Annotated in this window: 35 protein-coding genes and 2 pseudogenes; 15 read left to right on the forward strand and 22 right to left on the reverse strand. The window is 40.8% G+C overall.

Going from position 1 to position 42,099, the window contains the following annotated elements:
* From PN471_RS23510 to PN471_RS17075, 6 genes are all read right to left on the reverse strand, one after another.
* Positions 1-156: type II toxin-antitoxin system PemK/MazF family toxin (locus tag PN471_RS23510; protein ID WP_271777890.1), on the reverse strand; the 156-nt coding region annotated here is incomplete at its 3' end.
* A complete protein-coding gene (locus tag PN471_RS17055; protein ID WP_027402546.1) occupies positions 150-389 on the reverse strand; it encodes an AbrB/MazE/SpoVT family DNA-binding domain-containing protein in 240 nt (79 codons plus the stop codon). The genes PN471_RS23510 and PN471_RS17055, both read right to left, overlap by 7 nt.
* 384 nt (positions 390-773) lie before the next feature.
* The gene (locus PN471_RS17060) at positions 774-1,730 is read right to left on the reverse strand and encodes a GDP-mannose 4,6-dehydratase (RefSeq protein ID WP_271777863.1); all 957 of its coding nucleotides are present in this window, start codon (positions 1,728-1,730) and stop codon (positions 774-776) included.
* A gap of 1 nt (position 1,731) precedes the next feature.
* Positions 1,732-2,157, reverse strand: coding sequence for a hypothetical protein (locus PN471_RS17065; protein WP_271777864.1), 426 nt, complete (start codon positions 2,155-2,157; stop codon positions 1,732-1,734).
* A 190-nt stretch (positions 2,158-2,347) separates the two neighbouring features.
* Positions 2,348-3,661 carry a glycosyltransferase family 4 protein gene (locus tag PN471_RS17070; protein ID WP_442867163.1) on the reverse strand — a complete coding sequence of 438 codons (1,314 nt, stop codon included), beginning with the start codon at positions 3,659-3,661 and terminating at the stop codon, positions 2,348-2,350.
* An 813-nt stretch (positions 3,662-4,474) separates the two neighbouring features.
* Positions 4,475-5,725, reverse strand: a complete 1,251-nt coding sequence (locus tag PN471_RS17075) for a competence/damage-inducible protein A (RefSeq protein ID WP_271777865.1) — start codon at positions 5,723-5,725, stop codon at positions 4,475-4,477.
* Positions 5,726-5,876: 151 nt separating this feature from the next.
* On the opposite strand from PN471_RS17075, the gene PN471_RS17080 reads away from it, so the two are divergent.
* The 4 genes from PN471_RS17080 (at position 5,877) to PN471_RS17095 (ending at position 9,565) form a co-directional block, all read left to right on the forward strand.
* Positions 5,877-6,083 carry a hypothetical protein gene (locus PN471_RS17080; protein ID WP_027402472.1) on the forward strand — a complete coding sequence of 69 codons (207 nt, stop codon included), beginning with the start codon at positions 5,877-5,879 and terminating at the stop codon, positions 6,081-6,083.
* 263 nt (positions 6,084-6,346) lie between these two features.
* Positions 6,347-7,033, forward strand: a complete 687-nt coding sequence (locus PN471_RS17085; RefSeq protein WP_271777866.1) for a uracil-DNA glycosylase — start codon at positions 6,347-6,349, stop codon at positions 7,031-7,033.
* A gap of 228 nt (positions 7,034-7,261) precedes the next feature.
* A complete protein-coding gene (locus tag PN471_RS17090) occupies positions 7,262-8,119 on the forward strand; it encodes a Tab2/Atab2 family RNA-binding protein (RefSeq protein WP_442867164.1) in 858 nt (285 codons plus the stop codon).
* 132 nt (positions 8,120-8,251) lie between these two features.
* A complete protein-coding gene (locus tag PN471_RS17095; protein WP_193895288.1) occupies positions 8,252-9,565 on the forward strand; it encodes a TldD/PmbA family protein in 1,314 nt (437 codons plus the stop codon).
* A 346-nt stretch (positions 9,566-9,911) separates the two neighbouring features.
* On the opposite strand, the gene thrC is transcribed toward PN471_RS17095, so the two are convergent.
* The gene (gene thrC, locus PN471_RS17100) at positions 9,912-11,006 is read right to left on the reverse strand and encodes a threonine synthase (protein WP_271777868.1); all 1,095 of its coding nucleotides are present in this window, start codon (positions 11,004-11,006) and stop codon (positions 9,912-9,914) included.
* A 285-nt stretch (positions 11,007-11,291) separates the two neighbouring features.
* On the opposite strand from thrC, the gene PN471_RS17105 reads away from it, so the two are divergent.
* Positions 11,292-11,483: a hypothetical protein gene (locus PN471_RS17105; protein ID WP_271777892.1), complete on the forward strand. Its 192-nt coding sequence runs from the start codon at positions 11,292-11,294 to the stop codon at positions 11,481-11,483.
* Positions 11,484-11,500: 17 nt separating this feature from the next.
* On the opposite strand, the gene PN471_RS17110 is transcribed toward PN471_RS17105, so the two are convergent.
* The 5 genes from PN471_RS17110 to menD all read right to left on the reverse strand — a co-directional run bounded on the left by PN471_RS17110 (position 11,501) and on the right by menD (position 20,442).
* Positions 11,501-13,852, reverse strand: coding sequence for a hypothetical protein (locus tag PN471_RS17110; protein WP_271777869.1), 2,352 nt, complete (start codon positions 13,850-13,852; stop codon positions 11,501-11,503).
* A 584-nt stretch (positions 13,853-14,436) separates the two neighbouring features.
* The gene (locus PN471_RS17115; RefSeq protein ID WP_271777870.1) at positions 14,437-15,474 is read right to left on the reverse strand and encodes an agmatinase family protein; all 1,038 of its coding nucleotides are present in this window, start codon (positions 15,472-15,474) and stop codon (positions 14,437-14,439) included.
* Positions 15,475-15,775: 301 nt separating this feature from the next.
* Positions 15,776-16,696 (reverse strand): 50S ribosomal protein L11 methyltransferase, encoded by a 921-nt coding sequence (gene prmA, locus PN471_RS17120; RefSeq protein WP_193895280.1) that lies wholly within the window; start codon positions 16,694-16,696, stop codon positions 15,776-15,778.
* Between the two features lie 247 nt (positions 16,697-16,943).
* Complete coding sequence (gene serA / locus PN471_RS17125) at positions 16,944-18,524, reverse strand: phosphoglycerate dehydrogenase (protein WP_271777871.1); 1,581 nt, start codon at positions 18,522-18,524, stop codon at positions 16,944-16,946.
* 208 nt (positions 18,525-18,732) lie between these two features.
* Positions 18,733-20,442 (reverse strand): 2-succinyl-5-enolpyruvyl-6-hydroxy-3-cyclohexene-1-carboxylic-acid synthase, encoded by a 1,710-nt coding sequence (gene menD / locus PN471_RS17130; protein ID WP_271777872.1) that lies wholly within the window; start codon positions 20,440-20,442, stop codon positions 18,733-18,735.
* Positions 20,443-20,454: 12 nt separating this feature from the next.
* On the opposite strand from menD, the gene folB reads away from it, so the two are divergent.
* Complete coding sequence (gene folB / locus PN471_RS17135; RefSeq protein ID WP_271777873.1) at positions 20,455-20,817, forward strand: dihydroneopterin aldolase; 363 nt, start codon at positions 20,455-20,457, stop codon at positions 20,815-20,817.
* 76 nt (positions 20,818-20,893) lie between these two features.
* Here the strand turns inward: folB and arsS are convergent, their stop codons facing one another.
* Positions 20,894-21,895 (reverse strand): arsenosugar biosynthesis radical SAM (seleno)protein ArsS, encoded by a 1,002-nt coding sequence (gene arsS, locus PN471_RS17140; protein ID WP_271777874.1) that lies wholly within the window; start codon positions 21,893-21,895, stop codon positions 20,894-20,896.
* A gap of 231 nt (positions 21,896-22,126) precedes the next feature.
* On the opposite strand from arsS, the pseudogene PN471_RS17145 reads away from it, so the two are divergent.
* Positions 22,127-22,585 (forward strand): annotated as a pseudogene (locus PN471_RS17145) (DUF2887 domain-containing protein); the annotation flags it as partial.
* A gap of 180 nt (positions 22,586-22,765) precedes the next feature.
* On the opposite strand, the gene arsM reads toward PN471_RS17145, so the two are convergent.
* Positions 22,766-23,734 (reverse strand): arsenosugar biosynthesis arsenite methyltransferase ArsM, encoded by a 969-nt coding sequence (gene arsM, locus PN471_RS17150; protein ID WP_271777875.1) that lies wholly within the window; start codon positions 23,732-23,734, stop codon positions 22,766-22,768.
* 279 nt (positions 23,735-24,013) lie between these two features.
* Between arsM and PN471_RS17155 the strand changes: the two genes are divergently transcribed.
* Entirely contained in the window at positions 24,014-24,631 is a 618-nt protein-coding gene (locus PN471_RS17155) for a TMEM165/GDT1 family protein (RefSeq protein ID WP_271777876.1), read from the forward strand.
* A 167-nt stretch (positions 24,632-24,798) separates the two neighbouring features.
* Here PN471_RS17155 and PN471_RS17160 read toward each other — a convergent pair whose 3' ends face one another.
* Positions 24,799-25,728 carry a nucleotidyl transferase AbiEii/AbiGii toxin family protein gene (locus PN471_RS17160; RefSeq protein ID WP_271777877.1) on the reverse strand — a complete coding sequence of 310 codons (930 nt, stop codon included), beginning with the start codon at positions 25,726-25,728 and terminating at the stop codon, positions 24,799-24,801.
* Positions 25,725-26,321 carry a type IV toxin-antitoxin system AbiEi family antitoxin domain-containing protein gene (locus PN471_RS17165; RefSeq protein WP_271777878.1) on the reverse strand — a complete coding sequence of 199 codons (597 nt, stop codon included), beginning with the start codon at positions 26,319-26,321 and terminating at the stop codon, positions 25,725-25,727. Before PN471_RS17165 ends, PN471_RS17160 begins: the two co-directional genes overlap by 4 nt.
* Positions 26,322-26,459: 138 nt before the next feature.
* Between PN471_RS17165 and PN471_RS17170 the strand changes: the two are divergent.
* Together PN471_RS17170 and PN471_RS17175 are read left to right on the forward strand one after the other, a co-directional pair.
* Positions 26,460-26,603: pseudogene (locus PN471_RS17170) on the forward strand (TMEM165/GDT1 family protein); the annotation flags it as partial.
* Positions 26,604-26,760: 157 nt separating this feature from the next.
* Positions 26,761-26,949: a hypothetical protein gene (locus tag PN471_RS17175; RefSeq protein WP_271777879.1), complete on the forward strand. Its 189-nt coding sequence runs from the start codon at positions 26,761-26,763 to the stop codon at positions 26,947-26,949.
* Here the strand turns inward: PN471_RS17175 and PN471_RS17180 are convergent.
* The 3 genes from PN471_RS17180 to PN471_RS17190 are packed head-to-tail and all read right to left on the reverse strand — an operon-like array spanning position 26,935 to position 30,991.
* Complete coding sequence (locus PN471_RS17180; RefSeq protein ID WP_271777880.1) at positions 26,935-27,369, reverse strand: type II toxin-antitoxin system VapC family toxin; 435 nt, start codon at positions 27,367-27,369, stop codon at positions 26,935-26,937. The genes PN471_RS17175 and PN471_RS17180 overlap by 15 nt on opposite strands.
* Positions 27,369-29,015, reverse strand: coding sequence for a restriction endonuclease subunit S (locus PN471_RS17185; RefSeq protein ID WP_271777881.1), 1,647 nt, complete (start codon positions 29,013-29,015; stop codon positions 27,369-27,371). The genes PN471_RS17180 and PN471_RS17185 overlap by 1 nt, the downstream gene beginning before the upstream one ends.
* Entirely contained in the window at positions 29,009-30,991 is a 1,983-nt protein-coding gene (locus PN471_RS17190; RefSeq protein WP_271777882.1) for an N-6 DNA methylase, read from the reverse strand. The genes PN471_RS17185 and PN471_RS17190 overlap by 7 nt, the downstream gene beginning before the upstream one ends.
* Positions 30,992-31,095: 104 nt before the next feature.
* On the opposite strand from PN471_RS17190, the gene PN471_RS17195 reads away from it, so the two are divergent.
* Positions 31,096-31,257: a hypothetical protein gene (locus tag PN471_RS17195; RefSeq protein ID WP_271777883.1), complete on the forward strand. Its 162-nt coding sequence runs from the start codon at positions 31,096-31,098 to the stop codon at positions 31,255-31,257.
* Positions 31,258-31,296: 39 nt separating this feature from the next.
* Here the strand turns inward: PN471_RS17195 and PN471_RS17200 are convergent, their stop codons facing one another.
* Positions 31,297-32,196, reverse strand: a complete 900-nt coding sequence (locus tag PN471_RS17200) for a tetratricopeptide repeat protein (protein ID WP_271777884.1) — start codon at positions 32,194-32,196, stop codon at positions 31,297-31,299.
* A gap of 391 nt (positions 32,197-32,587) precedes the next feature.
* On the opposite strand from PN471_RS17200, the gene PN471_RS17205 reads away from it, so the two are divergent.
* Complete coding sequence (locus PN471_RS17205) at positions 32,588-33,598, forward strand: hypothetical protein (protein WP_271777885.1); 1,011 nt, start codon at positions 32,588-32,590, stop codon at positions 33,596-33,598.
* Positions 33,599-33,730: 132 nt separating this feature from the next.
* Here the strand turns inward: PN471_RS17205 and PN471_RS17210 are convergent, their stop codons facing one another.
* Both PN471_RS17210 and hisD read right to left on the reverse strand, forming a co-directional pair.
* On the reverse strand, positions 33,731-34,900 hold the full coding sequence (locus tag PN471_RS17210) for a homocysteine biosynthesis protein (RefSeq protein ID WP_271777886.1): 1,170 nt from the start codon (positions 34,898-34,900) through the stop codon (positions 33,731-33,733).
* Positions 34,901-35,055: 155 nt separating this feature from the next.
* Positions 35,056-36,351 (reverse strand): histidinol dehydrogenase, encoded by a 1,296-nt coding sequence (gene hisD, locus PN471_RS17215; protein WP_271777887.1) that lies wholly within the window; start codon positions 36,349-36,351, stop codon positions 35,056-35,058.
* A gap of 473 nt (positions 36,352-36,824) precedes the next feature.
* On the opposite strand from hisD, the gene rpsT reads away from it, so the two are divergent.
* The 3 genes from rpsT to rpoB all read left to right on the forward strand — a co-directional run bounded on the left by rpsT (position 36,825) and on the right by rpoB (position 42,037).
* Positions 36,825-37,112 (forward strand): 30S ribosomal protein S20, encoded by a 288-nt coding sequence (gene rpsT, locus PN471_RS17220; RefSeq protein ID WP_271777888.1) that lies wholly within the window; start codon positions 36,825-36,827, stop codon positions 37,110-37,112.
* A gap of 50 nt (positions 37,113-37,162) precedes the next feature.
* Positions 37,163-37,948 carry a TatD family hydrolase gene (locus PN471_RS17225; protein ID WP_271777889.1) on the forward strand — a complete coding sequence of 262 codons (786 nt, stop codon included), beginning with the start codon at positions 37,163-37,165 and terminating at the stop codon, positions 37,946-37,948.
* A 750-nt stretch (positions 37,949-38,698) separates the two neighbouring features.
* The gene (gene rpoB, locus PN471_RS17230) at positions 38,699-42,037 is read left to right on the forward strand and encodes a DNA-directed RNA polymerase subunit beta (protein ID WP_271777893.1); all 3,339 of its coding nucleotides are present in this window, start codon (positions 38,699-38,701) and stop codon (positions 42,035-42,037) included.
* Positions 42,038-42,099: the final 62 nt, after the last annotated feature.

Here is a 42,099-nt window from a genome sequence, read left to right on the forward strand (position 1 = left end):
ATTACTGATAGGACAAACAAAAATAAAACCTCGTTGCTGGTTAAACTCTGTATGACTTAACACTAGTGCGGGACGTTGCCCCATTTGCTCGTGACCTGATTGGGGATCAAAGTTTAGCCAGACAAGATCCCCATAACGGGGGACGTAATCTACCATTCTTCATTACCTGTTGGTTTACCCCAGTCAATCTCCGCTTCTGGCTCTAAATCTTGGCTAAGGAGTTGTGAGAGGGTGTATTTGGGAAATTTCTGAACTGGTCTTACCATCAGTTGCCCTTGCTCAATACGGCAGTCAACTTCATCATTGATTGATAAAGCCAATTCATCTGCAATATACTTGGGGATTCTCAAGGCTAAAGAATTTCCCCAACGACCAATTTGAGATTTCATAAATTAGCGATCGCTTTCAAGATAAACAAAGTATATCTCAATTACCCCCACTCTGGAGTTTCAGATCCGGGGATCTGGGCATACCTGAGTTCGGAGTTAGGAGTTTCTCCTTCGGAGACGCTACGCGAACAGAGTTATGATTTTTTCAACGAGATCATCAGGGTTTGAAACTCATATTTGGGGCAGTTTTCCAAAAATTATCGTTATGTCGAACTCAGGTTCGTAATTTGCTTGTGTAGGTGGCATTTTATTTACTCAATTACAGTTTTCTGTTAATCCACGCAGGTGGACTTTGCTTGTGTAGTAGCGACTTCTAATCGCCCAAAACTTTTAAAACATCCTCTGACCATTTTAAAAAAAGTTCCCGACTGGATCAGATTTTTCTCATGACTCTAATTTCGCATCTACCATCATTTTCACAACATCCTGCATTTTATATCTAGCCTCCCATCCTAATTGGATTTTGGCTTTACTGGGATTACCTTTACCGACCGCCAAGTCTGTAGGTCTGAATAGGCTACTATCAACCACTACATGATCATGCCAATCTAAGTTTACAGATGTAAATGCTGCTGTGACAAAATCTTCCAAGGAAGTGCTTTTCCCCGTTGCAATCACATAATCATCAGGTTGATTTTGCTGCAACATTAAGTACATGGCTTCCACATATTCTTGCGCCCAACCCCAGTCCCGCTGAATTGACATATTACCTAAATATAATTTTTCATGACTACCTTGGGCAATTCGACAGGCAGTAGCAATAATTTTTTGAGTGACAAATCTTTCTGGACGCAGGGGAGATTCATGATTAAATAAAATTCCTGAACAGGCAAATAAACCGTAGGCTTCTCGGTAGTTAGCTACTTCCCAAAAAGCGGCAGCTTTAGCTACAGCATAAGGGCTTCTGGGGCGAAATGGAGTTGTTTCTGCGGCTGCTACATTGCCAGTATCACCAAAGCATTCACTCGAACCTGCATTGTAAACTTTAATGGGTGCGCCTAAAAACCGAATGGCTTCTAATAAATTTAGTGTGCCCGTAGCTATGCTTTCTAAAGTTTCTACGGGTTGTCCAAAAGATAAGCCGACGGAAGTTTGTCCTGCCAAATTATAGACTTCATCTGGTTGGATTTTTGTCAGTACCTGTAAGACGCTACGGAAGTCAGTTAAGGTCATTGACTCTAACTTGACTTGATCTTTAATACCTAAGTGGACTAAATTCTGAAAAGGTGAGATTTGGGCATCTCTGGAAGTTCCACAGACTGTGTAACCTTGATTAAGGAGTAATTCTGCTAGATAAGCTCCGTCTTGTCCAGATACTCCACAAATAAGGGCTTTTTTCATGTCAATTCATTACCCAGAAGTCTTTAACACTGTTACCCCCAAGCATTCGGGATTGCCTATAGGTAAATTCTCCCACGGAAGGATTGCGATGGGGATGAATGACCCCTGTTGCTTGTTGCCAAAGTTCGGCTGGGGCCAAAGATATCTCGTATTTAGATCCATGCTTATGTACATGATACCATTTTGTTTCTTGGCACTCTTCGCACCAAAAAGCCTCTAACCACTCGCCCTGCAAAGAAACTGTAGTTTTATTGGCGACTAAAATCATCGCCTCTCGTCTGGGAATACCTCGTTTTTGTAGTTGTCCCGCTGTTTCGGTAAATAGTCCATGTTTTTGGCTAACACTATCTATGAAACAACCATGTATGGGACAATAAATAGCTCTCCGCTGGGAACGCTTCCGATTGCGCTCGCACCTTTTCTGCACTTCGGCCTCCTGATCATGAACTAAAGAATAGATAGTGAGAAGGTTGCATAGGAGGGACTGAGACCAAAAAGACCATGGACGCCCAACTCCTGATTCAACGTTGTCTAAGGTATTAAATTCTGTTAACTTAGTTGTCTGAAATTTACTGAATTTGTTCACACACTGACGCTGATGAGCCTGGAGTGACATTTCAAATTATAGATTTTTCTAGCACATTGATGTATTGTTTAGCGATGATTTCTGGTGTAAAGTTTGATTGCAAATATTGGCGGGAGGCATTACCCATTTTTTCTGCAAGTTGGCGATCGCTCTTTAAGTTGAGAATAAATTTAGATAAACTATCACTATCTCCATTGTCAATGCTGACACCAAACTGACCATCTGTTATGAGTTGTCGCAGGTAGGAATCTTTTGGGCAAATAGCTGCTATAGGTCTTCCCGTAGCTAAGGCTGGATAGAGTTTGCTAGGTGCAACTAAACTTTCCAGACCTGCTTCTACACTAACTAATGACAAATCACAAGCTGTCAGGGAATAGGGTAACACACTCTTGTCTTGATAGGGGAGAAAGAGAAAGTTTTTTAGTCCTAATCGCTTGACATCTTGAATAAAACTTTCCCGTTTGGGTCCACCACCAATACAAACGAACCGAATTTCTTCATTTTGTAATTGTTGAGCAGTTACCAAAATGGTGTCTGTATCATGACACCTACCCATATTACCAGAATAGAGAACTGTAAATATGCTGTCCAAGTTATGCTGTTTGGCAAACCAGTTTTTTTCTTTGGTAATGGGTAAAATCAACTCAGAGTCGCCCCAACTGTGAATTACAGAGACCTTATCAGCTACTTGTGGACAGATGGCGACAACTCTCTCCTTCATAGCCGGACTCAGGACAATAATTCCTTTCGATTTTTGCCAAATCTGGCGATTGATTGCCCACCAAAACTTGGCTAACCAGTGCTTATGAGAAACTACTCCTAAAGCGATCGCAATATCTGGATACAAATCATATATTAAACATACATAGGGGAATTTTAATAATAAATGAGTTAAATATCCGGCTATTGATAAAAAAGGAGGTGCTGAAGTTAATAAAAATACGTCATTTTTACGAGCATTGGCGATAATATGCAAAAAAGCCCGCAATGTGAATAAAACACCATTGACAGCTTTCCCACGAATCCTATTAGACCATATCTGAGTAGATCGGGATCTTTGAACGCGAATATTGCCCAATTGCTCTAAGGCTGGGGCTTTAGCAGTGGTAAAAGCATACCCTGGTTGTCCTGTGAATACTCTAATTCTAATTCCTTGTTTCTCTAACTGTTTGATTAGTTCTTCAATTAACTGTCCTGTTGCCGCATAGTCTGGAGGAAAAAACTCAGTAATCACAGACAACGTACTTAGTTTGTGATATATAGTATCACCAATTTTAGAAGGCTGAACAGCCTCTATGAAATGCAAAGGAGATTTTATAGAACTCTTACGATTGGATATTGACATTATGTTAATTTTTGTTAATTACTGATTTTTATTGATATTAATTTAGAGGATAAATAGGATAAAAACTTGACTTTTTTGCATTTCATTGTTATTATTTCGTGCAAATGATTACTGTTGCTGAACATTCGTATCCCTTACGAGACCGAAGGAATAGGTGGGTTTCGTCTGTGTAGCCGCGACTTCTAGTACAGCCGGGCGTAAATAAAACAACCATTCTCAATCACTAAAAAGCTGATGCCATATTATTTTTGACTTTTGACTTCCGCCTTGCGGTACTAGTCGCCCTTGCAAGTAATAAATTAGACTTTTCAAACACCCTCTTAGAATGAAATCAATTTGCTGTACACTGTTAAGCTAAACAGTTTTCTAACATCTTCAAAACCTATTGTCAAGCATAGCAAATGGTTTTTCAATCAGATCAAGAAGTACTCTACAGGTATATTAATATTGCAAGTCCTTTAATTCAAGATTCTTCATACTGGGTTTCAGTGAATAAGTAGGGTTTGCACCAAAAAGTTGCCTGTGAGGGGAGGTGACAGGTGCTACGCCACGGGGACAGTTTCAACTATCTGGATATCCAAATCCGACATAGAAAAATGCACCTATTTAACTCAAGTTGCTAGTTATCTAGTTGAGGTTGATAATGGGTAATGGGTAATTGGTGATGAAAACAGAAATTTCATCCTGTTCATCCTTTAATCCTGGACATCCTGATTCTAACAATGTATCTAACTAGCAACTTACAAACCCTGGTTAATAAATGGTTTTAGCTTTATATGGCTAACGCCACGCTACGCTATCAGCAAGCCCTATCTAGCTTCTAAGCAAATGTCGCCGCAGATGATCTAATGCTGTATTTGCACTCACATAACGAATTAAAGACCGTCCTCGAATTGTTCCGAAGCGATGTTCAAAACTGATTACTTCATGACCAGGACCAGCTAAACCAATATAGACTAAACCCACTGGTTTGGTTTGGGTTCCCCCGGTTGGTCCAGCAATGCCTGTAATACTTAATCCCCAAGTGGTTGAAAGCCGATTTTTAACGCCAATAGCCATTTGTTCAGCTACTGTCGCACTCACTGCGCCAAATTCCTCTAAATCCTCTGGGTTGACTCCTAATAGTCCAACTTTGACGGAATTATCGTAGGCAATTACCCCACCCCAAAAGTAATCAGAACTACCAGAAATTTCCGTTAACATTTGTCCCAGTCCCCCACCGGTGCAAGATTCGGCTACAGATAGGGTTTCTCCCGCGGACCTTAACAAATTACCAACGACAGCAGCAAGGGTGTCATTATCAATGCCATAATAATCTAAGCCAGCAATTTCTATGAGTTGTTTTTCAATGGGTGCAATTAAAGCTTCTGCAGTTGTTGCGTCTGTGGCTTTAGCAGAGATTCGCAGTCTCACCTCTCCCTTGCCTGCATAGGGGGCTACTGTGGGATTAGTTAAATTAAAGTAGGGGGCGACTTTTTCGGCTAAAGCAGATTCTCCAATTCCCCAAAATCTTAAACTGCGACTATAAATAATTTCCTTTCCCCAACCTTGACTTTTCAGAAAAGGTACTGCGGTTTCTGTCCACATTCGATACATTTCGCTGGGAACACCAGGGAAAGTAAAAATAGTTAAACCGGGACGGGGTTGCCAAATAATACCCGGTGCTGTTCCTGTGGGGTTGGGTAAAATTTCTGCACCTTGGGGAATTAAGGCTTGTTTGCGATTATTAGCGGACATTATTCGTCCCCGTTGGGCAAATTTTTCGGCTATATCTTGGACAATATCGGCTCGTTCTATTAAGGGAACACCAAAAAAATCAGCGATAGTTTCACAGGTGAGATCATCGGGTGTGGGTCCTAAACCACCTGTAAAAATGAGAATTTGGACTCTGGAAGCGGCAATTTCTATAACTTCCTTGAGTCTGTTGGGATTATCGCCGACGACAGTTTGATAGTAGTGAGGAATGCCTAACTGTGCTAATTGTTGAGCAAGATATTGGGCATTGCTGTTGAGGATATCTCCTAGCAGCATTTCTGTACCAACGCAAATAATTTCTGCACTCATGGGGGTTAGGAAGGAATTAGGAATAGGAATCTAGGAACAACTGGTGATATTAAATACTCGCTTGAATTTTGCTTATTTCTGTACATAAATTTAATAAGTATTATAAAATTAAAGATGACGGTTTTAACACGATATTTTCAAAATATAAACTATGAATATTTGGGTGAATGAACAAATTGATCCTTCTGGACTGATTCACGCCTGTATTGCCTCTTGTGATGAATCTCAGGCTAAAGATTGTCATGAGTCGTTTCAGACTAATCTCACGAACTCTCAAAAGGCAGAGGGCTGGATTGCAAAATTAAGGGTAGTTAAATCTTGGGATGATGTGCCAGTTAATGCTTTAAAACTTGATTAATTAGAGTGTGCTGTCTGGGAAAAAGGGCGATACTGTTGATGAGCTAGACAAAGCGTCAATCCAATTCTGTCTATTAATTGGTAGGATGGGTGGTAATAAGTAGGTGAACGGAAAAAAACCGAAATATGTAACGAAAAGTAAAATCGCCCAAATCCTCTTGCCTCTTGCCTCTTGCCTCTTGCCTTGCCATAACGACGATTTTTAATGCTAACCTACTTATTTGCGTTAATATTCTGAAGTTTCCAGTTACCATTCTAAATTCCATGCAGCATGAGACTCAACTTAGTTTATTTGATCACTCCAGCTTAAACCAAAGAGAGCTAATTACTACAAGTAATAAAATTCCCATTCCGCCGGGAACTTATGAGAATGTAGAGGAATTGACAAAACATTGCAATAGCTGTCAGCGTTGTGCGTTAGCCCAAAACCGGACTCATGCTGTGGTTGGGCGTGGTAATCTCCAAGCCGATATTATGATTATTGGAGAAGCACCGGGGAAAAATGAAGATGAAACAGGTTTACCATTTGTGGGTAGATCAGGGCAATTACTAGAAAGTATCTTGGCTTCGGTAAATTTAAGTACGGAAACAGATATATATATTGCCAATATTTGTAAGTGTAGACCACCGGAAAACCGTGTACCGACTAATGAAGAGGCTGCTGCTTGTAAACCATATTTATTTGAGCAGATTCGCCTGGTTGACCCAAAAATTATCTTATTAACAGGTGCAACTTCTGTGAAGGGTGTGATTGCTGATAACCGTCCGATTACTAAAATTCGCGGTCAGTGGTTAGAGTGGGAAGGACGCTTATGTATGCCTATTTTTCATCCCTCTTACTTGTTGCGTAACCCTTCACGGGAAAAAGGAAAGCCGAAATGGCTAATGTGGCAAGATATACAGGCGGTTCGGGCTAAGTTTGATGAGTTCAAAAATCAGGATAAAAACTAAGGAATAGGGAATAGGGAATAGGGAATAGGGAATAGGGAATAGGGAATAGGGAATAGGGAATAGGGAATAGGGAATAGAGGAGAGGCAATAATTTTCCCAATGACCAATGACCAATGGCTAATTACCAATTATCAATTACTAATGCTCCTGTAACTTGGTAAAGTTAGGAAATCACAAAATATCAAGTCATCAGATTTTTACCGCTAAAACATGGGCAGCCAGAGAAAAATGTACTGGGAACTCGATTTTTACTCCCGTCCGATTTTGGACGAAAATCAGAAAAAAGTGTGGGAAATGTTGGTGTGCGAAAGTCCTGTAGATATTGGTACACAAACGGAGTCCCTGTTTCGCTATGCTAAATATTGCCCAAGTACCCAGGTAAATTCGGGTTGGCTACGGATAGCAATCCAGGAAGCTATAGAGAAAGCGGGTACAGCACCTACCAAAATCCGCTTTTTCCGCCGCCAAATGAATAACATGATCACCAAATCCTGTGAAGATGTGGGAGTACCCGCTGTCCCAAGTCGGCGGACTTTGGTTCTCAATCAGTGGATACAGCAGCGCATGAAGGAAGTCTATCCCCAAGAACCAGGATATCAGGGGGTAGTTAATCCTTCGGTGCGTTTAGATAGACCTTTGCCCCAACGGTTGCCAGATGCGTTGGAAGGAAAACAATGGGCTTTTGTGACTTTAGAGGCTAGTGATTTGGCGGAAATGCCGGATTGGGAAATTGGTTTTGGTGAAGCTTTTCCCCTGGAGTTGGCGCAATTATCCCCAGAAACTCGGATTCCGGGAATTTTGATTTTCTCCTCCAGGGCTTTACCGATAGCAGGTTGGATGTCGGGTTTGGAAATGGCTTATTTGCTCTTTGACACCAAGCAAGGTAACAGGTTGATTTTAGAAACAGGGGCTACGGAAAGTTGGGTGGTGGCTAATATCCGCACTCCTGAACTTTTAGCAGAAGCACAGGGCTTTGCTGTGGCAAAGGAACAAGCTAATGGGGTGCATTTTATTGGTGTCCAGTCTGATCCTCAATCTCAAGATTTTGCAGGATTTTGGCTGTTGCAGGAAATCAATTTGCCATAATTTGTCAGTGGTCAGTTGTCAGTGGTCAGTTGTCTATTATTTGGAATTTGGTAAGTTGATGACACGCTAATGGGATAATAGACTGCGACGATGAAGCGATTTATATCCAAAATCCATAATTCATAAGGGGACATGGGTTCTGCAAATTTGTTACAAGATACACTGGCTCAACAACTGCTAGAACTTGCCCTCAAATCTGGCGCTGAGGCTGCCGAGGTGTATCAGTCACGATCGCTTTCTCGACCAGTTTTTTTTGAGGCTAACCGTCTCAAACAACTAGAAACCAGTCAATCTGAGGGTACAGCCCTACGGCTATGGCGGAATGGTTGTCCCGGTTTGACGGTGGCTTATGGCGATGTTGATCCCCAAGCTATGGTGGAAAAATCTTTGGCACTGAGTCAATTAAATCCACCGGAAACAGTAGAATTAGGGACTTATGATGATCATTATTACTCAGATTTCGGCTCATCTGTATCCGTCGAAGTGTTGATTCAATGGGGGAAGGAGGCGATCGCCTTAATTCGTGATGTCTATCCAGATATTCTTTGCCATAGTGACTGGGAATGCGATATAGAAAACACTAGACTGATCAACAGCAAAGGTTTAGATTCTCACTACACCGATACCACACTTAGCTGCTATATGTCAGCGGAATGGGTGAGAGGTGATGATTTCCTCAGTGTTGCTGATGGTCAAACTCAACGCGATCAACTCAACCCGGAGAAAGTAGCCAGCCAAATCTTACAGCGATTAAATTGGGCTAAAGAAAACATTCCTAGTCCCAGTGGTCGTTGTCCTGTATTGTTCACTTCCAAAGCAGCAGATATGCTGTGGGGAACTGTGCAATCAGCTTTGAATGGTAAACACATCTTGGAAAAAGCTTCCCCTTGGGCAGATAGATTGGGTAAACCAGTTATTGCCCCCACCCTAACCCTGTACCAAAACCCAAAAGCAGGACCTTACAGTTGTCCCTTTGATGATGAAGGTCAACCTACCCAGTCCTTAATATTTATCGAAAATGGGATTTTACGGAATTTTTATAGCGATCGCACCACCGGGCGACAATTAAACAGCGGTAGCACTGGTAATGGTTTTCGTCCCGGCTTAGGTAGTTATCCCACACCAGGGCTATTTAACTTCCTAATTCAACCCGGTGATCTTTCCCTAGTCAACTTGATTCGTAAAATGGATGATGGCTTAATTGTGGATCAAATGTTAGGTAGTTGTAGCGGACTATCAGGTGATTTTTCCATCAATGTTGATTTGGGCTATCGGGTCAAAAATGGTCAAATAATTGGCAGAGTCAAGGATACGATGGTAGCAGGTAACGTCTACACAGCCCTAAAACAAGTGATCCAACTAGGTGGAGATGCGGATTGGAATGGTTCTTGCTATACTCCATCATTGATAGTAGAAGGACTATCCATTACTGGGAAAAATAGGTGAGGTCATATCAAGATATGATCATTGGGTTTTCATCCTCTTTTATACGTCATCTTTTATATGCCCCAAATATACTGAAAACGGTTTATAGTTTAACCAAATATAGAACCCCTCTCCAAACCTCTCCCCGCAACGGGGAGAGGCTTTGAACTTGTTTTTTATATCACCTGAGTTCACCTGAGTTTGACATAAGATAATTTTTGGAAAACTGCCCCAAATATGAGTCTCAAACCCTGATGATCTCGTTGAAAAAATCATAACTCTGTTCGCGTAGCGTCTCCGAAGGAGAAACTCCTAACACCGAGATCAGGTGAGACCGGAACTTAAGTTCCGGGCAGGTTTATTCTACCTACTCAAATCCCATGGCCGCCGCCACAGCCTTAATATCAGCATCAATGCCCTGTTTGAATTGAGCATGACTGTGTTTAATAGCCGTATCTGGATCTTTCAACCCATTACCAGTTAAGATACAAACCACCGTTGCCCCCGTGGGAACTTCGTCTTTTACCTGTAACAATCCTGCCACAGAAGCCGCACTAGCCGGTTCACAGAAAATCCCTTCCGATGATGCTAAAAGTCGGTAAGCGTCGAGAATTTCCCCATCCGTCACCGACCGGAATCTTCCCTGACTGGCTGTTTGCGCTGCAATGGCCTTATCCCAACTGGCGGGATTGCCAATTCTAATGGCTGTAGCTATGGTTTCAGGATGTGCTACCGGTTGACCATTCACCAAAGGTGCAGCCCCAGCGGCTTGAAAACCCATCATTTTCGGTAAGCGATCGCATTTACCATCTTGATGATATTGACAAAAACCCATCCAATATGCTGTGATATTGCCCGCATTCCCCACCGGAATACATAACCAATCGGGGGCATCACCCAAAGCATCAACAACCTCAAAAGCTCCGGTTTTTTGTCCTTCTAAGCGGTAGGGGTTGACCGAATTTACCAAAGTAATGGGATAACTATCTGCCACTTCCCGGACAATTTCCAGAGCGCGGTCAAAATTACCTTTAATAGCTAATACCTCTGCGCCATAAAGTAGCGCCTGTGCCAACTTACCTAAAGCCACATAGCCATCGGGAATCAGTACAAAGGGTTTCATTCCTCCCCGTCTAGCATAGGCAGCGGCAGCGGCAGAAGTATTACCAGTGCTGGCACAAATCACAGCCTTAGCACCTGCTTCTGCTGCTTTAGAAATTGCCATTGTCATCCCCCGGTCTTTGAAGCTACCAGTGGGGTTAAGTCCATCATATTTAACATACACCTTCACCTGTCTGCCAATACGTTCGGCGATCGCTGGCACGGGAATCAAAGGTGTGTTACCCTCCAGCAAAGTCACCACGGGGGTTTTTTCGCTGACAGGCAAGTATTGACGATAGGCTTCTATCAGCCCTGGCCACGGTTGGCAATGAGATTTAGCAGCAGACAGGCTCAAAGTCACAGGATTAAAAATTTCTTAATTAAGGATTTACGATTGGGAATGCTTGTAGATAAGTATCCCACTTTTCAAGTCTATATGTTAGTTGCGGAACACCGTGATCATGAAAAAATATTCAAGGCGGTTTTAACCGCCCGTATCGCTTCCCTCTCAGGGTTAAAGCCACGCTTGTTTCCCACTTACCGGATACCCTGATGATCAAAACTATATAATGTCTTAACAAAGATTAGGATAAGTATATTATACTATCTACAAATGGTGTGAGTTAAATTTCTAATGCCAACAACTATGTCTACTATGTCATCCAGTGTTTCCGAATGTGAATCCCACGCTAACTTAGTTAAGAAGTTAACGAAGGCGTACTATCGAGACGATCAGCAAGTCAAATTTATGAACTTGCAAGCGGAGGTAGATTCCCTTTTAGAGCAATTGCAAAATCTCAAAAGCGAACAAGTGGAAGCTCCTAGCGACGAAGCATAAATTACCTGTTGTGGTAACTATTCAAATCGCTGATTAGTTTGTGACCAACGTTCCAAACTATATCCCTGCCTATTTTCTACCAGTAACGCTAGAGATTGATCATCGGTAAGTTGAGCGATCGCTATTAGCGTTTGCTGGTTTGCACGGGCAAAATCACTATAAATGACATTACTATCTGCCGAAAAGATGAGAGTCCGGGGACGTTTTTGACTACCTGCCGGTTTGGAAGTATTACCATCGAACTGATTTAAAGAGGCTATAGCAGCATCAGAAATAGTCACGACAATCTCCTGCTGTTGATCATTCGTCAAATCAGCCAATTGAACAGGCCAATCAGCCATTTTTTCCCGCATTTCCTGAAAAACAGGAATCACACCAGCAGTTAAATCACCCGACTGTTGTAGTTTTTGCCATAGAACTGGCAGCATGGACTCCACTAACTGAGGTTGTTGTTGATATAAATCCTTCACAGTTACCGGAGACGGTTCTACCCATGTTAACGCATCCACAGTCAGAGCTAAAGGTCGAGGCTGGAAAGAATTAACCTTGCTTTCAGGCAATGCAGAACCCAACATTAACAACCGTAAACCCTGTCCCCTGACTTGTACAGCCTTAATAGTAGTTCTAGTAACCTCCTGTTCTCCATTAGGTTTCCAGACAATAACCTGCATACTAGGGTCAGAACTAATCCCCAGAAGTTTGCGCCAAAATTTTCGAGGTTGACTTTGCAGTTGGTCAAAATTAGCAAACGGATCACTTAACCAACCTGTACCATCATGAAAGGCACTAACTTCCACCTGATACCAAACTTGATTATTAGTGATTTTCAAATCAGTTTGCAGAGATATTGGCAACCAATCCTCCTCATTAATGCGACTAACTTGTTTTACAGTGCCAATAATTCGACTTTTATGGGCATTGATTTTATCATCATCAAGTTGAGTTAGAACACCTTGAATATAGTTAAGTGTTTCCCCATTAATATTCCGTTGTGCTTGCAACCAAGCATTAGCTCTTTCTTCCCCCCGTTGCACCTTAAAAATTAATGCTACCCAAGCTAAAACCGCCCGACGATTAGGATTTAGTCGCAACGCTACCGCAGCCCGATTCCAAATTCTCCCCTGATCAGTTTGTAATAAATTAGTAATTTCTTGACCATTATCAGGTGATTTTTCCAATACCTGTAAAGCCTTTTCCCAACGACCATCAATAATATCTGCCGTCACTTGTTGATGAGGACTTGCCCAACTCTTTTCAGCTTGCATTCTTGTAAATTCCGAATGTAACCGGATCACATCTATTTGCGCCCGTGCTGCCGCTGAAAAAGGCTGTTTACGCTGTTTTTCTAAAGATTTCAACCATGTAAAAGCAGGAGTCCAAAGTCCATTTCTGGCTAAGAACAGAGACTGTTGAAAAGCAAATTCATTAACAGCAGGCCTTTGGAAATTAATTGCTTCCAAATAAATAGAATTAGCCACTAACTGACTCGGTTTAACTTGATAAACTTGCAAATTTGGTTCTACATTTACCGTTTGATCAACAATTAATTCTTTTGCATCATTACCCGTTATCTGTTGCCATTTAGGTAACTGCCCATTGCGGGTTTTCCAAGATAACATTTTTTGTAAGCTTTTCAGAGTAGGATTGTAGTAGATAATTTGACCATAGGTAATATTATGATCGTTATTTTTGTGTTCACCCCGCAAATAAAACCAAAATCCTGAAAACAGGTGAGAATCTGCAAAACTTTTCACCTTAGTTAGAGGTAAACGGATCTTTGTTTCTTGATTGTCTGATTCAGAAATAGCCGCAACTGAAGAGGATTCTATAAAACTTTTCGATAGACCAATAACAGGTAATTTGGTAATTAAATAGTAGTATTTTTCTGACTGGAATTTATATTCCCAATCCTGGGAAAGTTTATAAATTCTCAGTTCTACCAATTCTTGACAATGGGACTGACAATTCTTGCGTTTTTGGAAGATTGGTAATAAAAAAGATTCCTCTGACTTACCATCTAAAGACATGATTTCGCCAAATAGACGTTGTTGTTGAGTTAAACCGAGTTCAATAGCTGTAAATGTTTGCGGTAGTTCTCGTTTACCTGTAGATATTTTTGCCCATTTCGGTAAAAAATCATTTACCCAACTAATCTGAGTAGGATTTAAAATAAATAGCACACTCATCCAACCAACACCAATAATTACACCAGCGCTGCTTAACAACAGACTCACCGCCAACGTAGACCATAACCAAGTACGCCCTTGGGAACGTTTGGGTAATTTTTTAACATTCTTCTTCGTTACACCTTGAGGAGGCTGATTCAGCCCAGCAGCTTTTGGTATACGTTTACGGGGTTTATTGATCATCTGACGATTACTAGCACTGGTAATTTGATGTTGTTCAAAATTAGGACTTACGCAAGTGTCACACTAAAAATCTGTTGTAGGGTGCGTCAGATATCAACAATTTGTTTATTCGCAGTATTTATACAGTCTGACGCACCCTACCAATGTGCCAGTTGTGTAAGTCCTGAAAATCATCCATGATAAATTCTGACAAACTTGGTAACATTCCGCCAGTGTACTAGGGTAAAACTTACAACTTCACCAAGATCACTAAGATACCCGACTTCTTAGAGAGGTCGGGTATCTTGTTTTGTTTGTTGAATAAGTATATTTTTGATTAAATCATCAACTGGGAGAAAAGGGGCAATAAAAAAGGTTTGGTTGTCAACCAAACCTTGACTTAAATCCAGTGCATAACAACATCCCGAATTAATTTAACCTATATGATCTATTTTCAGCATCTTCCTATAGTATGTATGCAAATTTCATAAAACCTGATAAGAAATCATTTATCATGCCAAAATGGCGAATGGTCATTGGTCATTGGAAAATTACTTCTGTCACCTGTCACCTGTCCCCGTGGCGTAGCACCTGTCCCCTGTCCCCTATTTCTGAGATAAATCTAATAAATTTGCTAACTTATAAACTGTTCGCGCACCGACATTACCATCCCATTCAGCATCACCAACTTCACAAACATCAAAACCAATAATTTTTCTACCACTATTTACCAATTCGCGGAATAGACAATAAACTTGTTCTAATTCCAATCCTCCAGGGACAGGAGTACCTGTGTTGGGACAAAGTTTAGGGTCTAAACCATCAATGTCACAGCTAATATAAACTTTTTCTGGTAAATGACTGATAATTTCTCGACATAAATCCAACCAAGTCTTACCAGCATATAGTTGTTGTTTAATTGCTGAATCATAATAACCAATAATGCGATTATTTGATTGATTAATTATTTGAACTTCATCATGACAAATATCTCTCACACCTACTTGCACTAATTTAGAAATCTGCGGTATTTTTATAGCATTAAACATAATAGACGCATGGGAAAATTCAAATTCCTCATAGGCATTACGTAGGTCTGCATGGGCATCAATATGTAAAATTCCCCAATTATCATATTGATTAGCTAAAGCTTGAAAATAACCTAATGGTGAACTGTGATCACCACCAATGACAGCAACTCGTTTACCTTGATTGATTGCTGCTTGTGCTTGGGTAAATAACCAATGATTTACCTGTTCCCCCGCTTGGTTAATTGCTTCTAGAACAGGAGTTAAATCTGGTGAGTCTGTTAGGGATTTACCTTGGGCTTGACGTTCAATAATTATGGCTGCTTGTTGACGATAATAGTTATTTTTTTCGATCATTTCTTGGGGAATTTCTACCATAAATATTCCCTGTTTCCAACCATCAGGATGATCAAAATCAAATAAATCTATTTGTCGTGAGGCATCTAAAATTCGCTGTGGACCGTTCGCCGTTCCAGCACGATAGGAAACCGTGACTTCCCAAGGTATGGGGAAGATAATTAAATTTGCGGAGTCGTAATTAAATGGTAATCCCATAAAATTGCCATTTTTTTCGGCCACGCCGTTGGGATTGTAGTTTTCAATGGAGTCGTTCATATTGAAAATTAGTGCTGGTTACGGATTGATATTTAGAGGATGTTTGAAAAGTTTTTAATGTATAAATAAACCCCTATCCAAACCTCTCCCCGATGCGGGGAGGGGCTTTGAAACCCCCATTCCCAGCCTTCGGCACGCTGCGCTAAGGTAGGGAAGGGGGGTTAGGTTTTTGGAGATTATCGGTTTCATCTAATACTTTTCAAACCCCCTCTTAGATTTTATCAATATTTGTTAATCTCGGCTGATTTTAATTACCATTACTTTTGGTGATATCCAATAGGAGAAAATCCATAAATTATAATTAAGAACGACGGACATTTAAACAACACCATTCTTTTCTTTTCCAGAGGGTAGCTACAATCCAACCATTTTGTTCTAAAGCATCAGCAACGGCTTTGGATTGTTCTAGTAAAATACCACTGAATATACCCCAAGTGCTAGGTTTGGTAATGGCGGTCATTTCTGGGAGTAATTCGATAATTACATCTGCTAAAATATTGCAAACAATCCCATCTACAGGTTGATCAATTACTTTCCGAACTATGTCTACACTACCCTCAAGGGGGATTAAAGAATCTGGACGGATTTCATTAAGAGTGCGATTACTAAAAGTAGATTTTACGGCTAAAGGATCGTTATCAACGGCATAGACTTTACCAGCACCTAATAATATTGCCCCAACCCCTAGAATACCTGAACCACAACCAATATCGGCAATGATTAAAGGTTTTTTTGGTGCTTCTGTGTCTAGGAAGGATTGGGGAATTTCACCGAAGCGCATTTCTAGGGATTCTAAACAAAGTTGAGTGGTGGCGTGATTCCCTGTACCAAAGGCTACACCTGGATCAAGACGAATTACCAATCTGTCTAGGGATTCGGGTAGAGGTAGCCAAGCGGGGTTAATGAGAAAGCGATCGCCTATTTCTTCCGGTTGCCAGTGTTGTTTCCAGCTACTAGACCAGTCCTCTTCGTCAATTAAGCCCCAATGTAACAGGGGTGCAGTGAGTCCTACACACAGGGCATCTTGACGCAGCCAGAGCGATAAAGCAGCCAAATCTAGGAGTTGTACTTTAAAGGTGGGTAAATAAGCCTTAACAAAGGAGACATTGCCCTTAATTTCTACTGCTGTACCACGACAGCCAAAGTTTTCTAACCGCCAAAATATAGTTTCTTCTAAATCTGGTTCAGATAAAATATTTAATTCCCACCAGGTATTTGCCATAGAATTTTAGATTATTGGTAATTGGTAATTGGTAATTGGTAAGGGGGAAAACAAACTATGATTTTGAAGATGTTGATGATGGGGATGATTTGGATAAATATCAAATTAAACTATCATTGTTATTTATGATTATCAAAGACAATCCAATGATTGAATCATCTTCATCAAATCAATCACAAAAATCACAGTTCAGACATCATCCCCATCAAATTAATCACAAATTAATTACAAAAATCCTAGTCCAGAATTAAAGTGTGACTGTATAAGCGTCTCGAATACCTTCCACTTTTTTAATTTCCGCTAAAATGCCATCGGGTAAAGGATCATCAATACTGAGAGCCATAACAGCATCACCACGCACGATTTTCCGACCTACCTGCATACTGGCAATATTGACATTAAAGCTACCCAGTAAAGAACCGAGTTTACCAATAATACCGGGCATATCACGGTGTCTGGTAAACAGCATATATTTGCTGGGAGGAACGTTAATGGGGAAACCGTCAACATCCGTTAAGTGGATTTCCTTATCACCCAACAAAGCACCTGTAACAGAATGTGTACCTAAAGTCCCTGTGGCCTGGAGATGCAACGAACCGGCATAATCCCGTGCCGAAGCGTCCCTAGTTTCAATGACTCGAATCCCCCGTTCTTTGGCTTCTATGGTGGCGTTGACATAATTTACCCGTTCCCGCAGGGCTTGGTAAAGTAGTCCTTTGAGGGCAGCTATTACCAAAGGTTGACTTTTATTAGTTGCCAGTTCTCCTTGTAGTGTAACATTAAGTGTCTCAACTCTGCCGCCGGTGAGTTGACCAACTAAGTTCCCCAAGGTTTCTGCTAATTCCATGTAAGGCTTGAGTTCTTCCAGAACATCAGGTCCAAGTCCAGGAATATTGACAGCAGAACGGGCAGGTAGTCCTAATAAAACATCCCGAATTTGTTCGGCCACATCTATGGCGACATTAACTTGGGCTTCAGCCGTAGAAGCGCCGAGGTGAGGAGTAAGGACAACTTCTTTACCCAAGCCTAGTAAGTCAGATGCACCTAATGGTTCGGAATCGAACACATCTAATGCAGCGCCAGCAATTACACCATCTCTGATTGCCACTGCTAAAGCCGCTTCATCAATAATGCCACCACGAGCGCAGTTAATAATCCGGGTAGTGGGTTTCATTAACGCCAAAGTTTTCGCGTTGATTAAGTTGGCAGTTTCTGTGGTTTTGGGAATGTGTAAGGTGATATAGTCGGCTTGCTGGAATAGCAAATTTAAGTCTACCAGTTGACAACCCAGTTGTTCGGCTCTTTCTGTGGAGATAAATGGATCATAGGCGAGGAGTTTCATCCCCATAGCCTTAGCGACACTAGCAACATGAGAACCAATTTTTCCTAACCCGACAACGCCGAGGGTTTTTTTGTATACTTCTGCACCAACATAACTTTTCCTGTCCCATTCACCACGTTTTACTGAAGCATTAGCATCAGGAATATGACGAGATAAGGACAAAATCATCGCTAAAGCGTGTTCGGCTGCGGCAATGGTATTACCTTCTGGCGAATTGACGACGACAATCCCTTTACGGGTAGCTGCGGGGACATCAACGTTATCCACACCCACACCAGCACGGCCAATAATTTTTAATTTTGTACCGGCTTCTATAATTTCTTGAGTGACGCGAGTTCCAGACCGGATCATCAGCGCGTCATACTCGCCAATGATGGCTTTGAGTTCATCTGGTTTGAGGCTGGTTTTGACATCAACTGTAGCTACTTGGGAAAGAATATCAATACCAACTTGATCAATGGGGTCGGAAACAAGAACCTTGGACATAATTACTTGATTTTTGTTGACAGGGTTTGCTGTACAAGACTTTTTAGTTTAATCTTTATCTGTGGCACTTGGGGAAAAATTATCTATTTTTTGAGGAGTCAGGAGTCAGAAATCAAGGAGTCAGGAGTCAGGAGTCAGGAGTCAGGAGAAGAAAGAAAGAAGAAAGAAGAAAAAATATTCTCCTTATTTAGCCATTACCAATTACCAATTACCAATTACCGAATTTTACTAAATTTTCTTTTCTCCACATCACGTCTCTTTTCCTATTTGTTTTGACTTCTAAAACTTTAATTCCTGTTTTTGGTAATTGCTTTAAGTTATCTTTCAATTCTTCCCAAGAAGTAATCAATTCATGTTGCACTTTGTAAGTCGCGCATAATTGAGAGAAATCAATATTTTGAGGAGTAGCAAAAAACTCTTCAAAAGGTGGATTGAATTTAGCAATGGGTAACATTTCAAAAATTCCTCCCCCGTTGTTATTAATTAAGATAATTGTTAAATGTCCAATAAATTTATTGCTAATCAAAAAACCATTGGTGTCATGCAATAAGGATAAATCTCCTGTTAACATTACACTACTTTGCTGATGATGTGCTATTCCTAAAGCAGTGGAAAGTGTACCATCAATGCCATTTGCGCCCCGGTTAAAATAGGGTTTAATTCTTAAATTATTGGGTTTCCAGAAAAATTCCACATCTCGCACTGGCATACTATTAGCAATGAATATGGGTGTTTCTGGTGGGAGGATTTGGGAAATTAACCAAGGGACTTTACTCTCGATTAATTCATCTACATTTTTAAAATCATCATCAATATTTTTTCTGATTTGCTTTTCTGCTGTACACCATTTTTGTAAATATTCACTTTTTCTTAAACTTGCAATTTTCAACTTACCAATTTCTGTGACTGCAATTCTTAAATGGGTGGTTTTTCCATGTAAAGGATCTAAATTTTGATCACAATTGTCAATGACAAAACGTTGTGGTTTAGTAATGGTTAAGAAATTACGTAATTCTTTACTTGTGGGCATTTCGCCAATTTGAATAACTATTTCTGGTGTTAATTCTTGGGCAAGGTTTTGATTTCTGAGAATAATATCATAGGTAGAAATTAAATATGGATTTAAGTCTGCGTAATTTCTGACGGGGGAAAGTCCTTCAGCTAAAACAGGCCATTGGAGAGTTTGACTCATGTTGGCGATCGCTCTACAATACTCCTCCGGGGCTTGTGGTTGGGCTACACCAGCGATAATCATCCCTTTTTGGTAATTGGTAATTGGTAATTGATAATTGGTAATTGGTAATGGGGTGGAAACTATTCCCGCAAAGAAATCTTCCACATCTAAGGTAAAATCTGTACCATCAGGAATGGGCGCGAGAGGGTCACGAAAAGGTATATTTAAATGTACTGCGCCAGAATTGGGAAATTGACAACGTTCCCAAGCGTAAATTACCGTTTGTCGGAGATAATCTAACATTCCCACATCTGGAGAAGGTGTAGTTAATTCCCCTTGCCAATTGGGATAATTACCGTATAATTTCACCTGATCAATAGTTTGTCCAGAATGACAATTTCGCAATTCCGCCGGTCTATCAGTGGTTAAGATTAACAAAGGGACGCGACTTTCCCTAGCTTCAATTACCGCTGGATAAAAATTTGCCCCCGCAGTTCCCGAAGTACAAACTAATACTACAGGTTTTCCCGTTGCCTTGGCTTGTCCCAACGCAAAAAAAGCCGCTGAACGTTCATCTAAAATGGGAATAGCTTCAATATCTGGTATTTGTTGGACAAAAGCCACCGTTAATGGTGTAGAACGAGAACCAGGACAAATAACAGCGCAATTTAAACCCAAGCGTTTGAGGGTTTCTGTTAATACATAAGACCAAAGAAGATTAAGATTATTAAAAGTAAGTTGCATTGATTAGAGATTATGGACTGTATTCATTTAACAGGAATTCGTAGCTATGGTTATACCGGATTTTTACCAGAAGAACAGGCATTAGGACAATGGTTTGAGGTAGATGTTAAATTATGGTTGGATCTTTCTAAACCCGCCAAAACAGATAATATTGAAGATACTATAGATTATCGGCAGATAATTAGCTTAGTCCAAAATTTGCTAAAAACCTCAAAGTTTGCATTGGTGGAAAGACTAGCTGGTGCGATCGCTGATGGTATTTTAGAGGATCAGGAGGGGATTAATCAAGTACAAGTGATTCTCAGTAAACCCGCTGCACCTATTCCTGATTTTAGCGGCAGAATTAGTATTGAATTGACTCGAAGTAAAGTTTAATATGTGAAAATGGCTGGTACGGCTTACGTGATAGTAAAGGAAATGATACCTTGAGCAACTTTTACTATTAGTCACTTCATACTATAGCACCACCACAACTAGAACCACACCCCGCAGTACAACCATAGCAATATTCAGCAGTTTGGATTTCATTAATTATATCTAAACTACCAATTTCTAATAATTTGCTCACCGTCAATTTTTCACCATTGCTAGTTTTTGCGGGTAAATTCATCATTTGGTTAAAGTCACAATCATAAATATTCCCCAAATAATCAATAGAAAGTTGTTCACGACACATTAAACCATCAATTGTTTTCGGGTTAAAATGAGACTCTAAAAAATGTAAATAACTAGCATAAAGTTGCTTTCGTTCTAAATGAAACTTTGTTCTCCCCACAGGTATATTAGTAATTGTGAAAAGATGATTAAATCGAATATCAAACTTTTCAGACAGAAAGGTTTTATAAGCCTTTTCTAAATTTTCCTGTTCAGGCGTTAAAGAAAAATTTTCACTATTTGGTAATGGAGGATTGTACACCAAATCTAAAACTAAATTTGGGTTTTGACCATAACCAATTTTATTCAACCATTGCAAAGCTTGAATAGATTGATCAAAAACACCATCTCCCCGCATTTTGTCCACATTATCTGCTAAATAACAGGGAAGAGAAGCCACAATCCTCACTTGATGTTGAGCAAATAAATCTGGTAAATCCTCAAATCCCTCTACAAAATAGATTGTCAAGTTTGATCTCACAATTACCTGTTTACCTGCATTTATAGCAGCTTCTACCAATGGCTTAAAACCATAATTCATTTCTGGTGCGCCACCAGTTAAATCAACAATTTTGATTTCTGGAAACGTATTAATTAAAGTAATTAACTGTTGACAAATTTCCGGTGTCAGTTCCTCAGTTCTTTTGGGACTAGCTTCTACATGGCAGTGGTTACAAGCTAAATTACAACGTTTTCCTAAATTAATTTGTAAAACGTTAATTTCCTTTTTTGTTAAAGGAGAATCTATCTGCTGAAAAAAAGGTGTAATCATAGAAGTATCTCTAGCACGAATTTCCATAAGAGGATGTTTTAAAAGTCATTCAACCTAAGAGGGTGTTTGAAAAGTCTAATTTATTACTTGCAAGGGCGACTAGAAGTCGTGGAACCACACAGGCGAAACCCACCTATTCCTTCGGTCCCGTAAGGGATACGTGGGTTCAAAAGCCTTGATTTTTCGTTAGTCCACGCAGGTGGACTTTGTTTGTGTAGTAGCGATTTCTAATCGCCGGAAACTTTTCAAACATATTTAGATGAGTTGGGAGAGAGTTCTTTGGGGGTAGGAGTTGTTAAACTGGTAATAGAAACAGAGAAAGCTGCACCAGCATTAGCAAGACGCTTAATTGCACAAGCAAACCAACAACTAACTGATATCAAAATTAAACGGGATTTAATTAATCTGATTGAGACAATTATCGTCTACAAATTACCCAAAAAAAGCAGAGAGGAGATTGAAGCTATGTTAGGCTTAAGTGAGTTGAAACAAACCAGAGTTTATCAAGAAGCTTTAGAAGAAGGTAAAGCTGAAGGTAAAGCTGAAGGTAAAGCTGAAGGTAAAGCTGAAGGTAAACAAGAAGGTAAAGCTGAAGCAACCAGAAATTTTACTTTAAAATTGTTACGAACTGGCATGAGTTTAGGACAAATTGCCGAAATTACGGAATTATCTCTTCAGCAAATTCAGGCTTTACAAAAGGAAATTCAAGAATCATAGTTTTAAATAACACCTAATTCAAAACATTTTTTCTTGTTCTCATACTTCTGTATGGGAACTAAATAAAATCTCTTCTTCCCCGTGTCTTCTGTGGTTCGGAATACAGCAGTTCTCGCTCTAATACAATTGAGGGCGGGGAAACCCCGCCCCTACGGGTTTGAAGGGAAGTGCTGTATAAGATTAACAACATCCCCCACCATCGTAATACCATGTAGAATCAGTAATTATAATTTCTTCAGGATTTACAACTGCTAAATTTGCCGCTGTTTTATCACAAACTGCCGCCGGAATTGCTCTTTGTAAAATATGCCCATTCTTATCATCAAAAAATTCTTCCTTACCTGCATAAATCGCTGTTTTACCAGTAAAAATACAAGCACCATCTGCGGGAATTTCTACTTTAAAAGCCACAGAATCGAGACTTTCTAAAAGTAGATTTTCCGGTAATTGATAATTGTGTTTATCTAATAAGCGATAAGGACGACGGGCGCGAATTTCAATTTGGCCAAAACCAGCATTAATAATTAAGTTAGTATATTCTGGATATGTAAGTGCGCCGGATAAACACAGGGCGCGTAAATGTTCATTTTGTTGTAAATGAGCAGGAATTGGACTTGTTGCAATCGGGTCACTCATCTGCAAGCGTCCACCTGGTTTTAATACTCGATATGCTTCTTTTAACGCGCGAGTTAAATCTGCTGGTTCAAAAATATTAAACAGACAATTTTGCGCTACTACATCTACAGAAGCATCATTAACAGGTAAATTAAAGGCATCTCCTGGACGAATTTCGACAAAGCTAGGATCAAACCAAGGGTTTTCTATTGCAGCAAGTTGTAAATTACGGGTTGCAGCTTCTCGCATAGCTTCCACCGGTTCAATAGCAATCACCGCACCGGGACGACGAGAAAAATAAGCAAATTGTAAAGCTTCTAAACCACCACCTACACCAACATATAAAACTGTAGGTTCATTATTCAGTTCATTGTGATGAACCGTAGTTCCACAACCATAGTTCATTTCCTGCATAGCTAGAGGAATTTTCAGCCCTGGTAGTTGCAAGGGTGTACTTTGGACACAGCAAAGACCTATTTCTGGTGTTTGGGCAACTTGGCTGTAAAATTGGGCTGCGGTTTCTAAGTAGGTCATAATCTTAAATTAAGGTTCCTGGCTTGACTTTTATGGTCAAAAAGAGTATTATACATAACTAATAGAAGGGGAGTAGCTGCTGGCAGTAAATCAAAAGTTTCTGTTCAGTATATCTAAGTCAACATACTGGTGATGAGCCTGGTTTAGATAGCGAATAAATAAAGTATTTGAAAGCGAGACCTTCACTGACTACACATTTAACTATGTGGAGTTCAGTGAGGTTTGATGGCTCTCATTGATACTCCACACAGGTAAAAAATCCTTTAGGAGTTTGAGAGAGTGTTAACAGCTTTTACCGCAGGTTTATTATTAATTACCATTTCCGAACTAGGCGATAAAACATTTTTTATTGCTGTAATTTTGTCCATGCACCACCCCCGGCGTTTAGTATTTGCTGGTGTGGTTGCTGCTTTAGCGGCTATGACTATCTTATCAGTGGCATTTGGACAAGTCGTATCTTTTTTGCCAAAACAAATTATTCATTATGCCGAAATAGCTTTATTTATTGCCTTTGGTTTAAAGTTAATTTATGATGCCAATAAAATGCCCAAATATCCTAATGAAGAAGTAGTAGAAGAGGCACAAGAAGCGGTAGAAAAAGCAGATTTAGATAATTCTCAACAAAAAAGCGTTTGGTCAATTTTACTAAAGTCTTTCCTATTAACATTTATAGCAGAATGGGGCGATCGCACACAAATAGCCACTATAGCTTTAGCTGCTGGGAATAACCCCATTGGTGTCACACTGGGAGCAATATTAGGACACGCAATTTGTGCAGCGATCGCTGTCATCGGTGGTAAATTAATTGCAGGTAAAATTTCCGAACGGCAAATTACCTTTATCGGCGGCTTCCTATTTATCATCTTCGGTATAGTCGCCGCCATAGAAGGAAAATAAACTCAAGATTAAAAATTTCTTGTGTTGCGGGTATCCTGCCCGCTAATAAAGCAGAACAAGCAGTAAATATAGCGGTATGCACTTGAATGAGATACAGTGATTAAATTGTAAAACCTGTAGGGGCGGGGTTTCCCCGCCCTCGATTGTATTGCATCCGACTATATAGTCTATTGTATCTCTTGCCAAAACCCTCCGACATTCCAAACTTTGTCAAATTTTTCATCTTTAGCAGATGCTATACAAGGTGGCATTATAAAACTTTTAATAACAGTGACAACCTCATCAAAGGTAAGTTGTGGATTCCCCTTTTTAATTTTATTTAAAAAGGCTGCCCATTCTTTTGATTTCTGTGGATTATTAGTAAATTCTTGGGTAAAAGCTAAAGGTTCTTTTATTGGTATTTCTGTTTTGCGTCGTTTAAAAGTATTTCCTATAGCTTGGCAAAATAAATCACCTTGAAATTCAAAATCTTTACAAAGAAACCAAATATCATAAAAATCTTTCATGCGACTATTTATTATACCTAAATCAACCATAGCTTGAAACTTTTCAGCTATTACTGTTTCACGAGGATATATTATCAATTTTGGTTTTGGAGTATCTAGAAGAATAGTATTAATTAATTCTTCTTGAGGGTTAGGTGTAACAACATCACCAAATCCAATATCAACTTGAAGCTTACACTGATTAGTACCTAATTTTCCTATAATTTCAACTCTTACCCCTTCATACTGCTGATCTTCTTTTATTACTTGAGCTTTGATAGATTCTGACAAGAAAATAATGCCATCTTCTTCACAATTTATTAAGCAAATTTCTTGAAAAACTTTTTCTATATATTCGACTTCATTATTGCCAGAACTCAGAAAATCTAAATCTTTTGTCGCTCTATGCGGTTCACCATTCCATACCTTAAAAAGTGTAGCTCCCTTCAAAATAAATTGTTGTTGATATCGAGATTTACTAAGCCTATATAGCAGCCTTTCACCAAGATAAAGGATTAGTAAATAATTATAGTCTTCCCTTCTTTCTTTAGATAGATTTAACAATCTAGAACCGATAGATGCTGCTATATTAATAAGCTTTTTTGATGTCATGGCAGTGATTCTAGATAAGGACGCATTACATTATGGACTCGGCAAATTTTAGCATAATGCCATAGTTCATTCATTGAGCATCTTCTTTCTTTCCAACATTCTCGAAGTGCTTCAAGTGCTACATCTAGACCAATTTTGTTGCGAAATTTAAAACAATCCACAACTGTTTTCGCCAAAGAATATACCTGTACATTAACACCCTCTATTAGATGGTTTTCAATGCCTTCCTCTAGAGATTGACCAGACATATAAACGATTCTTAGAGGTAGAAGATTATCTTTTGGTGGACGATGCTTGTGAGGAATAGCAAGCCATACTTCAAAAGGTGATTGTGTAGTTAGCTCATAAAAACTGAGTGCTGATAGAAGACAAACTACCCCACTAGGAACTCGTTTAGCAGTTTCAGCCAAAGTATGACTTTCTGTAATTTCCGCATCTACAAAAGTATAAATACCACGAGCAGAACGTATTAGTAGCCCTTGATCTTCAAGACGTTTAATATACTGTCTGTGAATACCTTGTGCTTCTATATCTTTAGCTGTAATTATGCCTTTCTTACGAGCATAATCCAGCACTTGTTGTGTTTTGGACATAATTAAATTAATGGATTTAACTGCAACACTTTCGTGATCAAATGTGATAAAGTGCCAGCAGTAGTGAACAATTGCCTACATTTTATCACAAATTTTTCTTTAACGCATCCTTAAAATTAAAAAAAGAAGTAGAAAAAGATATTAGGACACGCAATTTGTGCAGCGATCGCTGTCATCGGTGGTAAATTAATAGCAGGTAAAATATCTGAACGACAAATCACCTTTATCGGCGGCTTCCTCTTTATCATCTTTGGGATAGTCGCCGCCATAGAAGGAAAATAATTAACATTGAAAACAGATATTAGAACCCCGATTTCTTTAAGAAGTCGGGGTTATGGGTTTTTGTGTGTTTTCTTGGTCGCTGAATGTTAAGTGTATTACCCCCCACTATTTATGTTACTATAAAGCAGGAAGAATATAATTACCTTTTAGTAATACTATGCAAGCTGAAAAACTTTCCATTTCTTTACCATCCTCTTTGGTGCAGTTTATTGAAAATTATAAATTGACTAAAGGCTGTAAATCTCGTTCTCAAGTAATTGAGTTAGCCATAGAATTACTGCGGTATCGTCGCCGCTGTAGAAGGAAAATAAACGCAACATTTCTAGATTGCCTATATTTTGACTGACACTCGACAATTTCGCATTAAAGCTGTGTAACCTGCTTGCTGAAAATGTTTATCATAAGCAAGTGCCTCATAAATAACTTTCTCCTCCATAATCTTGAACGACACGCAATCAGTTTGACTCCATGCCTTATCTGGTCTTTGCTGATAGAGTGTTAATGCAGTCTGAAATTGAACACTTGTTTGAGAAATTATGGTTGTGTTTGGATGTTGGTAAAGTTCTTGAATAAGATTCACAGCCGTTTGACGAAAATGATCACCCCGGTCAGAAAAGTCATTTAGGACTTCAGTTAATACCATTTCACTTGTAACAATATGAGCAGGCTGTATATCTTTTGAAAGTTGTACAGCCTTACTATGTAAATCATCATGAGGATTTAGCAACGCTACCCAGTACCCTGTATCTGCAAACACAACCCGCATCAATCTTGTCCTTGTTTCTGTTTCTGGTAGTAATCAAATTTCCTAGCTAAATCACTGGGTAGTTTTTTCCATTCTTCATCAGGGACTTGAGCAGAAATTTCAGCTACCAGTTCCCAAATAGGAGTAGCATCGGGATCAAAAGAAAATTTGTCTAATTGAGGTGATGTTTGAACAGTATTCATCTCAATTTGAGGAGTTTGTTTTTTAGCAATTAAGTTTTCAAGTTTGTTGATGGCTTCTTGTTCATTTCGCCAAGCCTGATCCCGTAATTGATTAGCTTTAAGAACTAAGTTACCTATTTCATTGATAATACTTGGTTCTGGTAGGGGAATTGAGATAGAGGCAAGCATTTCTAAGTCAATATGGATAATAACTGAACCATAAGACTGTCGAGTAATTAAGCAGTAACCATAATCAGATGCTAACCAAGTATAAAGATACCCTGGATTCATAATCTCTGAAGCTAGAATTCTTGTTGCATCCTCACTTGCTGTCCACTGTGCCATGTAAGCAGGAATAATTTGTACTCGCCCAATTGTTCCAGAGCGAGTTACAGCAATCATATTTTCTTCTAGTTGAATTTCAGGTAAATCTTTAGTGTGTGCGCCTTTTGCTAATCTTTTGACATCAACTGGATCAATTTGAAAAATTTGCTTACTACTTAGTAAAGGAATTCCGCCTTTCTCAACGTAGGTTCGCTTACGAAATTTTGTAATAGCTCTAACTTCTTTTGTAACTCGTGAATCGCCTACAGTGGTAATTTCACAAGATAGTTCATGCAACTGCTTTTCAGCCGCAATAGCAACCGGATCATGAAAACTACCTTCTAAGCGTCCCTGAAGTTGAGAAGCTTTGATTTTCGCAATGGATGTCTTTTTACCCGTCGGCACAATAGAATTTAGATAAGGCAACTTTAGCCGTTCATGCAGTAACCGATCTGCCTCATCTAAAAGCCGATTTGCTTCATCTCTCAGTTCACCTGCTTGACACATTAATCTACCAATTGCTATTCGACGAATTGGTGGCAAATTGGGAATTAAAACTCTTTTTAAATGTTCTGGCTCAATATGAACAATGACTGAACCATAGGTTGATTGAGCAAGTTGTGGACGACCATATAGACTACGGAGAAACGCAGTAATATAACCTGCTATATCAGCATCAGCAGCACGAAGACGAATAGCGTGTTGGGAAAGTGCTTTATTAACAAATGTTTCACTTGCTAAACTGATATTACCTATAGTTCCAGAACAAGAAATTAAAACATCCCATTTTTGAATTAACAGCTTGTTTAAATTTCTTGTGTATTTACGACTTAAATATTTTTCAATTCTAGGTTTTAAACTAATAATTTCTGAACTTGAAAGGAACGGTACACCGTGTTCAGAATTTACGTAAATTCGCTTAAACCGGAAAGCATTATGAGCCTCTTGGCAAAGGCCAGCTTCCCCATAAAGCGGCATGAGTTGTAAACCACTGTTTTCCAAAGCTGTAACCGCGTTATGAGCTTCAATACCAAAAGCAGATGCTTCCAAACGAATACCTGCATCAAATACCTCACTCAGTCTGATGGTAGTTGACAGTTTTTCAGACTCATCAGGCGAAGATATTGGCGTATATTCCGGTTGAAAATTATATTTTACCATCCCAGAACCACCTGTTTTTTCCAAACAAGAAACTCATCTGCCACAAATGGCGTATCATCGTCTTCAACTTTCTGACGAGGTAAAGGTCTAGCAGTGCCTTCGCCGCTTGCTGTTCGCTCTATGAGAGGAATTGATCCTGGGTCGGCTGGCATTAATATCTCTTCACCTTCTTCATTTCGTCTGTAAAGAGTGTTACCTCTTTTATCATGCCCTATTGCCTTTACCTGTGCCATAAAAATTTCATAATCAGGGATAGTTCCCCGGTTAATTTCTTCTTCTGTTTTTTTCTGAAGAATTAAAACCGAGGTTTGAGTTCCGTTACGAGGTTGGAAGGTATCAGGGTGTAGGTCAATTGATGCTACAATGCGGCAATGTTTAATCATCCAGTATCGTACATATAACAATCCAGGCGCACCTAGAATTGCATCTGGTAAAACAATTCCCATTCTTCCACCGGGTTTCAGGAATTGCCAGCATCGTTCAATAAATAAAATTTCTGGAGGTGCAGATCCTTGAATTTGATCAGTTGATTCCCAACCAGTTTCCGTTTCTCGCCAAATATGACCAAGCTGATATTGACTTAAAGTTTCACGGTCTTTAATCGGTAATTTTGAGCCAAAAGGTGGATTTGTAGCAATGACATCAAAATAAGCCAAATCTTTGGGACTACGTAAACTTTTAGGGTCAATATTCAAAGCTTTTGCAAACTGTTTACGAAAGTTATCTTCCCATTGATGAGGATGTAATAATGAATCCTGCCGAAAAATATTTCCAGCACCATCATTATTCATCACCATATTCATTTTTGTAGCTTTTACTAGGTCTGGATTAATATCAATTCCAAAAAAGTTAGCTTGGGCAGTTTCCCTAATTCTAGAATTTAAAGCATCTCGCATCCAAACATCAGATTGATCAGTAACTCCTGCTTGCTGCTTGAGTTTTTCGATAACTTCATTCATAGCAATCACCAAAAAGCCCCCCGTTCCACAAGCTGGGTCAAGAATTTTATTAGTAACTTTTGGCTCAAGCATTTGCACTGTCATCTTTTGGACGTTGCGAGGAGTAAAAAATTCGCCACGATCTCCTCTTAAATTAGCACCAACTAATTCTTCATAAGCTTTGCCTTTGACATCAATATTCGTACTTAGAAAACTATATCTTTGCAGTTCACCAACTATATAAGCTAAGGAACGAGGCTGAAGTTTTAGCTGGTCATTTGCATCAAAAATTGCCGGATACTGCTTTTTAACAGCATCGAAAATTTTACTAATTCTATTAAAAACTGTTAGTCTACCATCATTACTAGCTTTTTCACTTGCTGTTGCATAAAATTCTAAAGGGTTTGGGAAATTGCGTTCATCATGAATCTTGCAGAAAATAACTTTTAACAGTTCAAAAAAAGCAGGCTGTTTTTGTAACCCATCAGTCACATAAATATGGTCATGACAAATTTTAAAAGAAAATAGTAAATTGTCTCCAACGGCATTTTTTAAAGATTCACGAGTTGGACGATCAACTTCTTCTAAATTGCCATCTTTTGCAGGTATATCATTTGGTTCTTCGTAAACAACTCCTTCCTCGGTTTTTACTCTACGAAAAACCGCCTTTTTTTTGCCATTTGTCCACATCCCCCATTCAGAGTTATCGCAAAACGCCATATAAGATTTAAGTTGATCCACACCATCTTTACTGGCTGATGGTTGTATTGAATCTTTCTTACACTCAATAATTATCCAAACATTCCCCTGATTATGTGACTCTCCTTCTCGAAAGATAGCAAGATCCATACGAACAGTTTTGCTACCCTGTTTAACTGGATACTCAACTTCAATTTGTTCTGGTAAGTAGCCTAATTCCAGGACTAAGCGACGCTCAATATTTTGACGAACGTACTCTTCAGGTGTATCATTACGAATTTTTTGGTCAATGAAGTCACAAATTTTACCATCTGGAAGTGTCGCTAGTAGCTTAGTCATTAATTACCGCAGTAAATCAAAATTATTAAAAATTCTATCCTTTTATGTTTTATCAGTATTTGCTCTATCCAAAATACTTTTGTTGCTTATATTTACGTTATCCTATGCACTTTGCAAAAAAAATGGAGATTTTAACAAATACTATCCTGCTAGATGTTAAAAATTGGCATAGTTGTTGGACTAGAGAGGCAATTTTTAATAATACAACTATGCCAGATGGCAGCCTTTTTACACCATTTCAGAAAAACCCAGATACAAATCATTGATTTTGAATTCTTTCTCCCCGTCCCCTATCCCCCAAACCCTTACGGAGTAGCCGTAGGTGAAGGTGTAGGCGATTCCGTCGGTGAAGACGTAGGAATAGGCTCAGAAACCGCTCCAGCCTTATTAATTTCGTCCTTATACTGAGCCGGTGCTAAAGCCGTCGCACTATCAAACAAAGGTTTTGCTTCATCAAGCTTACCTTGTTGCTTCAGCAGCATTGCCTTTGCTAATACAGGACGGAAATCTTGAGCATCTTTCTTAATTGCTTCATCATAAGTAGAGATAGCTTTATCATCATTCTTTTGAAAAGCGTACACACTACCCAAAAGCACCTTCACAGCAACTACATCCACACTTCCTGGCTGAATAGTATTAGCCTGGGTAGCAGCAGCCAAACTTTCTTGTAATAAACCAATAGCTGCTTCTGGACGCTTTTCGCTTAATTGCAAATTTACCATCCCCTGCAAAGCCTTCAAATCACCCGGTTTTGTAGTTAAAATAGTCCGGTAAGTTTGGGCTGCCCCCTCCTTATCGCCAATTTGTTGTTTAGCTTGTGCCAGTAAAACTCCATACTCTGACTGTTGGGGATTGAGTTTAGCGAGTTTTTCCAAAGGTTCAATCACAGCTTGAATATCCGCTGGTTTCACTTCTCCTCGGCTTTTTTGACTCAATAAACTGAGACGTGCTTGTAAAAGTCCCTTGAGTGCAGTTTGATTTTCCGTATCTTTTTGTAAAACTAATTCATAACCCCGAACTTGATCTTCCAGTTTTGACTTTTGCTCCGATGAAGATATTTTAGAGTCAGCAGTGGGCTGATTCTGTGGTGATGATTCAGGTTTATTAATCGCTGTAATTATAGGTATAATAGAAACCCCTATAAAAGCAACAACAGCGAAAGCTAACACTACTCGGACTACCCAGCGATTACGCGATTCAGACACAATATTATTCTGCTCCTAAATGGTAATGAAATTAATGGCAAAGTTAAAAATTTCCAAAACTTTGCGGAATACGGTCATTTGTCTGTGAATTTTATAACAAATAAATATCTATCCTGCTAAAGTAAGTGATGACTTTAGGAAGACCCGTCAGAATTATCGCTATGCTATGCTTCCGATAGCGTAGCTTGGCGTAAGCCATAACTGGATTAAAGACGCTAAATTGCACATTTAGTGTATAAATGTGGGGTTTTGCGTCTTGATTTTCGTACAGAGCATTAAGCGAGTAGCCAGATTAAAAAGAAATATACTTTAATCAGTTACACACTGGCTCTTTTCCTTTGTCTTTATTAAATCCCATAATGGGGTATGTCTTGTGCCGCAAGGAGTTTTTATGAATTCCGACCTGATGCCGTCTTCTGAATCCGCAAATTTCACAGCCTCTAACCAAGGCGTAAAAGAGATTGAATCCCCTGTTAATGCTAATACATTAGCAGACCAATCCTCTAAACTGGAAAGTTCTCTCACTGGCTCTAGCAAACCTGATTCTAATGGACATTTGACTAATCGAGAACAACCAATTCCCCCTCCTAGCGAACCGACTCAATACCGAGCTATTGGGTTAATTCGCGGGTGTTACCATGCTAGTGATGAACAGTTTACCCAAGGAACACTCATCACAAAAGATGGGGTTGAACTTAATGCCGTCCTCTTAGGTCGGATTATGAGTTTAGTCAAAAATCACTTAGACCTAGAAAAAGAACATCTATGGGTAGTTTATCCCCGCACTAGACAAGAAAATGACGCATTGCACCTGCAAATTGTTGGTGTTTGGGAACCAGAAAATCTGGCGAAATATGAACTAGATGCAGATGCCCCAGATCCGACTGCGCGAAAGTTACATAACTCCTCCGTAGTTTCCGATAACGGTAGCGTAGCGTCAACCATTCAGCCAAAACCCTCGTCAGCAGTTCCTGATGGTGGTTTTTCTGTGCGTGGTGAGGTAGTTTACCAGTCCTTTGACGAAAGGAGTTTGGTGGTGAAAATCAAACAAGCTCCCCGTAAACCTACTGATAAAGCTAAATATTTTAAGTTGAAACTCAAGGGCGTATTAACCACCAAAGCTGTGGGTAAGTTCTGGGACTTCAATGTTAAACGGGAATCTGACGCATTAGTAGTAGTTAATGCTGAAGCGATCGCCGATTTACCCAAAAAACGCAAACCACCCTTTAAAGGAGCGCCTCGTGGTGCTGGTGGTGGTAGAAAGCCATTCCCTCCCAGACGCAATGGAGAAGCCCCACGTCCTATTAGAAAGACAGCGGGTGATTCCACAGTCATCACCAAACCAGTACCAAAAACACCCACTCCTAAGCCGGTTAAAAAGCCTAAGCCTGCTGGGGATTAATTAGCAGGGAGCAGGGAGCAGGGGCAGGGGGCAGGGGAGCAGGGGAGAAAATTATCTTCTTCTTTCTTCTTTCTTCTTCCTTCTTTCTTCTTCCTCCTGAACTCCTGACTTCTGACTCCTGACTCCTTCTTCTCAAAATTCCGTCCAACGGTCTTGGGGTAAAAAAGAGCGCTCCATAGGAATTGGTGCTACTGGTTCAGTGAGAGTGAATTTCCCTTCTGTAATCCAGAGTTTTAACTCTTGGGCTACTTGTCGAGAAAGAAACAAACTAGCTAAAGAAGCTACTCGTACCGTCCTCCCTTCAATAGTGACACGCCCAGATTTAAGTTGCGCGTAACTCACTAAACCGAAGGTAGGACGGACACGACGAGGAATTGAAAAATCTACGATTGGCGCTACTAGGTCTTTGTCTTGGACAGCACAGCGTTCTACCACACCAGCATTTAAAACTGGCAAGGGTACACCTACACCCATCATTAAAGATGGTCCGTAGCTTTTAAAATAACAGCCTCGTATCCATCGCGCATCCATTTGTTTAGCATCACCAATTAACGCTAAAGTTGCCGATGGTCCAATAGGTGTCCGATTTTCTAACCGCTTTTGCAAGGGAAAATGTTGTGTCCCTTCCCAAGCTACATAACCAATACCCCCAGCGAGAAAAATCCTCGTCCCAATCCCCACAAGTTGTAAATCGGGATCATTGAGGAGGGGTGACAGTGAACCAGGGTTAGAATAAACTGCATTCCCTACACGGGGTTGCAATGGTCCTAAATAGGTATGCAGTGGGCGATCGCCTCCATTCACCCCAACAATAAAATTTTGATAAAGATTGCGCGGATTAAATAAATAAAACTGATTGATAGTGTCACGGGTAACGGTGGTTTCAAATGTAGCTCTAGGGTAACAATCGGTAACTTGTCCTACAGCGCGAACTTGGATAGATTTACCGGCAATTAAGTCCTCAATTACATGACCACCACCACGTTCTCGCACTTCTTCCCCGTCCAGGGAATCAACTGGACAACTAGCACCCAAGTATAAATCTACTGCCCCAAAACCAGCATAAGCTGGAACTCCATCCAACCAGCAACGCCGAATTTTAATGGGTGGGTCAGTATGTCCTAAGTTAATAATTGCACCACTTGATTCCATTGGCTCAAATGTGCCAGTGGTAATTACATCTACTTCCTTGGCGGTTTTAGTCACACCAATTTCGGACACTCGCGCTTTTAACTCTTCAACCGTCCAGACTATCGCCCGTTTTCGGCTGATTTTTTCATTAATTTCGGCAATTGTTCGCATTTTTAAGCTTTTAAGCTGAAGGACTATCACTCGATTTTGGATTGACGTTAGCGAAGCGTACGCAGCGCAGCGAGTATTTTGGATTTTGGATTAACTCCATCCTTCAGGACGAGGATTGTGCCAAATTCTTTTAATCTCAAATCTAAAATTCCTGGTCAATCCTCTACCCTGAGTTTAACGGAGTCAGCATGGGAAGGTAGACCTTCTGTAGTTGCTAAGATGTCAATGGCAGATGCCACGTTTTCTAAAGCAGTTTGTGAGTATTGAATAATACTTGAGTGTTTTAAAAATGTTTCTACCCCTAAAGCGGAAGCATAACGGGCAGCACCAGAAGTAGGTAAGGTATGGTTGGGACCTGCCAAATAATCGCCTACAGCTTCAGGTGTGGAACTACCCAGGAAAATCGCTCCAGCATGGCGAATTTGGTTAATTAAAGCCCAAGGATCGGCAACTTCTAATTCTAGGTGTTCTGGTGCAAATTCGTTGGACAGTTCGGCGGCGGCGGCGAGGGATTCTACCACCACAATTAAACCATAATGGGCGATCGCCTTTTCCGTATCTATCCGGCGCGGGTGATCTACCAATTGTCTTTCCACCGCCATTTGCACTTTTTTCGCCAACCCCGCATCCGTTGTCAGCAGAATCGCTGCCGCCATCGGATCATGTTCTGCTTGGGCTAATAAGTCCGCCGCCACATAGGCAGGATTAGCTGTTTCATCAGCAATCACCAGCACTTCGCTCGGACCTGCTAAAGAATCAATGCCCACAGTTCCGTAAACTAACTTTTTAGCCAAGGTAACATAAATATTACCAGGTCCGGTAATCACATTGACTTTGGGGATAGTTTCCGTGCCATAGGCTAAAGCTGCGATGGCTTGAGCACCCCCCACTCGGTAAATTTCCTGAACCCCTGCTTCTTGAGCCGCTACCAAAACCGCAGGATTCACCATTTTACCGCCTCTCACTGGTGTCACCATCACTACACGAGGCACACCTGCCACTTTTGCGGGAATGGCATTCATTAACACCGTACTAGGATAACAGGCTCTACCGCCTGGTATATATAAACCCGCTCGATCTACCGGGGTGTAGCGTTTGCCTAAAACTACTTCATCATCGCCAAATTGTACCCAGCTTTTGGGGACGCGCTGACGATGAAAAGCCTCTATTTTTTGGCAAGCTAGACGAATCGCCTGGAGCAAATCCTTGGATACCTGTTGGTAAGCGGCATCCAGTTCCGATCCTGTTACCTTGAGTTCTTCTGCTTTGAGGATTTGGTGATCAAATTCGGCTGTATAATGTAGTACAGCTTTGTCGCCTTGGCGCTTCACGGCTTGCAACACTTCGCGGACTGTTGCTTCTTTATGAAGTACCTGTTCATCCTGGGTGCGATCGCAGATTCGTTGAAGTTCTGACCTAACGTCTGCCTGCTGAGTAATAATTCGCAGCATGGAGTAATGACAATACTAAATTTTACAATATTCACAAAACAAGAACCATCTGAGCTTTAGACCAGCTACGACAACATCGCGGTAGTAGAACAACCATTCACAATATCTAAAAAGCCTAAAATATCAAGCTTTTTGAATTTTGACTTTTGACTTTCAACTTCCGCTGGGCGGCCTTAGGGGATCAAGCTGAATGTAATTCTCTTCTCTAGCTTAACCTGGATTTTTTTTGATACTACTTGATAAAATTCAGACAGCCTGAGAAATTTAAGATTCCAGAAGTCTGAATTGAGGGAATTGACCTGGTTTCTTTGTCAGTAAATCATTCTAATCTATTTTTTCAGCCCCAGACATCAGCTTTTCCGCCCAAATAAAATATTTTTTTTCAGAACCTATCACATTAGCAAAAATAATGCTATATTTATTAAACCTAGTAGTGTGTGTACATAATTAATAGTCTTTTTTTTGGAATTACTGTGGCGAATACAAAGTCTGCTCTTAAACGCGCACAAATCGCAGAACGTAACCGACTGCGTAATAAAGCATATAAATCAGCCGTGAGAACGCTGATGAAAAAATACTTTAGTTCTGTGGAAGCTTGTGCTGCTAACCCGACAACAGAACTCAAGCAGGAAGTGGAAGCGAGAATGTCCGAAGCTTACAGCAAAATTGATAAAGCTGTAAAAACTGGCGTGCTGCATCCCAACAATGGAGCTAGAAAAAAGTCCAGATTGGCTCATAAACACAAAACCCTTACCGATTAGTCAATAGTTCAGTGGTTTGTTTACCACTGGCTACTGACAACAGACAAGTCATGCAACTTATAGATACCCACGTACACATTAACTTTGACACTTTTCAGCCAGATTTAGCAGCCGTACGTTCTCGGTGGCAAGAAGCAGGAGTAGTGCGATTAGTCCACTCCTGTGTTCATCCCCAGGAATTTGCGAGTATTCAAGCTATAGCAGGGCAGTTTCCTGAACTTAGTTTTGCTGTAGGGCTACATCCTCTAGATGCTCATAAATGGGATCAGCAAACAGCTACCCAAATCAAGTTTTTAGCCGGTGCTCATGCCCAGGTGGTAGCCATTGGGGAAATGGGGTTGGATTTCTACAAAGCAGATAATTATGAGCATCAACAGCAAGTATTTACATCACAATTAGCGATCGCTTGTGAACTCAATTTACCAGTGATCATCCATTGTCGTGATGCAGCACCTGCTGTCAGAGACATACTGCAAAAATGGCGGAAATTGCATGGAGAAAGAGTACGGGGTGTCATGCACTGCTGGGGAGGGACACCGGAAGAAACTCAATGGTTTCTGGATTTAGGTTTCTATATTAGCTTCAGCGGCACTGTTACCTTCAAGAATGCTCAGACTATTCAAGCGAGCGCGGCTATGGTGGATAGCGATCGCCTGCTGATAGAAACAGATTGTCCTTTTCTGTCACCCGTTCCTAAACGGGGTGAAAAACGCAATGAACCGGCTTATGTTCGCTATGTAGCGGCAGCACTAGCAAAACTACGAGCCGAAACAATAGAAGAAATTGCCCAGAAAACCACCCAAAATGCCTGTAGATTATTCGGTCTCTCATTATAAGTAGGTGGGCGTTAAAATTTATCGTTATGGCAAGGCAAGAGGCAAGAGGCAAGAAACTATGAGGAGGATAAAAATGTGCTAAAATTATTCCCTCGAAAACATTGAGGTCAAGCCATAATGGTAAAGGAAGGATAATAATTCCTAAAGCTCAATTTGTGCTGTTATCAACCCGATATTAGCTAGTTTGAGAACTTGTAGTTTTAGCCCGCTTAATCGAAGCGACCCAAATCTAAAATCCAACATTGTCTGCCCATCCACTTAAATCTCTACAAACGGATGCTCTTAATAGATCACAAGCAATGGTAACCAAGGTTTCACTCTCAAAAAACTTGAAAAGGTGGAAACAGCAATCCTTTGGTATATCAAACAATAAAGAAAATCGTTAAAAGTAATTGTCCACTCCAGACAATCATAGCAATATCAAATCCATAGTGCAGCCTTAAACACAACGTTGCCCTATCGAATCCTACTTCGGTGTCAGTCCCCAGTTTTGGGAATCCACAGCCAGGATCAAGTGCGAGGTGTAAAAGATGAAAAAGTGTGAAGTAGAAAGAAATGTTAGGGCTGACGCGACCCTTGCACTATCAGTCAAAAATCTAGCAACAGACTATTTATTCTCAAGCTTATGGACTTCATACCTTTGAATTCATATTTTAGCACAAAGCCTTCATGGCAGACTCTCAGCTATGGCTGCGCCACGCAAGCTATCGGCTTCCTTTAAAGTTTAACCAGGTTGATAAAGGTAAAGGCATGACTAACGACGACAAATACATGGAATCCGCCTTTCTGTTACCCGACTTGATTGAAATTCAGCGTTCTAGCTTTCGCTGGTTTCTAGAAGAAGGGCTAATAGAAGAACTGAATTCTTTTAGTCCCATCACAGACTACACTGGCAAACTAGAACTGCACTTTTTAGGGAATAACTATAAACTCAAAGAACCTAAATACAGTGTTGAAGAATCCAAGCGGAGAGACAGCACCTATGCAGTGCAAATGTATGTTCCTACCCGGCTACTGAACAAAGAAACAGGAGACATTAAAGAACAAGAAGTATTTATTGGTGATTTGCCCTTAATGACAGATAGAGGCACATTTATCATTAATGGAGCCGAGCGCGTCATTGTCAATCAGATTGTGCGATCGCCTGGAGTTTACTATAAATCAGAAATTGATAAAAACGGCAGACGTACCTATTCCGCCAGCTTAATTCCTAACCGGGGCGCATGGCTCAAATTTGAAACAGATCGTAATGACCTAGTTTGGGTACGAATAGATAAAACTCGGAAACTATCCGCCCAGGTACTGCTGAAAGCACTGGGATTATCCGACAACGAAATTTTTGATGCCCTGCGCCATCCAGAATACTTCCAAAAAACCATCGAAAAAGAAGGGCAATTTTCCGAAGAAGAAGCCCTAATGGAATTATATCGAAAACTTCGTCCCGGTGAACCACCTACAGTTTTAGGCGGACAACAGCTTTTAGACTCCCGCTTCTTTGATCCTAAACGCTATGACCTGGGCAAAGTTGGTCGTTATAAACTCAACAAAAAACTGCGTCTTTCCGCCCCTGACACCATGCGCGTCCTCACCCCTGGGGACATTCTCGCCGCCATTGATTACCTCATTAACCTAGAATACGACATCGGTAGCATTGATGACATTGACCACCTCGGAAATCGTCGAGTCAGAAGCGTTGGGGAGTTACTGCAAAACCAAGTCAGAGTCGGGTTAAATCGTTTAGAAAGAATTATTCGAGAACGGATGACCGTATCCGATGCCGAAGTTCTCACCCCCGCATCCCTAGTTAACCCCAAACCCTTAGTCGCCGCCATCAAAGAATTCTTTGGTTCAAGCCAACTAAGTCAATTCATGGATCAAACCAACCCCCTAGCGGAATTGACCCATAAACGCCGCCTCAGTGCCTTGGGACCAGGTGGTCTCACCAGAGAAAGAGCCGGGTTTGCAGTGCGAGATATTCACCCCAGCCACTACGGACGGATTTGTCCCATCGAAACACCAGAAGGACCAAATGCCGGACTGATTGGTTCATTAGCTACCCATGCCCGTGTTAACCTCTACGGTTTTCTCGAAACACCCTTTAGACCAGTAGAAAACGGCAAAGTCTTATTTGATGTTCCGCCCGTCTACATGACAGCAGACGAAGAAGACGACCTCCGCACAGCCACCGGTGACGTTCCCCTCGATGAAAACGGTTACATCAAAGGACCACAAGTACCAGTTCGCTATCGCCAAGACTGGACAACCACCAGCCCCGAACAAGTGGATTACGTGGCAGTTTCCCCAGTCCAGATCGTCTCAGTAGCTACCAGCATGATTCCCTTCTTGGAACATGACGACGCTAACCGAGCGCTGATGGGTTCTAATATGCAACGCCAAGCTGTACCCCTGTTAAAACCAGAACGCCCCTTGGTGGGAACAGGTTTAGAAGCCCAAGCAGCGAGAGACTCTGGGATGGTGATAGTTTCCCGCACCGATGGCGATGTGGTCTATGTTGATGCCACAGAAATTCGTGTCCGTGCCAGCGGTCAATTGTCCGCAGCCAGTGGTAGTCAACCTGTGGAAAAAGGGCAAGAACTGAAATACAAACTTTCCAAATATCAACGCTCTAATCAAGATACCTGCTTAAACCAAAAACCATTGGTGAGAATTGGCGAAAAAGTCGTTACCGGTCAGGTATTGGCAGATGGTTCTTCCACAGAAGGGGGAGAACTGGCATTAGGACAAAACATCGTTGTCGCCTATATGCCCTGGGAAGGTTACAACTACGAGGATGCGATTCTCATTTCCGAGCGCTTGGTGCAGGAAGATATCTATACCTCTATTCACATTGAAAAATACGAAATCGAAGCGCGACAAACCAAACTCGGACCAGAGGAAATCACCAGAGAAATTCCCAATGTGGGTGAAGATGCCCTCAGACAATTAGATGAACAAGGGATTATTCGCATTGGGGCATGGGTAGATGCTGGAGATATTCTCGTAGGGAAGGTAACACCCAAAGGAGAATCAGACCAACCCCCAGAAGAAAAACTGCTCCGGGCTATCTTTGGGGAAAAAGCCCGCGATGTCCGCGACAACTCTCTGCGAGTTCCCAATGGTGAAAAAGGTCGGGTAGTTGATGTCCGGTTGTTCACCCGTGAACAGGGTGATGAACTGCCACCTGGGGCAAATATGGTAGTCCGGGTTTATGTGGCTCAAAAGCGCAAAATCCAAGTGGGGGACAAAATGGCAGGGAGACATGGTAACAAAGGGATTATTTCCCGGATTCTGCCTGCTGAAGATATGCCCTATTTAGCCGATGGTTCACCTGTGGATATTGTTCTCAATCCCTTGGGTGTACCTAGCCGGATGAACGTCGGTCAGGTGTTTGAATGTTTGCTAGGTTGGGCTGGTCATAATTTGGGAGTGAGGTTCAAAATTACTCCTTTTGATGAAATGTATGGGGAAGAAACTTCCCGTCGCCTAGTTCACGGCAAACTCCAAGAAGCCAGAGACGAAACTGCTAAGGATTGGGTCTATAATCCCGACAATGCCGGGAAAATCATGGTTTATGACGGTCGCACCGGCGAACCCTTTGACCGGGCGATTACTGTCGGTGTTGCCTATATGCTCAAACTGGTGCATTTGGTTGATGACAAAATTCACGCTCGTTCCACAGGTCCCTACTCTTTGGTGACTCAGCAACCGTTGGGTGGTAAAGCTCAACAGGGTGGGCAAAGATTTGGCGAAATGGAAGTGTGGGCGCTGGAGGCTTTCGGTGCTGCTTATACCTTGCAGGAGTTGTTAACAGTCAAGTCCGATGATATGCAGGGACGGAATGAGGCGCTGAATGCGATCGTTAAAGGTAAGGCGATTCCCCGTCCTGGTACTCCTGAATCCTTCAAAGTATTGATGCGCGAGTTGCAGTCTTTAGGCTTGGATATTGCGGTACATAAGGTAGAAACCCAAGCAGATGGTAGTTCTTTGGATGTGGAGGTAGACCTAATGGCAGACCAAGCCGCTCGCCGCACACCACCTAGACCCACCTATGAGTCCCTTTCCCGTGAATCTTTGGAAGGGGACGATTAGGGAGGCAGGTGACAGGTGACAGGGAACAGGGAACAGGGAACAGGGAACAGGGAACAGGGAAC

The organism is Aphanizomenon sp. CS-733/32, assembly GCF_028330045.1.
In the GTDB taxonomy this organism is placed as follows: Bacteria; Cyanobacteriota; Cyanobacteriia; order Cyanobacteriales; family Nostocaceae; genus Dolichospermum; species Dolichospermum gracile.

Bases quoted from the DNA above. Each gene is read 5' to 3' on its own strand.
- PN471_RS17195 (WP_271777883.1), top strand. From the start codon at position 31,096: ATGCACTTTGCAAAAAAAATGGAGATTTTAACAAATACTATCCTGCTA.
- PN471_RS17085 (WP_271777866.1), top strand. From the start codon at position 6,347: ATGCAGCATGAGACTCAACTTAGTTTATTTGATCACTCCAGCTTAAAC.
- PN471_RS17110 (WP_271777869.1), bottom strand. From the start codon at position 13,852: ATGATCAATAAACCCCGTAAACGTATACCAAAAGCTGCTGGGCTGAAT.
- menD (WP_271777872.1), bottom strand. From the start codon at position 20,442: ATGCAACTTACTTTTAATAATCTTAATCTTCTTTGGTCTTATGTATTA.
- PN471_RS17175 (WP_271777879.1), top strand. From the start codon at position 26,761: ATGCAAGCTGAAAAACTTTCCATTTCTTTACCATCCTCTTTGGTGCAG.
- PN471_RS17115 (WP_271777870.1), bottom strand. From the start codon at position 15,474: ATGAACGACTCCATTGAAAACTACAATCCCAACGGCGTGGCCGAAAAA.
- PN471_RS17185 (WP_271777881.1), bottom strand. From the start codon at position 29,015: ATGGTAAAATATAATTTTCAACCGGAATATACGCCAATATCTTCGCCT.
- hisD (WP_271777887.1), bottom strand. From the start codon at position 36,351: ATGCTGCGAATTATTACTCAGCAGGCAGACGTTAGGTCAGAACTTCAA.
- arsS (WP_271777874.1), bottom strand. From the start codon at position 21,895: ATGGAAATTCGTGCTAGAGATACTTCTATGATTACACCTTTTTTTCAG.
- serA (WP_271777871.1), bottom strand. From the start codon at position 18,524: ATGTCCAAGGTTCTTGTTTCCGACCCCATTGATCAAGTTGGTATTGAT.
- PN471_RS17095 (WP_193895288.1), top strand. From the start codon at position 8,252: ATGGGTTCTGCAAATTTGTTACAAGATACACTGGCTCAACAACTGCTA.
- PN471_RS17180 (WP_271777880.1), bottom strand. From the start codon at position 27,369: ATGCGGGTTGTGTTTGCAGATACAGGGTACTGGGTAGCGTTGCTAAAT.
- PN471_RS17225 (WP_271777889.1), top strand. From the start codon at position 37,163: ATGCAACTTATAGATACCCACGTACACATTAACTTTGACACTTTTCAG.
- PN471_RS17205 (WP_271777885.1), top strand. From the start codon at position 32,588: ATGAATTCCGACCTGATGCCGTCTTCTGAATCCGCAAATTTCACAGCC.
- rpoB (WP_271777893.1), top strand. From the start codon at position 38,699: ATGACTAACGACGACAAATACATGGAATCCGCCTTTCTGTTACCCGAC.
- PN471_RS17090 (WP_442867164.1), top strand. From the start codon at position 7,262: ATGTACTGGGAACTCGATTTTTACTCCCGTCCGATTTTGGACGAAAAT.
- PN471_RS17060 (WP_271777863.1), bottom strand. From the start codon at position 1,730: ATGAAAAAAGCCCTTATTTGTGGAGTATCTGGACAAGACGGAGCTTAT.
- PN471_RS17070 (WP_442867163.1), bottom strand. From the start codon at position 3,661: ATGTCAATATCCAATCGTAAGAGTTCTATAAAATCTCCTTTGCATTTC.
- PN471_RS17075 (WP_271777865.1), bottom strand. From the start codon at position 5,725: ATGAGTGCAGAAATTATTTGCGTTGGTACAGAAATGCTGCTAGGAGAT.
- PN471_RS17165 (WP_271777878.1), bottom strand. From the start codon at position 26,321: ATGTCCAAAACACAACAAGTGCTGGATTATGCTCGTAAGAAAGGCATA.
- PN471_RS17105 (WP_271777892.1), top strand. From the start codon at position 11,292: ATGTCTACTATGTCATCCAGTGTTTCCGAATGTGAATCCCACGCTAAC.
- prmA (WP_193895280.1), bottom strand. From the start codon at position 16,696: ATGGCAAATACCTGGTGGGAATTAAATATTTTATCTGAACCAGATTTA.
- folB (WP_271777873.1), top strand. From the start codon at position 20,455: ATGGACTGTATTCATTTAACAGGAATTCGTAGCTATGGTTATACCGGA.
- PN471_RS17055 (WP_027402546.1), bottom strand. From the start codon at position 389: ATGAAATCTCAAATTGGTCGTTGGGGAAATTCTTTAGCCTTGAGAATC.
- PN471_RS17190 (WP_271777882.1), bottom strand. From the start codon at position 30,991: ATGACTAAGCTACTAGCGACACTTCCAGATGGTAAAATTTGTGACTTC.
- PN471_RS17210 (WP_271777886.1), bottom strand. From the start codon at position 34,900: ATGCGAACAATTGCCGAAATTAATGAAAAAATCAGCCGAAAACGGGCG.
- PN471_RS17160 (WP_271777877.1), bottom strand. From the start codon at position 25,728: ATGACATCAAAAAAGCTTATTAATATAGCAGCATCTATCGGTTCTAGA.
- arsM (WP_271777875.1), bottom strand. From the start codon at position 23,734: ATGACCTACTTAGAAACCGCAGCCCAATTTTACAGCCAAGTTGCCCAA.
- PN471_RS17080 (WP_027402472.1), top strand. From the start codon at position 5,877: ATGAATATTTGGGTGAATGAACAAATTGATCCTTCTGGACTGATTCAC.